The organism is Arthrobacter sp. P1_A5, from assembly GCF_056406825.1.
The window spans coordinates 1-57,671 of the sequence record NZ_JBFTZL010000001.1 but is presented as its reverse complement, the minus strand read 5'-3'; the positions used below and the strand labels follow the sequence as shown (position 1 = coordinate 57,671).

The 57,671-nt window shown below is 65.4% G+C and carries 45 protein-coding genes, 2 tRNA genes and 1 pseudogene (1 of these 48 running past the window's edge); 25 read left to right on the top strand and 23 right to left on the bottom strand.

Features of this window, described 5'->3' with window-relative positions; genetic code table 11:
- Both AC1D1S_RS00240 and AC1D1S_RS00235 read left to right on the top strand, forming a co-directional pair.
- On the top strand, positions 1-767 hold the 3' portion of the coding sequence (locus AC1D1S_RS00240) for a CoA-acylating methylmalonate-semialdehyde dehydrogenase (RefSeq protein ID WP_476942794.1). The gene continues 721 nt to the left of window position 1, outside the view; 767 of the gene's 1,488 nt are visible here — the last part of the coding sequence; its start codon lies beyond the left edge, outside the window; the stop codon is at positions 765-767.
- A gap of 27 nt (positions 768-794) precedes the next feature.
- Positions 795-2,168, top strand: coding sequence for an aminotransferase class III-fold pyridoxal phosphate-dependent enzyme (locus AC1D1S_RS00235; protein ID WP_476946285.1), 1,374 nt, complete (start codon positions 795-797; stop codon positions 2,166-2,168).
- Between the two features lie 110 nt (positions 2,169-2,278).
- On the opposite strand, the gene AC1D1S_RS00230 is transcribed toward AC1D1S_RS00235, so the two are convergent.
- From AC1D1S_RS00230 to AC1D1S_RS00220, 3 genes are all read right to left on the bottom strand, one after another.
- On the bottom strand, positions 2,279-4,297 hold the full coding sequence (locus AC1D1S_RS00230; protein ID WP_476993466.1) for a penicillin-binding transpeptidase domain-containing protein: 2,019 nt from the start codon (positions 4,295-4,297) through the stop codon (positions 2,279-2,281).
- 103 nt (positions 4,298-4,400) lie between these two features.
- Positions 4,401-5,057: a response regulator gene (locus AC1D1S_RS00225; protein WP_243178139.1), complete on the bottom strand. Its 657-nt coding sequence runs from the start codon at positions 5,055-5,057 to the stop codon at positions 4,401-4,403.
- On the bottom strand, positions 5,054-6,448 hold the full coding sequence (locus AC1D1S_RS00220; protein ID WP_476993465.1) for a sensor histidine kinase: 1,395 nt from the start codon (positions 6,446-6,448) through the stop codon (positions 5,054-5,056). Before AC1D1S_RS00220 ends, AC1D1S_RS00225 begins: the two co-directional genes overlap by 4 nt.
- Positions 6,449-6,644: 196 nt before the next feature.
- On the opposite strand from AC1D1S_RS00220, the gene AC1D1S_RS00215 reads away from it, so the two are divergent.
- Both AC1D1S_RS00215 and AC1D1S_RS00210 read left to right on the top strand, forming a co-directional pair.
- Positions 6,645-7,745, top strand: coding sequence for an FtsX-like permease family protein (locus AC1D1S_RS00215; protein ID WP_243178403.1), 1,101 nt, complete (start codon positions 6,645-6,647; stop codon positions 7,743-7,745).
- A gap of 43 nt (positions 7,746-7,788) precedes the next feature.
- A complete protein-coding gene (locus AC1D1S_RS00210) occupies positions 7,789-8,517 on the top strand; it encodes an ABC transporter ATP-binding protein (protein ID WP_243178141.1) in 729 nt (242 codons plus the stop codon).
- 3 nt (positions 8,518-8,520) lie between these two features.
- Here AC1D1S_RS00210 and AC1D1S_RS00205 read toward each other — a convergent pair whose 3' ends face one another.
- The 5 genes from AC1D1S_RS00205 to AC1D1S_RS00185 all read right to left on the bottom strand — a co-directional run bounded on the left by AC1D1S_RS00205 (position 8,521) and on the right by AC1D1S_RS00185 (position 14,670).
- Positions 8,521-9,969 (bottom strand): phytoene desaturase family protein, encoded by a 1,449-nt coding sequence (locus AC1D1S_RS00205; RefSeq protein ID WP_476942790.1) that lies wholly within the window; start codon positions 9,967-9,969, stop codon positions 8,521-8,523.
- Positions 9,966-11,444 (bottom strand): glycosyltransferase family 87 protein, encoded by a 1,479-nt coding sequence (locus AC1D1S_RS00200; protein WP_243178143.1) that lies wholly within the window; start codon positions 11,442-11,444, stop codon positions 9,966-9,968. Before AC1D1S_RS00200 ends, AC1D1S_RS00205 begins: the two co-directional genes overlap by 4 nt.
- A gap of 273 nt (positions 11,445-11,717) precedes the next feature.
- A complete protein-coding gene (locus AC1D1S_RS00195) occupies positions 11,718-11,852 on the bottom strand; it encodes a hypothetical protein (RefSeq protein ID WP_275450888.1) in 135 nt (44 codons plus the stop codon).
- Between the two features lie 754 nt (positions 11,853-12,606).
- Positions 12,607-13,191 (bottom strand): histidine phosphatase family protein, encoded by a 585-nt coding sequence (locus AC1D1S_RS00190; RefSeq protein WP_028277661.1) that lies wholly within the window; start codon positions 13,189-13,191, stop codon positions 12,607-12,609.
- A complete protein-coding gene (locus AC1D1S_RS00185) occupies positions 13,192-14,670 on the bottom strand; it encodes a CCA tRNA nucleotidyltransferase (protein ID WP_476993464.1) in 1,479 nt (492 codons plus the stop codon).
- 219 nt (positions 14,671-14,889) lie between these two features.
- On the opposite strand from AC1D1S_RS00185, the gene AC1D1S_RS00180 reads away from it, so the two are divergent.
- The 5 genes from AC1D1S_RS00180 (at position 14,890) to trxA (ending at position 20,864) form a co-directional block, all read left to right on the top strand.
- Entirely contained in the window at positions 14,890-15,390 is a 501-nt protein-coding gene (locus tag AC1D1S_RS00180; protein ID WP_028277663.1) for an NUDIX hydrolase, read from the top strand.
- A 62-nt stretch (positions 15,391-15,452) separates the two neighbouring features.
- Positions 15,453-17,519, top strand: coding sequence for a murein biosynthesis integral membrane protein MurJ (murJ, locus tag AC1D1S_RS00175; RefSeq protein WP_243178146.1), 2,067 nt, complete (start codon positions 15,453-15,455; stop codon positions 17,517-17,519).
- Between the two features lie 171 nt (positions 17,520-17,690).
- Entirely contained in the window at positions 17,691-19,250 is a 1,560-nt protein-coding gene (locus AC1D1S_RS00170; RefSeq protein WP_476946279.1) for an ABC transporter substrate-binding protein, read from the top strand.
- 293 nt (positions 19,251-19,543) lie between these two features.
- Positions 19,544-20,500: a thioredoxin-disulfide reductase gene (gene trxB, locus AC1D1S_RS00165; RefSeq protein ID WP_243178148.1), complete on the top strand. Its 957-nt coding sequence runs from the start codon at positions 19,544-19,546 to the stop codon at positions 20,498-20,500.
- Positions 20,501-20,537: 37 nt separating this feature from the next.
- A complete protein-coding gene (trxA, locus tag AC1D1S_RS00160; protein WP_028277979.1) occupies positions 20,538-20,864 on the top strand; it encodes a thioredoxin in 327 nt (108 codons plus the stop codon).
- 6,329 nt (positions 20,865-27,193) lie between these two features.
- Here trxA and AC1D1S_RS00155 read toward each other — a convergent pair.
- The 8 genes from AC1D1S_RS00155 to rpmH form a co-directional block, all read right to left on the bottom strand.
- Entirely contained in the window at positions 27,194-28,426 is a 1,233-nt protein-coding gene (locus tag AC1D1S_RS00155; RefSeq protein WP_476993463.1) for a ParB/RepB/Spo0J family partition protein, read from the bottom strand.
- A gap of 67 nt (positions 28,427-28,493) precedes the next feature.
- On the bottom strand, positions 28,494-29,561 hold the full coding sequence (locus AC1D1S_RS00150; protein WP_476993462.1) for a ParA family protein: 1,068 nt from the start codon (positions 29,559-29,561) through the stop codon (positions 28,494-28,496).
- Between the two features lie 87 nt (positions 29,562-29,648).
- Complete coding sequence (gene rsmG / locus AC1D1S_RS00145) at positions 29,649-30,299, bottom strand: 16S rRNA (guanine(527)-N(7))-methyltransferase RsmG (protein ID WP_476993461.1); 651 nt, start codon at positions 30,297-30,299, stop codon at positions 29,649-29,651.
- A 16-nt stretch (positions 30,300-30,315) separates the two neighbouring features.
- Entirely contained in the window at positions 30,316-30,906 is a 591-nt protein-coding gene (locus AC1D1S_RS00140; RefSeq protein ID WP_028277976.1) for a Jag family protein, read from the bottom strand.
- Positions 30,906-31,880, bottom strand: a complete 975-nt coding sequence (gene yidC, locus AC1D1S_RS00135; protein WP_243178152.1) for a membrane protein insertase YidC — start codon at positions 31,878-31,880, stop codon at positions 30,906-30,908. The genes AC1D1S_RS00140 and yidC overlap by 1 nt, the downstream gene beginning before the upstream one ends.
- A 15-nt stretch (positions 31,881-31,895) precedes the next feature.
- A complete protein-coding gene (gene yidD, locus AC1D1S_RS00130) occupies positions 31,896-32,291 on the bottom strand; it encodes a membrane protein insertion efficiency factor YidD (RefSeq protein WP_439954087.1) in 396 nt (131 codons plus the stop codon).
- Positions 32,284-32,694, bottom strand: coding sequence for a ribonuclease P protein component (rnpA, locus tag AC1D1S_RS00125; protein WP_028275301.1), 411 nt, complete (start codon positions 32,692-32,694; stop codon positions 32,284-32,286). Before rnpA ends, yidD begins: the two co-directional genes overlap by 8 nt.
- 41 nt (positions 32,695-32,735) lie before the next feature.
- Complete coding sequence (rpmH, locus tag AC1D1S_RS00120; RefSeq protein WP_003800212.1) at positions 32,736-32,873, bottom strand: 50S ribosomal protein L34; 138 nt, start codon at positions 32,871-32,873, stop codon at positions 32,736-32,738.
- A gap of 463 nt (positions 32,874-33,336) precedes the next feature.
- Between rpmH and dnaA the strand changes: the two genes are divergently transcribed.
- The 11 genes from dnaA (at position 33,337) to AC1D1S_RS00065 (ending at position 45,730) form a co-directional block, all read left to right on the top strand.
- Complete coding sequence (dnaA, locus tag AC1D1S_RS00115) at positions 33,337-34,758, top strand: chromosomal replication initiator protein DnaA (protein ID WP_018775671.1); 1,422 nt, start codon at positions 33,337-33,339, stop codon at positions 34,756-34,758.
- A 586-nt stretch (positions 34,759-35,344) separates the two neighbouring features.
- A complete protein-coding gene (gene dnaN / locus AC1D1S_RS00110; RefSeq protein ID WP_018775670.1) occupies positions 35,345-36,469 on the top strand; it encodes a DNA polymerase III subunit beta in 1,125 nt (374 codons plus the stop codon).
- Between the two features lie 98 nt (positions 36,470-36,567).
- A complete protein-coding gene (gene gnd, locus AC1D1S_RS00105) occupies positions 36,568-37,452 on the top strand; it encodes a phosphogluconate dehydrogenase (NAD(+)-dependent, decarboxylating) (RefSeq protein WP_476942784.1) in 885 nt (294 codons plus the stop codon).
- 46 nt (positions 37,453-37,498) lie between these two features.
- Positions 37,499-38,725, top strand: coding sequence for a DNA replication/repair protein RecF (gene recF, locus AC1D1S_RS00100; protein ID WP_243178154.1), 1,227 nt, complete (start codon positions 37,499-37,501; stop codon positions 38,723-38,725).
- Positions 38,722-39,282, top strand: coding sequence for a DciA family protein (locus tag AC1D1S_RS00095; RefSeq protein WP_243178155.1), 561 nt, complete (start codon positions 38,722-38,724; stop codon positions 39,280-39,282). Before recF ends, AC1D1S_RS00095 begins: the two co-directional genes overlap by 4 nt.
- A gap of 413 nt (positions 39,283-39,695) precedes the next feature.
- Positions 39,696-41,795, top strand: a complete 2,100-nt coding sequence (gene gyrB, locus AC1D1S_RS00090) for a DNA topoisomerase (ATP-hydrolyzing) subunit B (protein ID WP_439954088.1) — start codon at positions 39,696-39,698, stop codon at positions 41,793-41,795.
- A gap of 61 nt (positions 41,796-41,856) precedes the next feature.
- Positions 41,857-44,595, top strand: a complete 2,739-nt coding sequence (gyrA, locus tag AC1D1S_RS00085) for a DNA gyrase subunit A (RefSeq protein WP_476942781.1) — start codon at positions 41,857-41,859, stop codon at positions 44,593-44,595.
- Positions 44,592-45,224: a DUF3566 domain-containing protein gene (locus tag AC1D1S_RS00080; RefSeq protein WP_243178157.1), complete on the top strand. Its 633-nt coding sequence runs from the start codon at positions 44,592-44,594 to the stop codon at positions 45,222-45,224. Before gyrA ends, AC1D1S_RS00080 begins: the two co-directional genes overlap by 4 nt.
- A 98-nt stretch (positions 45,225-45,322) precedes the next feature.
- Positions 45,323-45,396: transfer RNA gene (locus tag AC1D1S_RS00075), tRNA-Ile, on the top strand.
- Between the two features lie 63 nt (positions 45,397-45,459).
- Positions 45,460-45,582 (top strand): DLW-39 family protein, encoded by a 123-nt coding sequence (locus AC1D1S_RS00070; protein WP_306292825.1) that lies wholly within the window; start codon positions 45,460-45,462, stop codon positions 45,580-45,582.
- A 72-nt stretch (positions 45,583-45,654) separates the two neighbouring features.
- Positions 45,655-45,730: transfer RNA gene (locus tag AC1D1S_RS00065), tRNA-Ala, on the top strand.
- Positions 45,731-45,788: 58 nt separating this feature from the next.
- Here AC1D1S_RS00065 and AC1D1S_RS00060 read toward each other — a convergent pair.
- On the bottom strand, positions 45,789-46,157 hold the full coding sequence (locus tag AC1D1S_RS00060) for a cupin domain-containing protein (RefSeq protein WP_243178158.1): 369 nt from the start codon (positions 46,155-46,157) through the stop codon (positions 45,789-45,791).
- A 131-nt stretch (positions 46,158-46,288) separates the two neighbouring features.
- Here AC1D1S_RS00060 and AC1D1S_RS00055 point away from each other — a divergent pair, with 131 nt between their 5' ends.
- On the top strand, positions 46,289-47,218 hold the full coding sequence (locus AC1D1S_RS00055; RefSeq protein ID WP_476993460.1) for a DMT family transporter: 930 nt from the start codon (positions 46,289-46,291) through the stop codon (positions 47,216-47,218).
- Between the two features lie 54 nt (positions 47,219-47,272).
- On the opposite strand, the gene AC1D1S_RS00050 is transcribed toward AC1D1S_RS00055, so the two are convergent.
- Together AC1D1S_RS00050 and AC1D1S_RS00045 are read right to left on the bottom strand one after the other, a co-directional pair.
- Positions 47,273-48,145, bottom strand: a complete 873-nt coding sequence (locus AC1D1S_RS00050) for a glycosyltransferase family 2 protein (protein WP_243178159.1) — start codon at positions 48,143-48,145, stop codon at positions 47,273-47,275.
- A 188-nt stretch (positions 48,146-48,333) separates the two neighbouring features.
- Entirely contained in the window at positions 48,334-49,332 is a 999-nt protein-coding gene (locus AC1D1S_RS00045) for a hypothetical protein (protein ID WP_476993459.1), read from the bottom strand.
- Between the two features lie 155 nt (positions 49,333-49,487).
- On the opposite strand from AC1D1S_RS00045, the gene AC1D1S_RS00040 reads away from it, so the two are divergent.
- Together AC1D1S_RS00040 and AC1D1S_RS00035 are read left to right on the top strand one after the other, a co-directional pair.
- Positions 49,488-50,033, top strand: a complete 546-nt coding sequence (locus tag AC1D1S_RS00040) for a peptidylprolyl isomerase (protein WP_026538031.1) — start codon at positions 49,488-49,490, stop codon at positions 50,031-50,033.
- 9 nt (positions 50,034-50,042) lie between these two features.
- The gene (locus tag AC1D1S_RS00035; protein ID WP_243178161.1) at positions 50,043-50,912 is read left to right on the top strand and encodes a rhomboid family intramembrane serine protease; all 870 of its coding nucleotides are present in this window, start codon (positions 50,043-50,045) and stop codon (positions 50,910-50,912) included.
- A 1,148-nt stretch (positions 50,913-52,060) separates the two neighbouring features.
- On the opposite strand, the gene AC1D1S_RS00030 is transcribed toward AC1D1S_RS00035, so the two are convergent.
- Both AC1D1S_RS00030 and AC1D1S_RS00025 read right to left on the bottom strand, forming a co-directional pair.
- Entirely contained in the window at positions 52,061-52,666 is a 606-nt protein-coding gene (locus AC1D1S_RS00030) for a DNA-3-methyladenine glycosylase I (protein ID WP_476993458.1), read from the bottom strand.
- 105 nt (positions 52,667-52,771) lie between these two features.
- Positions 52,772-53,026: a cell division protein CrgA gene (locus AC1D1S_RS00025; protein WP_243178163.1), complete on the bottom strand. Its 255-nt coding sequence runs from the start codon at positions 53,024-53,026 to the stop codon at positions 52,772-52,774.
- A gap of 177 nt (positions 53,027-53,203) precedes the next feature.
- On the opposite strand from AC1D1S_RS00025, the pseudogene AC1D1S_RS00020 reads away from it, so the two are divergent.
- Both AC1D1S_RS00020 and AC1D1S_RS00015 read left to right on the top strand, forming a co-directional pair.
- Positions 53,204-53,972, top strand: a pseudogene (locus AC1D1S_RS00020) (class E sortase).
- Positions 53,973-54,142: 170 nt separating this feature from the next.
- Entirely contained in the window at positions 54,143-54,784 is a 642-nt protein-coding gene (locus AC1D1S_RS00015; protein ID WP_028278232.1) for an anthranilate synthase component II, read from the top strand.
- Positions 54,785-54,847: 63 nt separating this feature from the next.
- On the opposite strand, the gene pknB is transcribed toward AC1D1S_RS00015, so the two are convergent.
- Both pknB and AC1D1S_RS00005 read right to left on the bottom strand, forming a co-directional pair.
- On the bottom strand, positions 54,848-56,833 hold the full coding sequence (gene pknB / locus AC1D1S_RS00010; protein ID WP_476993457.1) for a Stk1 family PASTA domain-containing Ser/Thr kinase: 1,986 nt from the start codon (positions 56,831-56,833) through the stop codon (positions 54,848-54,850).
- Between the two features lie 6 nt (positions 56,834-56,839).
- The coding region (locus AC1D1S_RS00005) for a PASTA domain-containing protein (RefSeq protein ID WP_476993456.1) at positions 56,840-57,671 on the bottom strand (832 nt) is incomplete at its 5' end.

Genomic DNA, 57,671 nt, shown 5'->3' with positions numbered 1-57,671 from the left:
AGCGCGTCCAGGCCCTTGGCGGAGCAAAGAACCACATGATCGTGCTGCCCGACGCCGATCTTGACCTGGCCGCCGACGCCGCCATCAATGCCGGATTCGGATCGGCGGGCGAACGGTGCATGGCCATCTCTGCCTTGCTCGCGGTGGGCGAAATCGCTGATGAACTGGTGGACAAGATTGCCCAACGTGCGGCTTCCCTGCGCACCGGCGACGGGCTGCGCGGCTGCGACATGGGCCCGCTGGTGACGGCCCAGCACCGGGACAAGGTTGCCGGCTACATTGATGCCGGCGAAGCTGCCGGGGCCCAACTCGTCGTCGACGGCCGCAACATCGCCGCCGACGCGGAAGGTGACGGGTTCTTCGTCGGACCCACGCTTTTCGACAAGGTGACTCCGGACATGTCCATCTATCAGGACGAGATCTTCGGTCCGGTCCTGTCCGTGCTTCGCGTTGACAGCTACGACGAGGCGCTCGAGATGATCAACGGCAACCCATACGGCAACGGCACCGCCATCTTCACCAACGACGGCGGCGCGGCGCGGCGCTTCGAGAACGAAGTGGAGGTGGGCATGGTGGGCATCAACGTCCCCGTTCCGGTCCCCATGGCCTACTACTCCTTCGGCGGCTGGAAAAACTCGCTGTTCGGGGATACCCACGCCCACGGCACCGAGGGCGTCGGTTTCTTCACCCGCGGCAAGGCGGTCACCTCCCGCTGGCTGGATCCAAGCCACGGCGGCATCAACCTCGGCTTCCCGCAGAACGCCTAAGCCACCCGAATCCGAAAGGCAGCTGTCATGACCTCGACCCTTGAAAACGTAACCCTCCCGCAGCAGGAGGCCGCCGAGGGCGCCCGCCGCGCCTATGAACTGGACCGCAAGCACGTCTTCCACTCCTGGTCCGCCCAGGACCTCATCGATCCCATGGTCATCTCCGCGGCCGAGGGCTCCCACGTCTGGGACGGCGACGGCAACAAGTACCTGGACTTCTCCTCGCAGCTGGTCAACACCAACATCGGCCACCAGCACCCCGCCGTCGTGTCCGCCATCGCAGCACAGGCCACCAAGCTGTGCACGATCGCCCCGAGTTACGTCAACGACGCGCGCTCCGAAGCTGCACGCCTGATTGCCGGGCGCACCCCCGGCGAACTAAACAAGATCTTCTTCACCAACGGCGGGGCCGACGCCAACGAGCACGCCATCCGCATGGCCCGTCTGCACACGGGCCGCCACAAGGTGCTCTCCGCCTACCGTTCGTACCACGGCGGCACCCAGCTGGCAATCAACGTCACCGGCGACCCCCGGCGCTGGCCCAGCGACACCGCCAGCACCGGCACCGTCCACTTCTTCCCGCCGTACCTGTACCGCACCGCCTTCCATTCCACCACCGAGGAGGAGGAAAGCCAGCGCGCCCTCGAACACTTGGAACAGCTGATCAGCTTCGAAGGCCCGTCCACCATCGCCGCCCTCATCCTGGAAAGCATCCCGGGCACGGCCGGGATCTACGTGCCGCCTCCGGGATACCTGCAGGGCGTCCGCGAGCTCTGCACCCGGCACGGCATCGTCTTCATCGCCGACGAAGTTATGTCCGGCTTCGGCCGCACCGGAACCTGGTTCGCCGTCGAGCACTTCGACGTCGTTCCGGACCTGCTGACCTTCGCCAAGGGCGTGAACTCCGGCTATGTTCCGATGGGCGGAGTGGCAATCAGTCCGGAGATCGCAGCCACGTTCGGCAAGCGTGTCTACCCCGGCGGCCTGACCTATTCTGGCCACCCGCTCGCGGCGGCTGCCGCCGTCGCGACCATCAACGCGATGGAGAATGAACAGATCGTCCAGCACGCGGCAGCCCTCGGCGAGAAGGTAATCGGCCCGGCCCTGCGTGGATTCACCGAGCGCCACCGCTCCGTTGGTGAAGTCCGCGGCAAGGGCGTCTTCTGGGCGATCGAACTCGTCAAGGACCGGAAGACCCGCGAGCCCCTGGCCCCGTACGGCGGCTCAAGCCCGGAAATGAACCAGCTGGTGGCGGCCTGCAAGTCCCGCGGGCTGCTCCCGTTCGCGAACTTCAACCGAATCCATGTTGTCCCGCCGTGCAACACCAGCGTGGAAGACACCCAGAAGGGCTTGGCGGTACTGGACGCCGTGTTGGACATCGCGGACGGCTTTGCCGCCTGAGGCGCTCCCGCACTATTGACATCGAAAGGCGGATGCTCCCCCGCACAACGCGGGGGAGCATCCGCCATTTCGGCGCAGAATTTCCGGCGACTCGGACTTTTCCCGTCCGCTCAGCCGGCCCGGGTCAGGAACTCCTTGAGCAGCGGCCCGGACGTGGTGGCCCCGAGTCCGCCGTCCTCGACGAACACGGCGACGGCGAGGTCACCGTGCACGGACACGATCCAGGCGTGGGTCTTGGGCGGGGTGTCGTTGCCGAACTCGGCCGTTCCGGTCTTCGCCCCGACGGGCTCGCCCGGGACGGAGGCCAGGAACCCGGCATGTCCGCTGGTGACGACGGCCCGCATCATGTCAGCCAGCGCCGCGGCTTCCGCTGCAGTCACCGGCTTTTCGACGGCCGTGGCCGGTGCGGGGCCCGACGGTGTCGCGTCACCAGAGGCCGGGGCAGCCGGCGACGTGCCGGCGGTAGCCGTTCCTGTGGGGGCGGCGCCTTGGGCATCTGGAGGACTGGCGCCCTCGTTCGGATTCAATACCAGCTGGGCGGCCACCGGGGCTCCCTTGGCCACCGAGCCGGCCATGACGGCGGCGGCCAGGGGGGACAGGAGCACTTTGCCCTGGCCGATCATGGAGGCGGCATGTTCGGTTCCTTCGGCATCCCCGGGGACGGAGCCGAGGAATGCGGCCGCGCCGAGCGCGGGTGCTTCAACTGCCACGCCCAGCGAGGTCGCGGCGGATTCGAGCTGTGCCTGGGTGACGGTGTCGCGGGCGTTGATGAACGCGGTGTTGCAGGAGTGCGCAAAGGCGTCGCGCAGCGTCACGGACCCCAGGGAGGACTCAGGGTATCCCTCGGCGTTCTTGAAGGTGCGGCCGTCAACCGTGAGGGTGGGCGGGCAGTCCACCTTGGAGTCGGGCGTCATGCCGTTGCGGAACATGGCCAGGGAATCGACCATCTTGAAGATCGATCCAGGGGCATACTGTCCCAGCATCGCGGTGTCGTAGCCGTTGCTGCCCGGCCCGGAGGCGGCTGCCAGGACGGCGCCGCTGGAGGGCCGGAGCGCCACAATGGCCGACGCCGGGCCGACCTTGCCGAGGACGTCTTCCGCGAGCTGCTGCAGTTTCGGGTCCAGGGTGGTTTTCAGCGGGGTGCCTTCTTTTATCTCAGTTTGAAAAAGTACGCGGCGTCCCGCATTGGGCAGAGCCTGCTTCTCTGCGGCGGTGAGGCCTGCCTTCTCGGCGAAGACCTGAATGCCGTCGCTGCCGCGAAGCTGCGCGTCGTATTGCTGTTGCAGGCCACCGGTGCCCGTGGTGTCCCCGGCTTTGAGTGCCCCGTTCGATTTTTCGATCTGTTCTGCATTCGCCTCCGCTGCGGTGCCCAGCAGGGCGCGGGCGAAGGTGCGGTTTGGTGCCAGCGGAAGGGAGTCCCGGATGGCGCGGGCGCCGGGAATCTCGCCGATCTGAGCATCGGTGATGGTCCGTCCTTCTTCACGCAAAGTGATGGCGGCAACGAACGCCTCGGGGCCGGCCGCCGCGACCTGCTGCCCGTACGCCGCCGAGTCGACCCCCACCAGTTGGGCAAGCTTGGTGGCGGAATCGGCGGCGTCTGCACCGCCGAGCGCCGGCTTGTCGATGCCAACATTGACCACGGGCCGGTACGTGACCAGCGGGACCCCGCCGGCGCCCAGGATGTCGGCGCGCGACGGCGAATGGGTTGCCGAGCCGACGAGCTCGCCTTCGGCCAGCTCGGGGACCAGGGTGGCCGGGTTCCAGACCGTCAGCCACTTGTCGCCAGACTTCTTGAACTCGGCGAAGGTGGTGTACTTCCACTCTTCGGAGCCGATCTTCCAGCGGTAGTTGAGCGGGACCGTGGCCTTATCGGCCTCCAGCGTCAGTTGGCCGCTTTCCACTGCAGGGCGGGCCGGGTCAAGCCCCTTGAATATTTCCTTGAGCTGGTCTTTAGCGGCACCGGAGTCCTTGCCCTCAAAGGCAACGGATCCGACGTCGAGCGCGGACACCGCGGAGGCGAGCTGTTTGGCAGCGCTTTCGGCGCCCTCACGGCCGTCGCCGCAGGCGACCAGCGAGCCGCCAAGAACAAGGCCCACAAGGGCCAGTGCAAGTTTTGATGAGTTCCCCATGGCGCCCATTATGCCCCGGGCCACCGACAAGTCCGTTGTCACATAACACCGTCACTTAGCACCGTCACCCGCCCCCCGGCTTCACTTCGGGTGCCGGGAACGCCTAGGGCCGCCGGATGATCCTGCGCTGCGCTGCCACGGCGATCGCGGCGGTGCGGTTGTCCACGCCGAGTTTGCCGTAGATGTGCACCAGGTGCGTCTTGACCGTGGCCTCGGAAATGAACAGCTGCTTCGCGATCGCCCGGTTTCCCATCCCGGTGGCCAGCAATCCGAGCAACTGGACCTCGCGGGCGGACAGGGCAGGCTCCGGATTCCTGATCCGGCCCATCAGCCGGGCCGCGACCTCGGGGGCCAGCGCGGTGCCGCCGGCCGCGGCAGAGAGCACCGCCTGGCGGATCTGCTCGGGCGGGGCATCCTTGAGCATGTAGCCGCTGGCGCCGGCCTCGACGGCGGCCAGGATGTCGGCGTCGGAGTCATAGGTGGTCAGGATGAGCACCGGCGGCGGCGGCTCGCCGGCCTCTCCTGCCTTGATCCGGCCGGTGGCCGTGACGCCGTCCATGCCCGCGCCCATCTGCAGGTCCATGAGCACCACGTCCGCGGGCTCACCCAGGGTGTGGAGCCTGGCCAGTCCGGCCAGCGCGGCGCCGCCGTCGGCGGCCTCGGCCACCACCGTGATGCCCTCCAGATCACCCAGCATTGCCCGCAGACCGGCCCGGACCACCGGGTGGTCGTCCACCAGGAACACCCGGATGTTGTTCATTTCCGGTCCCCGCGGACCGGCGCCGGCGCGGCGTTGGAACCGGGCGCTTGGCCCAGTGGCAGCCGGATGGCCACCACGGTTCCCTCACCCGGGGCAGACTCGATGTCCAGCTGCCCGTGGAGGGCGGCCACGCGGTCCCGCAACGACGTCAGCCCATAGCCGGACCCGTCCGGACGGGCCGGCAAGGCCGAGGGGTCGAATCCGGCGCCGTCGTCGTAGATGTCCATGGCCACCTCCGGGCCCAGGAAGGAAAGGGTGACGACGGCGGTGCCCGCCTGCGCATGCGCCCGCACGTTGGCCAGGCTCGCCTGCGCGGCCCGGAGCAGGACCGTCTGGTGGGCGCCGGGGAGTTCCACCGGCACACCTTCGACGTCGAGGCGGCACCGCAGCCCGGCACCCCGCGCCGCGGTCTCCGCTTCGGTCTTTTCGCACAGCCGGAGAAGTCCGGCCACGAGGGAGCCGTCCTCGAGATCGGGGGACTGCAGGGCCCGGACGAAGTTGCGGGCCTCTGCCAGGTTGGCGGCGGCCGTGTCCCGGACAATCCGCAGCCTGTCCCGTGCCACGGCGGGTTCGCCGTCGTCCAGGGCCTTCTCGGCCGCGCGCCCCATCAGCACGATGCTGGACAGGCCTTGGGCGAGAGTGTCATGGATTTCCCGGGCCAGCCGGGTGCGCTCGGCCAGGGTGCCGGCATTGTGCTGGGTCCGGGCGAGTTCGGCACGGGTGCGGCGCAGCTCTTCGGCCGCCAGCCGCTGGTTTTCCGCCTCCAGGAACAGCGCCCGGTAGGCCAGTCCGGTGACCACAGCGAAGGCTGCGCCGAAAACGGGCCCGAGCACCATGGGCAGCTGCAGCCCCACGCTGGCCGGATCCGCAGTGGCCAGATCGGGAGACGCGCTACCGCCGTTGTGGAACCAGAGCGCCGCAATAACAAACCCGGTACTCAATGCGATCGCCGGCAGCGCCAGCCGGCGCCGGAGCACGTGCAACTGCAGGAAGAACAGCGGGAAGGCCAGCCAGACGAAGTCGGCACTGGCCCAGACCAGCAGCAGCCAGAGGAGGCAGACGCCGCCCAGCCACCAGGCCGAGTAGGGCCGCGGATCGAACCGGGTCCGGCGGGCGGCGTGCCGTTTCTCCAGCACGGTGCCCACGAGGTAGAAGGCGGCGAGCAGCACGGCCAGCAACAGGGTGATCCACTCCTGCCCAGTGATGCCGCCGGCCAGGAGCCGGAGCAGCGCCACCAGGAGCAGCACCGCAAAGCCGACGTGCAGGCTCACACGAAGGACGCGCAGAATGACGGCCGCCCCGGTGGGCTCCGGCGCGTGCGGTGCGCCGGCGTGCGGTGCGCCCCTGGGTCCTGTGCCGTTGTGGACCGTGTTGCCGGCGTCGCCCTCCATGCTTCCAGCGTAGTGCCGGTGCGGCGGGGCTCCTGCGGAAAACGGCCCGCCCCCGGCGGAATCAACCTTTTGGTTGATCGCAGGGCCGTCCGACCGGTGGCGGCGGTCCAACCGGGCGGCCGATGCCCTGGAGCCCGGCGGAGGGAAGGCTGGAAGCAACGCCACAAGCGCCTCAAACGACACCAAGAAGGACAACATGTATCTCGCCATCCGCGATATCCGCTTTGCCAAGGGACGGTTCGCCCTGATGGGCGCGGTCGTCGCCCTCATCACCCTCCTGCTCGTCATGCTTTCCGGGCTGACGGCCGGACTCGGAAACCAGTCGACGTCGGCCCTCGCCGCCCTCCCGGCCGACCAGCTGGTCTTCGGCGCCCCGGCCGGGAGCGCACCCAAGGCCTCGTTTACCGAATCCGAAGTCACGCGCGCCCAACAGAGCCTGTGGTCGGCGCGCGACGGCGTCGCCCGAGCCGACGCCGTCGGGATCAGCCAGAGCCGCTTCCAGGCACTCGGCGCCGAAGGCGTGCCGGCACGCACGGCAAGCGTTGCGGTCTTCGGCACCGAGCCCGGCGCAGGCCTGGCTCCTGCCCCGCTGACAGAGGGAACCATCGCCGTCGGAGCCGGACTGGCGGAGGACCTGGAGCTCAGCATCGGCAGCCACGCCTCGGTGGGCGGCGCCGACCTCGTTGTGACGGCCGTCGTGCCGGAGCAGTGGTATTCCCACACCGGCGTCGTGTGGACCACGCTGGCCGACTGGCAGAAGCTGGCCCATATCCAAGACGCGGACGCCGCGACGGTGCTGGCCGTGACATTCGACTCCACCGCCGGAACAGGGGTGGATCTCGGTGCCGCCAACACCGCCGCGGGAACCGTCAGCACCACGATCGACGGGTCCTTCCAGGCCCTCGGCTCCTACAAGAGCGAGAACGGCTCGCTGCTGCTCATGCAGGCCTTCCTCTACGGCATCTCAGCCCTCGTGATTGTTGCCTTCCTGACGGTCTGGACGGTCCAGCGCACCCGGGACATCGCCGTTCTGAAGGCACTGGGCGGGTCCGCCCGCTACATCCTCCGGGACGCCATGGCGCAGGCGGCCCTGGTCCTGCTGGCCGGCGCGGTGGCCGGGGGGCTGGCCGGTGTGGCCGGCGGAGTCCTCGCGTCGCAGGCGGCACCGTTCCTCCTCACGCCCTGGACAACGCTGCTGCCCATCGCCGGAATCGTGCTCCTGGGCCTGGCCGGCGCAGCCCTCGCGGTCCGCAGCGTCGCCCGCGTCGATCCGCTCATCGCCCTCGGCGGCAACTGAGCAGCCCCGGCCCGCCCCATATATTCCTAGAAAGGCATATCTCATGAACTCAACCCTGAACAACACCGCCCTGAACCTCGTCAACGTCACCCTGGAGTACCCGGACGGAGACGGCACCCTCAAGGCCCTGGACTCCGTGAGCCTCAAGGTGCACGCAGGCGAATTCGTGTCCCTGATCGGCCCCTCGGGGTCCGGCAAGTCGTCCCTGCTGGCCGTCGCCGCCACCCTGGTCCGGCCCACCGCCGGCCTGGTGGTGGTCGACGGCGAGGACGCCGGCGGATTGCCCGACTCCGGCCGCACCGCACTGCGGCGGGACAAGATCGGCATCATCTTCCAGCAGCCCAACCTCCTGCCCTCCCTCACCGCGGTGGAGCAGCTCGTGATCACCCAGCGCCTGCGCGGCGGGACAGCGCGGGCGGCCGGGGAACGCGCCGCGGCTCTGATGGACCTTGTCGGCCTCGGGCATGCCCTGGCGAAACGGCCGCACCAACTCTCCGGCGGACAGCGCCAGCGCGTCAACATTGCCCGGGCACTCATGGGCAACCCTGCCGTGCTGCTGGTGGACGAGCCGACGGCCGCCCTTGACCACCAGCGCAGCGAAGCGATCATCCGGCTGCTGCGGCAGGTCACCGACGAATTCAGCGTGGCAACGGTCATGGTCACCCACGACACCGATTTCGTGCCGCTCACCGACGCCGTCGCGAGCATGCGCGACGGACGGCTGTCCGCCAGGGTGGCGACGGCGGCCGCTGCGGCGCCGCGGCAGGGCTAGGGGCTAGGGGACCAGGTATCCGAGGTCCGGGACGCCGAGACCGAACATGTCCTTGAGGGCATGCCGGGCGGCGTGGAAGCCGGGCATGCCGGTGACGCCGGGACCGGGCGGGGTCGACGACGAGCACAAGTACACCCCTGGCAGCGGCGTCCGCCAGGGCACCGGGCTCAGCACCGGCCGCCGCAACATGCCCCAAAGGTCCATGCGGCCTGCGCCGAAGTCCCCACCGACGAAGTTCTCGTCGTACGCCGCCAGCCCTGCGGCCGTGGTCACCTTGAACTGCACCACCACATCCCGGAACCCGGGCGCGAAGCGCTCCAGTTGCGCCATGACCGCATCGCTCATGTCCGCGGTGGAACCGGCCGGAACGTGGCAATAGGTCCACAGGATGTGCCGGCCGGCCGGCGCGCGGCCGGCATCAAAACGCGAGGGCTGGGATACCAGCACGTAGGGCCGGTCCGGATGCCGTCCCGAGGCGACCAGGCGCTCCGCTTCGGCGGTTTCCGCCCTGGTGCCGCCCACGTGCACCGTCCCGGCATCGGCGAGGCTTTCCGCCGCCCACGGCACCGGGCCGGAGAGGATGAAATCGACCTTGCAGGAAGCGTTCCCGAAGCGGAAGGACGCCAGGGCGCTCCTATAGCGCGACGGGAGCCGGCCCTCCGCCAGGTGTAGCAGCGCGGGGGGCGCCACATCCAGCAGCGTGGCCCGGGCCGGCGGCAGCTCCGCGAGCGATGTGATCCGCCTGCCGGTCTCGACCACCCCGCCATGGGCCTCGATGTCAGCGGTCAGCGCCTGGGCAATCGCGGCCGATCCGCCGCGCGGAACCGGCCAGCCGCCGGCATGGCCCAGGGCGCCCAGCATCAGCCCGGCGCCGGCGGCGGTGATCGAGGGCAGCGGCGCCACGGTATGCGCGGCGACGCCGCTCAGCAGTGCGGGAGCCAGGTCCTGGCTGAACCTCGCATTCCACAGCGTCGAGCCTTGTTCGAGCGCCCGGAGGCCGAACGCGGCGGCGGCCAGGGGATCTGCCGGAATCCGCAGCAGCTGGTTCAGGGTGAGGTCCGCGACGCCCTCCACCCGCCGCACGAGGGGCTCCATGAGCTGGCGGTAGGCGGCGCCGTCCCGCCCGAGTTCCGCAACGGTGCGGTCCAGGGAACGATAGGCCAGCGCCGCGCGGCCGCCGTCGAGCGGGGATCCGTACGAGAGCTCGGGCACCTCCAGGGGCACGCGCCTGGACAGCTCGAACCGGCGGAAAAAGGGTGAGGCCAGAACCATGGGGTGCACGGCCGAACAGACGTCGTGGAAGTGGCCCGGTTCCATCAGTTCGGCGGTGCGCAGTCCGCCGCCGGGTGTGGCGGCCGCCTCGAACACGTGGACTTTGAGTCCGGCCCGCGCCATGGTCACCGCCGCGGCCAGCCCGTTGGGGCCGGAACCGACGACGGCGACGTCAGTCATGCGCTGTGGCTTTCCGCCACGGCACTCTTCCGCCACGGCACCAGGGACGCCGCGGGCCGGCGCAGATCAATCCGCAGCCAGTCCGGGGCACCGTCGAAGGGGCCGCCATGCGGATCATCGATGCGGTGGCGGCGGATCACGTCGCAGGACGGATCCCAGATGTCCCAGACGACACGGGCCATCAGGTATGCGGTGGCGAGCATGTGGGCAACCACGGCCAGGACGTAGTAGGGCATGTCGATGTTGTGCTGGGTCGAGCCGCCGCTGGTTGCCTGCCCCAGGTACATCCAGATGGCGCCCCAGTGCAGCGCTTCGATGGCTTGCCAGATGACGAAGTCACGCCAGCGGGGCCGGGCGAGGGCGATCAGGGGGATCAGCCACAACACGAACTGGGGGGAGTACACCTTGTTGGTCAGGATGAACGCGGCCACGATCAGGAACGCCAGCTGCGCGATCCTCGGCCGGCGGGGTGCCGTCAGTGCAAGGACCGCAATCAGGATGCAGGCCAGGAGAAACAGGTCCAGTGCCAGGGAGTTGATGGCCGCGGCCTCAAGCGGATTCCAGCCCAGCCGGGCGGCCACCAGGTTGTAGGCGAACCAGGGTGAGCTGTAGCCCGCCGGCCGCTCCTGCGTGAACTGGTAGAAGTACTTCCAGCCTTCCGGATTTGCCGCGGCTACCGGGACGTTGACCGCCAGCCAGGCCGCGGTTGCGGCACCGGCCGTGATCAGCAGCGCCCGGATACGCCCGCTCCGGAGCGCCAGCAGCAGGACGGCGCCGAGGATCAACAGCGGGTAGAGCTTGGTGGCCGTGCCCAGACCGATGAAGATCCCGGCGAGGACGAGCTTGTTCCGCGCAAAGAAGTACATGCCAAGAGCCAGCATGCACACGGCCCACATGTCCCAGTTAATGACGCCCGCCAGGACAATGCCGGGGGCGAGGGCAACCATCGCCGCGTCCCAGGACCGCCGGCGGTTCGTCCGTGCCGTGGCCAGCACGGTGATGATCCAGACGGCGGCGATCAGGGTGGCGTTGACGTCGAAGTAGCCAAGGACGCGGGGATCGTCGGTGCCGGCGCCGGGCACCAGAAGTGCGGTGGCACCCGCGATCAACCCCATCAGCACGGGGTACTCGAAGAGGCTTCCCGGGGTAATGAAGGGGAAGGCGCCATCGCCGAGGCCGCGGTTGCGGAACAGCTCCGGAAAGTCCGAGTAGCACGTGGCGTAGAACTGCCCGGGTGTTTCCCAGCCGTTGGTGCGGCAGAAGTTCTTGAGCAAGATCCCGGCCAGGGCGGCGAGGACAGTGAGGATCACCAGAACACGTTCCACCGTGAAGAATCCCGGCGAAACGATCCCGGGCGCCGAGCGGTGGCCCAAGGGACCGCCTACCAGTTCCGTGAAGTTTCGGAGAAAAGGGTCGCTGCGGCTCGGGATGACCAATCGGACCCGTTTGCGCTCCGGCGGCTTTGTCTCCTGCATGACCTTGAGCTTACCGGGGGACATTGACCCATGCCGCGCCGCGGTCTTCGCTGGCACGTCGTATCGGAGGCCGCCACAACGGCGGGCCATGAAGGGACGCTTAAAAAGGGGGAGCCCGTGCGGCGACGCACGGGCTCCCTGGGATCGGTTCCAATGTCAGTCATCAGGTCCTCCTTCGCTGCGGACAGTCCTGCCGGTAAGGGGCGTCGCCCCTGCACGGGATTAGTCCATGCGCCGGTGGCGGAAGTGTCCGGCCGTCAGCAGATCGGGGCGTCAGCGAATCAGGCCGGCCTGATGCATGGCGAGGAACGTGTCGTCCCGCCTTTGGTCCAGGAGTTGGCCGTTGAAGCGTGTCGACTCCCTGCGGGCCAGCTTTCGGAACAGGACCGTATAGAGCTTGTTCATCATGGTTCTTACCTCCCCTCGGGGACTCGATCGGCGTGCCCGGGTGGCGGGCAGGGCTGTGCGGTGGGCTGGAGCGGTGGTTGCGGTAGTCACAGGGACCTTTCGTTGGTGGGGGATTGCGCCGCCTGGGCTCAATGGGGCGACCTGGAGGCAGCAGGAATGGGCGGATGAAACGGGCGGCCGCATTTTGGGCGCGACAAATAGAGCCCTGGATGCAAGGAATTCGAATAGCCGGTTCCGGGCGTGGCAATTAGCCCGGAAATCCCCGGCCTTATTTAGGCCGGAATTCCGGATAGGAAAAAGTTATTCGATGGAGAATGGCCCCTGGACGCGGTAGCGCCGAAACCCCAACAAGAAGCTGGGTTCCGAACTATGGGGAGGCTGCGCAACCGCGTGGTTCCGCCTGATCAGGCTGCCGTCATTGGGCTTTCCGTTGAGGAAGGCCAACTGCCACGGGCCCCAAGCTGCATTGCCTGGGACGGGAACGCGGTCAGGAAACAGTCAGTCCGACATTTGGGCGCGGCTCAGCGAACGAGGCCGGGTTGGCGGTGGTGGAGTACATCCATCCGCTAGTCAAAGTAATCATCATTTTCCCAACCTCCTTTTCTGTTCTGCCGTGGCTCCGGCTGACTGGCCGGGTGACGCGCGCCGTGACCCCGGCAAGTCGCCTTGGGGTCAGAAATAAAAATACACTACGAATACGGCCGTTGCCTACCGAATTCATAAACTTTCTTTGACTTTGTTTTAAAAACCGGTTTTAGAGTCCCCAGCGCACGATTGCCGGTGTCTTCTTATCCCATCCCAGTGTGCAGACTTTGGCGGTCCCCAATACGAAATGCCGGCCCTCGCGGGGGTCCAACCCGAGCCACCGGGCGGTCAGGATGCGGGAGAAATGCCCGTGCGCGACGATCAGCACATTGTCCAGGCCCGATTCGAGCACCCGGGCCACGATCTTGTCCGCGCGGGCGGCGACGTCGTCGAGCGCTTCACCATTGGGCACGCCGTGCGTCCAGATCAGGTATTCGGGGTTGTCCTTGCGGATGAGGTCCGAGCTGATGCCCTCATAGTCGCCGTAGTCCCATTCCACCGCCAGCGGCTCCAACTGGGCGTCGGGGTAGCCGGCGAGTTCGGCGGTCCGGCGGGCGCGGCGCAGGGGTGAGGTCAGCACGAGGTCGAAGTCGACGGTCTCGAGCACCCTGCGCGCCTCCACGGCCTGCTGCTCGCCTTCCACCGTGAGGGGCATGTCCGTGAGACCGGTGTACTGCCCGCTCTTAGACCACTCTGTTTCACCGTGCCGCAGGATCCACAGTTGGGGGCGGGGGCCGTTGGATGGTGCGATCACTTAGGACTCCTCAGTGGTGGAAAGTTCGGCGCCGGCGGGCGCCGCCTCGGGCTGTGCCGCCCACCAGTCCCGCAGGCGGGATTCGGCGACGGCGGGATCGAGCGGGCCGTGCTCCATGCGTTCTTCCAACAGGAATTTGTAGGCGCGGCCCACCACGGGACCGGGCTTGAGGCCAAGCAGCGCCATAATCTGGCCGCCGTCCAGGTCCGGGCGGACGGCGTCGAGGGACTCCTGCTCCCGCAGCGCCGCAATCCTGTCCTCGAGGTCGTCGTAGGCGAAGGACAGCCGGTCCGCCTTGCGCTGGTTCCGGGTGGTGACGTCGGAGCGGGTGAGCCGGTGCAGGCGCTCCAGGAGGGGACCGGCGTCGGTGATGTAGCGGCGGACCGCGGAATCGCTCCAGCCGGCCTCACCGTAGCCGTAGAAGCGCATGTGCAGCTCCACCAGCCTGGCCACGGCCTTGATGGTGTCGTTGTCGAAGCGCAGCGCCTTCATGCGCTTGGCGGTCAGCTTGGCGCCCACCATGTCGTGGTGGCGGAAGCTCACTGCGCCGCCCGGTTCAAAGCGGCGCGTGGCCGGCTTGCCGACGTCGTGCATGAGGGCAGCGAACCGCAACACAAAGTCCGGGCCGGGAACCGGGCCGTCCGCCTTCGACTCCAGCGCTGCTGCCTGTTCCAGGACCTGCAGCGAGTGCTGGTAGACGTCCTTGTGGCGGTGGTGTTCATCGGCTTCCAGGCGCAGGGCCGAGACTTCCGGCAGGACCAGGTCCGCGAGCCCGGTATCGACCAGCAGGTCCACGCCGGCCCGCGGCTGCGCGGCGCAGATGAGCTTGATCAGTTCATCGCGCACGCGTTCGGCCGAGATGATGCTGATCCGTTCCGCCATCCGGACCATGGCCTCGCGGACGTCGGCGTGCAGCGACACCCCCAGTTGGGCCGCGAACCTCGCGGCGCGCATCATGCGCAGGGGGTCGTCGGAGAAGGACGTTTCCGGCGGCCCGGGCGTGTTGAGGATCGAGGCGTGCAGGTCGCGGACGCCGCCGAAAGGATCGACGAKCTCCAGCATGGGCAGCCGCAGGGCCATGGCGTTGATCGTGAAGTCCCGCCGCAGCAGGTCATCCGTCAGGGATGTTCCGAAGGCCACTATCGGCTTGCGGGACTCCGGATCGTAGGCGTCGGCCCGGTAGGTGGTGATTTCGATCTGGAAGTCGCCCTTGCGCATCCCGATGGTGCCGAAGGCGCGCCCGATCTCCCAGTAGTTGTCCGCCCATTTCTTGATCAGGGCAACCGTCTGGTCCGGAGTGGCGTCAGTGGTGAAGTCCAGGTCGGGCGAGACCCGGCCAAGAAAAAGGTCACGGACGGGCCCGCCCACGAGGGACAGCTCGTGGCCGGCGTCGACGAAGCGCTGCCCGAGCTCCAGAACCACCGGATCCACCTGGAAAGAAACGGTGTGGGAGTCAGTCTTGTGATGTGCGTGCGCCATAGTTACTTAAGCTTGTCAGAAAACCGCGCCAGCACCACACCGGAACCCACAAGGATCCGGCGGGTTCGTCACGATTGCGCACGAACCGCTCAGGGCCGACTTTCCCGGCCGTCTACTTTCCGGCCATGTTTAGGTCATCAACAGCGGGCAAGAGTCGTTAGAGTGGACCTCATGGCCCATCCCGTACCGAGCGCTCCCGGCAGGAGGACAAACGCACCTTTGCCGTCGGCAATAGGTGCCAACGTCGCGCCTGTCCAGCACACGGGCCAGGCCTCCCTGCCCACTGTGGAGGAAATCTCCGCCGGCGGCGTCGTGGTGGACATGTCCGATGCCGACCTGCGGGTAGCGATCATCGCGCGCCTGAACCGCGGCGGACGTCTCGAGTGGTGCCTGCCGAAGGGCCACCCGGAAGGCAAGGAAAGCAACGAGGAAGCCGCGGTCCGCGAGATCGCCGAGGAAACCGGGATCGAAGGCAAGATCCTGGCACCGCTGGGAAGCATCGACTACTGGTTCACCGTGAGCGGGCACCGCGTCCACAAGACCGTGCACCACTACCTGTTGCGGGCCACCGGCGGGGAACTCACCATCGAAAACGATCCGGACAAGGAAGCCGTGGACGTCGCGTGGGTTCCGATCCAGGAGCTGGCGCGCAAGCTGTCCTTCCCCAACGAACGCCGCATCGCGGATCTGGCCAAAGAAGTCCTGCCGGAAGACCGCTGAAGACCGCCGGTGCGGCCGGTCACGTCCACGGATAGCGACTAATGCCCCGCGCGGGTGAGACGATGAAGACGATGTCATCAGCCAAACCCGCCCCCGTACCCTCCGGCCCCGCCGATTCCAAAGCTGCCCAATCCGGAGAAGCCCGTTCCAGCGCCGTCATGGCCGCCGGAACCCTCGTTTCGCGTTTCCTGGGCTTCGCCAAGACCTGGATGCTGGCCGCCGCCCTGGGCCTGGGCTCGACGGTTAACGACACTTTCATCAACGCCAACAACCTTCCCAACCTGATCTTCCTGCTGGTGGCCGGCGGGGTGTTCAATGCTGTTCTGGTGCCGCAGATCATCAAAGCCAGCAAGGCGCCGGACAAGGGAGCGGACTACATCAGCCGGCTGCTGACGCTGGCGGTGCTGGTGCTGCTCGTTCTCACGCTGCTGGTCACGCTGCTGGCGCCGTCAGTCATTCAGCTGACCACCCAGGGCTACTCGCCGCAGCAGAAGGCCCTCGCGGTGTCGTTCGCGTTCTGGTGCCTTCCGCAGATCTTCTTCTACGGCCTGTACGCCCTGCTGACCCAGGTCCTCAACGCCCATGGGGCCTTTGGACCCGCGATGTGGGCGCCAATCATCAACAACGTCGTGGCGATCGCCGGGCTGGGCATGTTCATCGGCATCATGGGGGCCAACGCCACCAACCCGCACACGATCGACAACTGGGGCCCGTTCCAGACCATCCTCGTCGCCGGGTTCTCCACAATAGGCGTCGCCACCCAGACCGCCGTGCTGCTCATCCCCGTGTTCAGGCTCCGGCTCGGGCTGCGGCCGCGCTTCGGCTGGCGCGGGGTCGGTCTGGGCCATGCCGCGAAGCTGAGCGTCTGGACCCTGGCGACGGCCGCCGTCGGGCAGTTCGCCTTCCTTTACGTCATGCGCATCGCGACGATCCCGGGCGCGGAACGGCTCCGCCTTCAGCAGGCGGGGGACACCGCCGCGGCCGGCAACATTCCGGGCAACGCGGTGCTGGAGGTGGCCAGCCAGCTGTACCTGCTGCCGCACTCCATCATTGCCCTGTCCCTGGCCACCGTGCTGTTCAACCGGATGACCCGGGCGTCCCAGGACGGAGACCGGGCCGCCCTGCGAAACGCGCTCTCCCACGGGCTGCGGACCATGGCCGTGGCAACCGTTTTCGGCGCGCTGGCGCTCTTTGCGCTGGCCGGACCGCTGGGCATGTTCTTCTCGGGCGGGCAGCGCCAGGACGGCGTCATGCTGGCCCAAACCCTCACGATCCTGGCCCTCAGCACCCCGTTCATGAGCGCCAACTTCATGATGTCGCGGGTGTTCTACGCCAATGAGGACGCCCGGACGCCGTTCTTCATCCAGTTGGTCCTGGCGCTGGTCAACCTGGCGGCCGCGTTCGCGATCCAGTTCCTGCCGTTCGATCAGATCATTTTCGCCATCGCGATCCTCTACACGGCCGGCAATATCCTCTCCGTGATAGTCAGCGCGACCTTCCTGCGCCGGCTCCTGGGCCACCTCGACGGGCCCCGCATCGCCAGCTCCTACATCCGCATGGGGTATGCGGCCCTGGGTTCCGCCCTCGCCGGAGCTGTGGCGTTGTGGCTGCTGGGCAGCTACAACCCGGACGGCTACGCCTGGAGCGACCGGATCGCCGCCCTGGTGACAATCGTCGTCGTCGGTCCCGTCATGCTGGCCGCCTATTTCCTGCTGCTGAAGCTCTTCCGGGTCACCGAGCTGCAGGACCTCCTGGCGCCGCTCCTTGGGCGGCTCCGGCGCAGGGCCGCCGCAGGGCCCGGCACGGGGCCGCAGGCAGGCGGCGCGGCGGAGGTCCGGAGGGCACCGGAGCGGGCCACCGTCTCGGTGGATACGGGCCTGATTCCGCGAATTTCCGGCGAGTTCGACGCCGAGTCGTTCCGTGCCGGTCCCGACATCCGGGAAGAGGACTCGTTCCCTTACGGCCGTCCCGCGGGCCCGGAGGGCGGTTACCTGCCGGCAGAAGACCTCCCCAGCACCGCGCAGGGCGGCTTGGGCAAGGGCGATGTTCCCTTGCCGGGCCGCCGCACCTACCAGGGCCCGGCCGGCCACAACCCCTACTTCCCGTTTGGCGGGAAAAAGAAAAAATGATCCCGGCTCCGTTTCGAACTGCCGTGCTCACGCGGCCTGGACAGAGCATCGGCTAGGATCGAAGACTAACAAGGGAAGTTGCGGACCAGCGGTCAACCGGCTTACCGGAGGGCACACGGTCGCTCTCGGAGTGACCACGTCGGCAGGTCCCGGACAGTCTAGGAGGAGCCCGTGTCCCACCCGATCGATGTCGGATCAGTACTCGGTGGCCGCTACAAGGTCACTGCCACCGTACTGACCTCACATGACCAGGATCTGGTGCTGGACGGTGTGGACCAGGTGCTCAACCGCCCCGTGAGCATCCTCGTCGCAGGCCCGGGCAACGCCGATCAGGTGGCCCAGAGCGCCCGTGAAGTGGCCACGGGCGAACGCCCCGGCAACGTGCAGATCCTCGATCTTGGCGTCAGCGATGCCACCACGTACCTGATCACCAACCACACCTCGGCGGCGGATCTGCTGGATCTTGTAGTCTCTTCCAACCCGCCGTACGTCGAACCCTTCTTCACGGACACGCTGGGCAGCGAGATCTTTGGGCAGGCCCGCTCCCACGAACCCGAAACCTACGACGGGCTTTACGACGACGAGGAAGTCGACGCCGGGTACATCAACTATGGCCAGGCCCAGGGCGCAAACGCACAGCCGCCGGTTTCCCCGGCGGCGCCCCCCGCGGGGTTACCGTCGCGGCCCGCGGCCGCTCCTGCTGCCTCGGCAGGCGTCGCGGCAGCAGCCGGGGCGGCCGCCAGGGCACCTAAAGCCCCCACAACCGCACCGCAGGAGACGGCCGCGCATTCAACGGCGCCGCAGCCCGTCCAGAACGGCGGCGCGCCCCGCCAGGCCGAACCGGCAGCGCAGCAGCCGGCAACCGCCTCGGCACCAAAAGTTTCCTTGTGGTCCGACGACGACTACACCGGTGACGATCAGCACGGCGGAGAGCACCACGGCGGCGCAGCCACGGCTGCCGGAGTGGCTGCTGCCGGCTTCGACTCCGCGGATCGGGCTCCGGGCAACTTCCCCGCCTCCGCCCGTGCCGCCGTCGACCAGGATGAAGACGAGTACGAGTACGAAGACGAGGACGAGCCCAACCGGGAGCCGCGTTCCATGCGCTGGCTGGTGGGCGGGCTCCTGGCTGCCGTGCTGGTGGTGGGCCTGATCTTCGCGGTCACCAACCTTGGCAGCCTCTTCAAGAGCAGCCCGCAGACCAACGCCGCAACCTCCGCCTCCTCCAGCGCACCGGAACCGTCCACCGCGCAGCCGTCGTCGACCGCCACCGAGGCGCCGGCGGCCGGACCGCCCGTCATCGAAGACGTGACGCGACTCGGCAACTTCGATTTCGCCGGAAATTACGACTCCGACCTCGTCAAGACCTTTGACGGGAACGGCGCGAGCTTCTGGTCAGACATGGAATTCGCGACGGACGACTGGGGCGGACTCGCCTCCGAAGTTCCGCTCGTGGTCAAGCTGAAGGACCCTTCCAAGGTCTCCTCAGTCACTCTGAGCCAGTTGGGGGCCTCCGGGGGCAACATCAGCGTCTTCACCAATGACAAGCCGACCCTGGACGGTGCAAAGCAGATTGGCAGCAACAGCTTTACGTCACCGGACCTGACCATGCCGCTGTCTGAACCCGTCACGGCGCAGTACGTGATCGTGTCCATCAAGAAGCTTCCGAAGCTGGCCGCACCCAAGACCCGCTATGGGTACGGCCTGCGCCTGGCCGAAATCAAAGTCCAGTAGCGGCCCTGCGCGGCCGCCGTTGCGCTGTAAGGCTGCGGCGTAGGGCTCTGCAGCTGCGCTGTAAGGCCGCGGCTGCGCTCTCAGGCTGCGGTCGTGCGGCGGCGGTCGTGCCCGCCGGCGGGCCGGTAATCCTGGGTCGTCTCCGGCCCCGGCCCCGGCAAACCGGTACCCTGAGTAGTGGTGTTGCTCCGTGACGCCCATTTCGGCCGGAATATTCAATGCCCGGCAATAGTTGTGCCATGTGGCCGGCCATCGAGGCGGGCGCATCGACAAAGGAAGAGGTTCACCGTTCAGTGAGCAACGCAGAAAACACTGCCTCCGAAGTACGTGATGTCATCATCGTCGGCTCCGGCCCGGCGGGCTACACCGCAGCGGTGTACACGGCGCGCGCGAACCTGAAGCCGCTGCTCCTGGCAGGCTCGGTTACGGCCGGCGGCGAACTGATGAATACTACGGACGTGGAGAACTACCCAGGGTTCCCCGACGGCATCATGGGCCCGGACCTGATGGAGAACTTCGAGAAGCAGGCCGCCCGTTTCGGCACGGAGATCCAGTTTGAGGACGTCACCGATTTGGACCTCGACGGCGACGTCAAGACGGTCACCATCGGCACGGGGGAGACCTTTAAGGCCCGTTCTATCATTCTTTCCACCGGCTCGGCCTACCGCGAGCTCGGCTTGCAGAACGAGAAGAGGCTTTCGGGCCACGGTGTGAGCTGGTGTGCAACCTGCGACGGTTTCTTCTTCAAGGATCAGGACATTGCCGTTATCGGCGGCGGCGACTCCGCCATGGAAGAGGCCCTGTTCCTCACCAAGTTCGCCAAGTCCGTCACGGTGGTCCACCGCCGCGATGCCCTCCGCGCTTCAAAGATCATGGCTGACCGCGCCTTGGCCCACGAGAAGATCAACTTTGTGTGGAACACCGGTGTGGAAGACGTGTTGGGACAGGACAAAGTCACCGCATTGCGGTTGAAGAACCTGGTGGACGGCACGGAATCCGAACTGGCCGTAACCGGAGTGTTCGTGGCAATCGGAAACGATCCCCGCACCGATCTGGTTAAGGGCAAACTCGAGCTGACCGCAGAGGGAACCATCGCCGTGGACGGCCGCACCTCGAAGACCAGCGTCCAGGGCGTCTTCGCTGCCGGCGACGTCATTGATCCGACCTACCGCCAGGCCATCACCGCCTCCGGTTCCGGATGTGTGGCGGCCCTCGACGTCGAGCACTACCTCGCAGATTTCCACGCCTAATCGGCGCGCAGCAACCAACGGAAGAGAGACAAAGGTTATGAGCAACGCAAAAGACGTAACGGACGCCAGCTTCAGTACTGATGTACTGGCCTCCGAGAAGCCCGTCATTGTCGATTTCTGGGCCGAATGGTGCGGCCCCTGCCGCAAGCTGGGTCCGATTCTTGACGAGATTTCCGTCGAGTACAGCGAGAAGGTTGACGTGGTCAAGGTGAACGTTGACGACAACCCGGCCATCGCTGCCGAGTACGGCATCACCTCCATCCCTGCCGTCTACCTGTTCCAGGGCGGCGAGGTCAAGGGCACCGTGATCGGCGCCCGGCCCAAGCAGTTCTTCGAGAAGGAATTTGCGGACGTCCTGTCCTAGGCCGACCGAGAGTGGCCCGCGCTTCTGGCGGGGGCCACTTTTTTGTTGTGCTCCAAGGCCATCGGTCGGGAGTAGGACTAGGCGGACACACCATAGATCTGCCATAACCGTTGTTGCAACCTTGGGTGGCTGTCTATCGGCATTGTTTTTTGTCTGCTGGCTGACAATTCTCTTGGCTGCTGCCGGCTTGTGGAATGGGCCATCATTCGGCCGGCGAACTGCTATTCGTGCTGACACGCACGGAAGGTGTTTGGCCGTTGCGCAGGGGACACCACCGCCTTGTTTCACGTGAAACATGGTGATCGCGACAACCCACTTAGCAGTTGCTGCGGTGTGTACCTGCGCTTGATAGAACGGCTTCCGGTTAGAACACCCACTCGATTTCCGTTGCCTTTGTGGTCACCAACGAGACTGTCGCCCATATTCCACCGAAGCGCCATACGAAACGTCGCACAATGATGTTTTACGTGAAACATCCAATTCTCGCAGGGACGGTGAGGGGCTTTCGGGATGAGCCCGGCCGCCAAGTACACTCCATACACTCTTTACCCGTCGCGGGGGAGTCGAGGGTGGAGGTCGCATTCACACCAGGAGCTTGGTCCTCTGACGGGAAGGCATCCGCCGATACTGCCGTTAGGGCTGCGCAATAACCCCCGCTGCTGCGCCGAGATCGGGACGGACCAACGCCCGCCTGTCAGCGCAACACCCCGTGACTACTCCTGGTCGTCCGCCACGGGTTCGGGGAGGGGTCTGGGGGCTATCCGGTTCCGCGGCGAAATAGTCGACTAGGCGACTGATGACCACGACTGCGCTTGGCTGTCACAACGACACCTATTCGTCCACGTTTACCGCGAAAGGCGATCAGGGTTCACTCGTCATTACCGGCCGTAGCCAGCGGCCGGCCGGTTCAGACACTGTTTCACGTGAAACAGCTGCCGAATTTTCCCGCCAACCTCCGGGCTCCCGACGTTTCACGTGAAACTGGAAGGCTCATCACGAGAGCGCCGAATACTTCCACCCACCGGCGCCGCACCAATGTTTCACGTGAAACGCCCTTGGTCCCAACCATAAATCGCAAATGAGGACGACATGATAGTTGGCTCTTAGATAAACTAATGGGGCCATCGGCTCAGCTTACCCATTTCCACGTGAATTGGGGCCGGTGTAACGGACGCAAAGATGCGCTCGATGGTCTGCGCCTCCCTGCTGGAAGGGCCAGGCACAACGTTGGCCGAGCGGCCCCAGGACGGTGGCCCGTGCCCGTGGACGCCAACATTCCTCGCCCAACGCTCGATGCGGCACCGCCGGCTGCGACCACAGTTCCGCACAACAGACGGGATTTCGCGCAGACCACCGAATCCCACCCCGTCCCGGCATCTCCAGAACGCTCGGTTTCACGTGAAACATGTCAGCGGACCAGTAAAAGTCTCCAGCGAGGCAGACCCAGATTCACGTCCGTAGCCCACGATGGGGGAACCGCCGCCAGCCCCTTCAGGCCTCTGCGAGCCGCCGCGTGTGTGGACATGCGAACCTAGGTGCCTATGAAGCGGCGCGCCGTACGCCCCAGAACGGGCGGGGAACTTGCTTGAGCTCAGCCCGGAGCGTGGGGCAGAGTGCTCATGTGCGCTCTGCCCCACGCCTACGACCAAGGGCCTATGTTGTCTGATTTTAGAGCGAACCGACGATCAATTTCGGATCGCTGCGGCAGTCAGTCAGCGAATGAACACGCCCCGCCGCCGTTACCGCCGGCGCAGTTCCCGCACTCTGCGTGGCGTAGGACGCACGGACCGGACCTGCTTTCCATGGGGCAACCGACCAAACACAGGGCCCGGCCCTGAGGCGATTCCACCGGTTAGGCCCCCACTATATTCAATTCATGGCGCGTCTCGACAGTTGCTCCTCTGCGTCTCTGCGCCTCCGGTCCGCGTCCAATTCGCCTTTCCCGAGGCTCCGCTCGTCTTCCCCAGGCTTCCTGTCCATGGACCCTCCGGCGGCAGCCAGGGTCAAACGCGCAGTGCCTGTTCACAGTTCGTGGGCTGATCGGTTCATCAAACACCATCCCCGTTCGGCGCGCGGCATGATCATGTCCCAGCTGAACAATGCCCACGCTCTCCGCCCCGGGCCGCTTCGGTCTCAGGCACCACTCAAGCTACATTAAGGCTTGCCCAAACTCCTGTGCTGGCTGCAGCCGGGCGCCCCTATTCCGCTCTAGGGGGGAGCGGATTGAGCCGGCTCCTGTATCCCCGAGGTGGGCCAATTCGATATTCGCGGAACAAGAAGATCGCGCGCCTGTTCTCATGAAGGCTTGTTCTCATGAAGGTTGGACCCCTGCCCTGCCAGTCGCGGCGCAGCAGGTTCGACTCCATGGCGGCCAGACCAAGGACATCCAGGTCCAGCCACGAACCTGACCCGCCCCTGCAGGCGCCGCGACCGCCGCTGCTCATTATGGATGTGCTTCGAGCCCTCGGCATCTGTCCGCAAATCGCCACACTCATGGTGACACCGTGAATGCCTTCCGACTGTCAATACACGAGCTTCACGACCGGCATCCTGGGCGCTAGGCGAAGGTCAGCGGCGGCCGATACAAGCGCATTCCCGGCCCGTCCAGCGGCCACAGAATCCGGAGCTCACTCGATATCCACGAGTTTCTCCACAGAAGTTATTCACACTGTTATCCACAGGTGCTGAGAGATTATTCACATGCCCTTTCCTAGTGGGCCGCCGAGGGCGGTCGCCCCTCCGAACTGGCTGTCTGACCAGCCACCCACCGTCCCAGAGACATGTCCTGGACCCCGATTAAGAACTCCGGCTCGCAATCACGGCGGAGAGCGTATATCGCCGAAAAATTAACCATAGAACGTCGATTTAGTACATCTTCGCGAATGCTTCGACCATCGTCGCTGCACACCATGATCATGTTTCACGTGAAACGGACTGGGAGCCCTGAAAGGACGTTAGGGGCCGTTGTCACGACGACAGCTCGCCCAAGAATCTGGCGACACGAACGGGCTGCAATCAGTCACTAATCCACAAAGTTATCCACAGCAATATCCACCGCTCTATCCACCGCTCTATCCACCGCCCCATCCACCGGCCGCTGGCTAAAATCCGAGCCGGGAACGGCCACACGAATCCCACCTGGATGCACCCTTGACCTGCAGTGAAGTGCTCTCCGGACGTGTCATACCAAGGCGGCCGGGAACTGCAAATCCACGTGGGGCGAACCAAACCCGTCGCGCGCCGAGACCGCCAGCGTGTCATTGCATCGCCCGACGCGCCGGCCGAAGCCAGCTTGTTCCACAGCGCCAGGCGGAACTCAAGAGAACCAGGGGAGCGGAGCCACTGTCCCAAGGAACTCCTCCATCCCACGTCCAGGGGATCTCTCTGCCGTGCCAAGATGCCACGACGGCACCCGAGGACCCGACGAACTTTGCCGGGCAGCTCACATTCTGTGAGTACGGAGACCTTGGCGGGCCTCGCACCCTCGCTGCGTCTGTCTGCTCGATCATCCTTCCACGCCGGTCCGCGGACCCGCTGTGTCCGTTGGCCGATGCAGACACGAAGAGGCTCGTCGACCGTGTGTTTGCCATGCGTTGTTTGCATTGGGACAGCACTGGTCCTGTTCCGACTGAAGCATTGCCGGTCGACTTGGGGATTCGCATGAGGGAGGCGCCGGACTGCAAAAAGCGGTCGGCCCGGTCGTGCCGGCACAGTTGACACGCGCAAGCACAAGTCCCGAACCCAATCAGACTGGCCCGGATGCCTGCCTTCCCTTCTTTGCGGTTTGAATCCCTCCGGTTGCTGCACCAACTTACGGGTCCGGCGCGGTCAGCGGATTGGATCCTAAAGGCAACTGCGCCCTGATGCCCGGGGGCGACGAACCTGGCCGCCCGAAACACGCTGGTCCGGGGGAGCGGACCCGGCCCGGGTAGCCGTGTAGTTGGACGTGCAGCAGCTCGGCAGCTTCCCTCTGGTGTCGGCTGGATGCCCACACAAGAACCACCCCGACAGTTCCGGCCAGGCTCAATCCGCAGGGAAGGTTTGATTGACGCCTGGGACTGATCGGTACGACCCCGGCCCTACTTCACGTGGGCTCCGCTTCCCTTCTCGCGGGTGCGTCGCGTGGCCTGAGCTCCTGCTGGAGGACTCCTTCCAACCACTCTGCAGCAGGGTCAGCCGATGTGCAGCAGTACAGGACCTGCGCTGCACCATCATCAAGCGGGTACCGGCAAGCCGGCAGGCGCCGGCAGCGGCAAAGTGTGGGGGGCCCCAGATGTCCGGTGCGCGATTCCGGATGAGGGGTGCCGTGTCCGGGGTGCCGGGAAAGCCCCACACAGGGCCATCTCGGCCATTGGATAAGGCGTCCGGCTCGCCGGAGGAAGCTGAAGAATGCGACAGGAACAGCACGCCCGCCGGGGCCCTCAGGGAGGTCAGGCATGCCTTGCACACCGGCATGCCACATGGCGCATGGTTACGGCTGGATGCGGCGACGGGACTGCAGCAGTACGTTGGCGGTCATGGCACCCGGATACCGGGGTGGGGAGGATGCGTGTCAGGGCCCCGGTTCCGGTTGCCCGGGTCCCGGCAAACTGACGGGCACAATCAAGTACTGAATGCCGAACCTAGGACGCGGGGGCAACCCAGTGAAAGGGGGTGAACAGCAAACCGGCGGGGGAGTCGAAGGACGCAGACATCCGCAAAAGGGAGGCACCTCCGGTCAGCTTCCGCTGTCACAGTCCCACAAGAGGCCTCTGCCCGCGCGGTCGAGACCACCTACTTTCTGCGGCACCGACGCCAGATCACCCTCCCTAACACGGCCCGCGTCCATTCCCGCGCCAAGGTCGGCGTCCGGCCTGCACCGTCGCCCTCGTCCCGATCTGCACGCCAAGCTCGGCGTCCAGGTCTGCACCGTCGCCCTTGTCCCGACCTTCGTCCACGCCCGCATCGATACCTCTGTCCAGGGTTCGTTTCGAGGCGCGTGTCGGACGCCTACTTCAACCGTAACCACCGGAACGGCCTACAAATCCATCGCCGAACCCGACGAAGCACGTAGCTGACCAGCCTGCCGGCCTCTGCACGAACTCAGGGTTCACCCGCTTCAATTTTCCTTCACGGAGGGTGCCTTCACGGCCCGTGATCGTAAGCAGCGGGAGAGTGCCGCGGGCCTCTGCCAGGAGCGGACAGTGCCGCATCAGGGCATCTCAAGGCGTGCAAGGCTTCAGCTGCGCTCCAGTCGGCTTCGCCTTCCCTCAGTCAACCACGCGGCCACACAACGCAGCAGCGGCGCCGTATGGCACTTTCAGCGGCGCACAGGAGCGGGTGACCCCCGCAGAGACTGGCAACGGTACAACAGTCGCTCCGAGGTTCGGCTGTGGCTGCGGCGAGCTTGCACCGCCGCCAAGCAGCAGCCGCGCCGTAGTGAGTCGCTTCCCCTGCTTCGCACCGGCATGGATGAATGTGGTCGCATAGCGCACCCGCGGCCGGCCCGGCCGCCAGGAAAAGGTGGGCCATAGCTGCGGGCCGACCCCCTTCAAGGGGAGGCTGAACCGTCATGACGCAGACGGTGGACCCTTGGTCGAAACGACGGCATTCGCTCGGCATCCCAGTCCACCGGCATTGCCATGACCATGGACGGGGACGCAGTCCAGCTGCCGGAGTGACGACAGCGCATCGGTCTCCAGCCGGTGGCCGGATTCTTCTGCCCTTTTGCGTCCTCACCTGGGCGACCAGCCAGCAAGGCGTTCGATGGGGCAAGGCGCAGATTCGCGGCCCCGTTTCACGTGAAACATTGATGGACCACTCCATCTCAGCTCTTCATTGAGCTCTGGAAGGTGGCGAAGATGGCTGTCGCTGAAAAGCGCGATCGCAGCGGCATCGACAGGGAGGGGCCCCTTCCGCATAAAGGAGAACTGTATGTACAGCCGCCATTTCACTCGGCGTAGCCGTTCCATGGAATCAGAAGCTCCACCCACGAAGCGCAACAGAGTGGACGGTACGGCCACCGGAAGCCCATCGACTCCACAACAGGATGCTCAGCAGGAAGCTCCGTCCCAGTCTGGGACATCCGCCTGCCCAGCACCAGCCCGTCGTTCCGCACGTGTGCCTCAGTCTCGCCGAAGTAGATCCGGCGATACTGACAATTTCCACAGAAGGACCACGGCACTGCGTCGGTCCCACGCCCGCAGCCGCGAACACGACAGCGCCGAACCCGACACCACCGAATCCGCCGGCACCGAATTGGCCGGCATCGGCAGCATCGGTAGAGATAAAAAAGGGAGGGTCTGTTTCACGTGAAACAGACCCTTCCGGAGAACTCAGCGAGTCGCGACCTAGCTTGGCGCTCCCGGCGTGAGGACATCCATGATGCGGTTCAGGTCCTCAACGCTGGCGAACTCAATGCTGACACGCCCCTTGCGGGCACCAAGCGAAATCTTGACATTAGTATCGAGGCGGTCAGACAGCGACGACGCCAGGTAGTCCAGTCGCTCGTGGCGCGCTCCCGCCCGCGGGATGTTGTTCTTGGCTGGCGAGGCGGGGCTCTGATACAGGGTCACGGCTTCTTCGGTCGCTCGGACCGACATGCCCTCTGAAACAATCTTCTGCGCCAGGCGTTCCATGGCCGCGGCGTCAGGAAGTGCCAGGAGTGCTCGGGCATGCCCTGCGGAGATGACATTTGCCGCGACCCGGCGCTGCACCAGCGGGGGCAGCTTCAGCAGGCGCAGGGTGTTGGAAACCTGGGGCCGCGAACGCCCGATCCGGTCCGCCAGCTGCTCGTGCGTGGTGCCGAAGTCCTCGAGCAGCTGCTGGTAGGCCGCCGCCTCTTCGAGCGGATTCAGCTGGCTGCGGTGCAGGTTCTCCAGCAGCGCGTCGCGAAGGAGGTCGTCATCGGTGGTGTCACGGACAATCGCCGGGATAGTTTCCAGGCCCGCGGCCTGTACTGCACGCCATCGTCGCTCACCCATGACGAGCTCATAGGGTTCGCCACCCTCTTCGGTTGAGGTACGGACCACAATTGGCTGGAGGACGCCAATTTCCCGCACGGAGTGCACCAGCTCCGCCATGTCATCTTCATCGAAGACCGAGCGGGGTTGCTTGCGGTTGGGGTGGATGTCAGTAACCGGGATTTCGGCAAACCTGACGCCGGGCACCTCGACGAGGTCAACAGTACCCTCGTCGCCGTGCTCGGGCGAGGAATCAAACGTCAGCTGTTCGCCGGCGTCGGACGCAGTCGCCTTGGCAGCAGCGGGGACCGGCTTGGAAGCAGCCGACTTTCGGGCGGGAGCTTTCTTGGTGACGGCGGCAGCAGCGCTGCCGGTTTCAGTGGTGTCAACCGTGAGATCAGCGGAATCGTCGGCCTTGAACGGTGTGGACTTCGGCTCCTTGTCCCGTGCGGCAGTGGCGTCCGGGTGCGGCTCGGCGTCGGAGGTCTTTTTTCGGGCTTCAGGGAAGAAGAGGTCCACGGGCCGGGATGGGGCAGCGCCGTTTCCGGAGGCGTTTGCCGCGGCGGAACTTGGAATGAGTGCGCCAAGTCCACGGCCGAGGCCGCGTCGCTTATCGCTCATGGATAAATCCCTCCAGTGGAAGAGCCGGGATTCACCTGGCTCTGGTTAGTGCAATTCTTGAAAGATTCTAACGTTCCGCGATTTCCGCGGCGGCTTCCAGGTAGGACAGGGCACCGCTGGAAGAAGGATCATACGTCATGACAGTTTGCTGGTAGCTCGGCGCCTCGGAAATACGGACCGACCTCGGCACCACAGCGCCGAGCACCTGCTTCGGGAAGTGCTCCCGGACCTCGGCTGCCACCTGGGCGGCGAGGTTGGTGCGGCCGTCATACATGGTCAGCAAAATAGTGGAAACAACCAGGTCAGCGTTCAGGTGCTTCTGGATCATCTCGATGTTCTTCAGGAGCTGGCTGAGGCCTTCGAGGGCGTAGTACTCGCACTGGATCGGGATAAGGACTTCGCCTGCCGCACAGAACGCATTTACCGTCAGGAGCCCGAGGCTCGGCGGGCAGTCGATGAAGATGTAGTCCAGCCGCTCCTCGCCATTCTTGGCGCGCTCCTTGGAGTACACATCGATTGCGCGGCGCAACCGCTGCTCGCGGGCCACCAGGCTAACGAGTTCAATTTCGGCACCGGCAAGGTGGATGGTGGCGGGCGCACAGATCAGGTTGTCGATGTCGGGGCACGGGGCCACGACGTCCTTCAGAGGGACATCATTGATCAGCACATCGTAGATGCTGTCGACATCGGCGTGGTGCTCGATTCCCAGGGCGGTGGAAGCGTTGCCCTGGGGATCGATGTCGATGACGAGCACGTTCAGGCCAGCGGCCGCCAGCGCGGCGGCGATGTTCACGGTCGTCGTGGTCTTGCCGACGCCGCCCTTCTGGTTGGAAACGGTGAAGATCCGGGTTCTCTCCGGTTTGGGGAGCTGCCGGCCGAGCAACCGCTCGCGGCGCTTGTTTTCGTGCGCGAGTTCGCGGGCGATGGGACTGGAATCATCGATGGAATCCAGCACGTTCCCCGTGTGCGGAAGGGATGTTTCACGTGAAACACCGGCCATCCCGGTCGTCTTCGCAACCGAAGCCGTGTGATTTCCGGAGTAGTCAAAAGCTACTGCAGGAGCCGTAAACGCCCGTGCGGACCCCAGGGACACAAACGGCGGGATCCGTTGTGTGGAGGCTTCGCTACTGCTCACTATGACACGCTCACTCTCATTCGGCTCTTACTGCCGGTTACTAGCCTAACCTCTTCCCCTCAGACTCCCCGGGCACCGGGGCCGGTGCTAGGTAATCTTTTGAGGCTTATTCACTACGATTCGCACAACGGTGGTGGGTTCCTCAAGCAGGTCTTCGCCCACCACCACCACGGACGTCTGAATGCCGCCCAGTTTGCGGATAACCTTGGCGGCTTTTTCGATTTCCTCGCCGGCGCTGCGTCCCTTGATGGCGACGACTTCGCCCTTGCCGGCCAGGAGCGGAATGGTCAGCCCGGCGAGATTGGAAAGCGCGGATACGGCGCGGGCAGTCACGACGTCGGCGTTCACGAGTCCCACTGCGAGTTCCGCGCGGGTGCGCATGATCGTGACGTTCTCGAGGCCAAGATCATCCACTACCTCCTGGAGCCAGATGACGCGGCGCTCCAGTGGTTCGATCAGCGTCAGTTCCAGATCCGGCCGCGCAATGGCCAGGCACAGGCCAGGCAGGCCGGCGCCGCTGCCGACGTCGGCGACATGGCTTCCATGGGCAATCTGGCTCTCGATGACGGCACAGTTAAGCACGTGCCGGCTCCAAAGCCGGGGCACCTCGCGGGGCCCGATCAGGCCCCGTTCGGTCCCGGACGTCGCCAGGTGCTCGACATAGCGTTTCGCCAGTTCCAGGCGGTCGCCGAAGATGGACTCTGCTGCCTTGAGTTCCGGGGCGGAAATTTCAACCATCAAGCTAGTCAACGGTTCAGTCTGCGGAGACAACGATGTGCCGGTCGGCGCCTTCGCCTTCGGACTCGCTCACGAGTCCCAAATCAGCGACGGCGTCGTGCACGATCTTGCGCTCGTAGGCGCTCATCGGAGCCAGGGCAACTGCCTCACCGGAATCCTTCACAGCAGCGACGGCGTCTTCAGCGATCTTCTGCAGGTCGCCGGCACGCTCGGCACGGTAGCCGTTGATATCCAGCACCAGCCGGGAGCGGTTCTCCGTCGCGGAGAGGACCGCGAGCCGCGTGAGCTCCTGGAGGGCCTCAAGGACTTCGCCGTCACGGCCCACCAGGCTGTCCAGCCCGGCGGCTTCCTCTTCGGCGACGATCGAGATGTACGTGCGGCCGTTGCGGACCTCGATGTCGATGTCGCCATCAATGTCCGCTATATCCAGCAGTTCCTCGAGGTAGTCCGCAGCGACGTCGCCTTCTTCTTCGAGGCGGCTGGCGGAAACACTCTTGCCGGTGCCGGCGTCCGCACCCTGTGACGAGTCGTCGGCCGCGCTCAGGGCGTCGTCCCGGTCCTCGTCAAACTCGGCGGAAATAGCGTGTTCGGTGCTCTCGGCGGACATTACTTCCTCTTCCTGTTCTTACGTTGCGGCTGGACGCGCTGGGTCTTGGCTTCGACGGCGGCCGCGGCGGAGGCTTCGGCTGCCTCGGCGTCGACCTTCTTGCCGCCCAAAAGGGGCAGGGCGGGCAGGCCCTTGGCTGCCCGGCGCTCGGCGAGAGCCTTGGCCGCCGGAGATCCCGGCGTAGGCATCCGGCGGATCACGAAGAACTGCTGTCCCATGGTCCACAGGTTTGTGGTGGTCCAGTAGATCAGGACGCCGATGGGGAAGTTAATACCGCCCACACCGAAGACGACCGGCAGGATGTAGAGCATCATTTTCTGCTGGCGCATGAACGGGCTGGCCAGGGCCTCTTCGGACATGTTCTTGGCCATAATCTGCTTTTGCGTGATGAACTGCGAGGCCGTCATGGCCAGGATCATCACGATGGAGAGGATCCATACCGACATCTGGTTCCCGCCGCCGCCGTGGAGCAGGGAGGCGGAGAGCGGGGCACCGAAGATGGTGGATTCATCGAACTGCTTGACCTGTTCGGCGCTCATCGCGCCGATGCCATGCCCGCTGGATTTGGCCGAGCTGATGCCGGAGAGCACCTGGAAGAGCGCGAAGAAGAAGGGCATCTGGATCAGCATGGGCAGGCAGGCGGAGAACGGGTTGGTGCCGTGCTTCTTGTACAGCGCCATCTGTTCCTGCGCCATGGCCTGGCGGGAGAGCTGGTCCGTCTTGCCCTTGTACTTGTCCTGCATTTTCTTCAGGTCCGGCTGCAGCAGCTGCATCCCGCGCTGGGCCTTGATCTGCTTGACGAAGACGGGAATCAGGGCGGCGCGGATGACCAGCACCAGCCCGATGATGGCCAGGGTCCAGGTCCAGCCGCTGGCCGCCGACATGCCGATGGCGCTGAGTCCGTCATGGAAGCCGACCATGATGGCTGAGACCAGCCATTTGAACGGGGCCAAAATTGTTTCAAAGATGTCCATACGATTCCCTATTCGTCAGGCCGCAGAGCGGCCTTCTCCATCAGGCTGAGCAGCCAGGTAGATATCCGGATTGTTCAGCACAACAATTGTGGGGGTGCGGCCCGCCGGCCATTCCCGATGCCCGGCGGGGACATGGTCCACACCGCCGGGATTCCATGGATGGCAGCGCAACAGGCGCCTCGCTGCGAGCCAGCTTCCTTTCACCGCGCCGTGGACGGTGATCGCTTCAAGGGCATAGGCCGAGCAGCTGGGGAAAAAGCGGCATACCTGGCCGTAGAGCGGTGAGATCACCTTGCGGTACGCCAGGAGCAACAGGATGAGGACATTGCGCGGCAAGTTCCAGACTGCCCGGGCCAACCATGCTGCTGCGGATTTTGCAGGAGGGACGTCGGCGGCAGTTGAGTTACGCACGCGGGGTCCCTTCCTGTGTCGTCTCGTTAGAACCTCGTGAAGCAGCCTGCGAAAGGCGGTTGCCCAGCCTTTTCATGGTCGTCTCCAAAGCGGCGTCATAGTCGGCGAGCAGCTGGTCCCAGCTGGCTCCCGCCGCGGCGGGCAGGGCCCGGACCACAATGGCGAACCCGCTGCCGTATTTCTGCAACGACAAAGCACCGGCTTCTCTCAGTCTCCTCTTAACGAGGTTCCTGACAACAGCGTTCCCGACACTCTTGGAAACGATGAATCCGATCCGGCTTGGTTCATCGGCAGCGAGAGCTGCCGCATATAACACTACGTTCCGGCGTCCATTGCGGACACCGGAACGTACAGTTGTTGAAAAATCGGTTGATGTCCGCAGACGGTTCCTGGTGGCTAGCACCGTTCAACTCGCACAGGGATATGGACCGACGAGTCAGTTATTTAGGCCGACAGTTCGGTGCGGCCCTTGCCACGACGGGCTGCCAGGATGGCACGGCCGGCACGGGTACGCATACGAAGGCGGAAGCCGTGCTTCTTGGCTCGACGGCGGTTATTCGGCTGAAAAGTCCGCTTGCTCACGTTAGTTACTCCAGTGGATCAAAGGTGCGCCCACCCGATCAAGGGGAAGAACTGGCCGACGCTAAGTTTTGGTATGTGCCGCTTCCCTCGTATCTCACACGACGCGGGGCGTCAGGAAAGATGCAGATGAGGCGAAAAGCGTACACATGGGACTTCACAACGTTAGGGCTTGCCAACCTCCCGAGTCAAACCGGGGACCGCTCCGCAGGCTATCCCCAGCTGTGGCTAACTGCTCCCGCAGCCTGTGGATGAAGTGCGTCACGCGCCCCATTTCAGAACCACAACGGTGTAATTATCCACAGGACTGAACCCAGCTATCTTCTGGCGTTTTCATCCCCTACAGTGTCTCAGTAACCCCTTATCCACGGACTGTGCATAACCCTGTGGATTGAGCCGGCCGGTGGACAGCTCCGGACCGCGTGGATGCACGTAATGCAGGCCAGCAAGTTTGAGGAACTGATTGATGACAGTAGACGAAGCCAACCAAGCCAACACTGTCGGAAGTTCCTGGCGGCGGGTAGTGAGCCTCCTGGAGAACGACCACCGTGTCTCTCCCCGGCAGCGCGGCTTCGTCATCCTCGCCCAAGCGCAGGGGCTCATCGGTTCCACCCTGCTGGTGGCAGTTCCGAATGAGCTCACCCGCGAAGTGCTGCAGACCCAGGTCAAGGAAGCCCTTGACGACGCGCTCCGCAGCGTGTTCTCCGACGAAATCCGCTGCGCGATCGACGTCGACACGGATCTGGTGCCGCTGCACACAGAACCCGAACCCGCCGTCGAACTTTCCCTGGCCGCCGACCCGACCGTGGAGTTGAAGCCGCAGCCGATGCTGCCGAGCACCTCGCACGAATTCGGCCGGCTGAACCCGAAGTACGTCTTCGACACCTTCGTGATCGGTTCCTCCAACCGGTTCGCCCACGCAGCCGCCGTGGCAGTAGCCGAGGCGCCGGCAAAGGCCTACAACCCGCTGTTCATCTACGGCGACTCCGGACTCGGCAAGACCCACCTGCTTCACGCGATCGGCCACTACGCGCGCCGGCTCTATAGCGGGATCCGGGTCCGCTACGTCAATTCCGAGGAATTCACCAACGACTTCATCAACTCCATCCGCGACGATGAAGGCACCAGCTTCAAGACCACGTACCGCAACGTGGATGTGCTGCTGATCGACGACATCCAGTTCCTGGCCGGCAAGGACCGGACGCTGGAGGAGTTCTTCCACACGTTCAACGCCCTGCACAACAACAACAAGCAGGTGGTCATCACCTCGGACCAGCCGCCGAAACTGCTCGCCGGCTTCGAGGACCGGATGAAGTCGCGCTTCGAATGGGGCCTGCTGACCGACATCCAGCCGCCCGAACTCGAAACCCGCATCGCGATCCTCCGGAAGAAGGCCCTCAGCGAGGGCCTTTCCGCACCGGACGATGCGCTCGAATACATCGCCTCCAAGATTTCCAGCAACATCCGCGAACTTGAGGGAGCCCTTATCCGTGTCACGGCGTTCGCCAGCCTGAACCGGCAGCCGGTGGATGTGGCCCTGGCCGAGATGGTGCTCAAGGACCTGATCACCGACGACGGTGCCCAGGAAATCACCTCGGCGCAGATCCTCACCCAGACAGCCGACTACTTCAAGCTCAGCATGGAAGAACTCTGCAGCAAGTCGCGCACCCGCACACTGGTGACCGCCCGGCAGATCGCGATGTACCTGTGCCGGGAGCTGACAGACATGTCCCTGCCCAAGATCGGACAGGAGCTGGGCGGCCGCGACCACACCACCGTGATCCACGCCGACCGCAAGATCCGCGAACTCATGGCCGAGCGCCGGGTCATCTACAACCAGGTGACCGAGCTGACCAACCGGATCAAGCAACAGCAGCGCAATTCCTGAGCCATCGGCCGGCGCACTCTTATCCTTATTAACAGGGCCCTGTGGACAACCCTGTGGATAGTTAAGGGGACAACCGCGGTTAATGGGCTTAAAACCCTTAAGGCGCCTGTGGATTGGCCAGTCGGCCAAAAATCTTGTCCCCATCCACACCCTGTTTAAAACCTGCTCCGCCCACAGTCCATGAACAGGGCTTAACCGCGGATTCGCACGGCAGGATCGAGTTATCCACAGTTTCCACAGCAGTTATTAACACTACTAATCCCAAGAAAATGAAATTCCCTCAAACAACAATCTCGTTCCGACCTCCGAGCAGCGCCCAGGCCCGTTCCGGACCGGCGCAGGAGACCGGCCCCGCGAACAACACCGATGTAACCCGGGGATGGGAGAAACGCTCACCTTGGGGCTAAGCTGTCTGCAGTGCGTCCGTCCCGGACATCTTTTGTGGTTCCTACGGGGCCATGGGGCCCGGGTGGGCGAACGATTCCCTTGTTGACGGAATTCGGCGTCCCTGCCGAGGTCCGCCGCAGCTTGAGCAGTTTCAGCGATTTTCAGCACTAACAGCAGCAATGAAAGGCGGCACCCTTCCGTGAAGTTCAGAGTCGAACGGGACGTCCTGGCAGAAGCCGTGACATGGACCGCCCGGTCGTTGTCTCCGCGGCCGCCCGTTCCCGTACTTTCGGGCCTGCTCCTGAAGGCTGAAGCCGGTACCGTCAGCCTGTCGAGTTTCGACTACGAGACCTCCGCAAGGCTCGAAATCCCCGCTGACATCAGCGCCGAGGGCACCATCCTGGTATCGGGACGCCTGCTCGCGGACATCTGCCGCAGCCTGCCGTCCGCCCCCGTCGAGGTCGAAACCGACGGCAACAAAGTGACGCTCACCTGCCGCCGAAGCAGCTTCCACCTGGCCACGATGCCCGAGGCCGAATACCCGCCGCTGCCGGCCCTGCCGACGATCAGCGGCACCGTGCCCGGCGATTCGTTCGCCCAGGCCGTATCCCAGGTGATCATCGCGGCCAGCAAGGACGACACCCTGCCGATCCTGACCGGCGTGCGGATGGAAATCGAGGACGACCTCATCACCCTCCTGGCCACCGACCGCTACCGCCTGGCGATGCGTGAAGTCCCGTGGAAGCCTGCGACGCCGGGCATCTCCACGAGCGCTCTGGTCAAGGCCAAGACCCTCAACGAAGTGGCGAAGACCCTGGGCAGCAGCGGCGACATCAACATCGCCCTCGCCGACGACGACAGCCGGCTGATCGGCTTCGAGAGCGGCGGCCGGACCACCACCTCACTCCTGGTCGACGGCGACTACCCGAAGATCCGTTCGCTCTTCCCGGATTCGACCCCCATCCACGCCACCGTACAGACCCAGGAACTGGTCGAAGCCGTGCGCCGCGTCTCGCTCGTGGCCGAACGCAACACGCCTGTCCGGCTCGCTTTCACCCAGGGCCAGCTGCACCTCGACGCCGGCACCGGCGAGGACGCCCAGGCCTCCGAGGAGCTCGAAGCCCAGCTGTCCGGTGAAGACATCACCGTGGCCTTCAACCCGCACTACCTGATCGAGGGCCTGAGCGTCATCGAAACCAAGTTCGTGCGCTTCTCCTTCACCACCGCCCCCAAGCCCGCCATGATCACGGCCCAGCAGGACGCCGAGGGCGAGGACCAGGGCGACTACCGCTACCTCGTCATGCCCGTCCGGCTGCCCAACTAGCCCGTCACTGCCGTGCCCCGGACCTCGGGAGCACGGCACCTGCGGGCCATCACGGCCGTCCCCAACGAAGCACCCCAGCGCAGAAAAGAGTTCATCCCGTGCACATCGGACTAATCGGCCTTGGAAAAATGGGCTTCAACATGCGTGAACGGCTGCGCAAGGGCGGGATCGAGGTCACCGGGTTTGACCGCAACCCCGACGTTGCCGACGTCACCACCCTGGACGAACTCATCGCCGCCGTCCCGGCGCCGCGCCTGATCTGGGTCATGGTCCCCTCGGGCGAGATTACCGACGCCGTGATCACCGAACTGGGCACCAAGCTCGACGCCGGTGACCTCGTGATCGACGGCGGCAACTCCCGGTTCACCGAAGACCAGAAGCACGGTGCCGCGCTGGCCGAAAAGGGAATCCGCTTTGCGGACTGCGGCGTGTCCGGCGGGGTCTGGGGCCTCCAGAACGGTTACGGCCTGATGGCGGGCGGCGATGCCGCGGACATCGAACGGGCACTCCCCGTCTTCGATGCGCTCCGTCCCGCAGGTGAGCGGGCCGACAGCTTTGTGCACGTCGGCGGCGTCGGCGCCGGCCACTACGCCAAAATGGTCCACAACGGGATCGAATATGGCCTGATGCAGGCTTACGCAGAGGGGTACGAGCTCCTGGCCGCCAAGGAGATCGTCGCCGATCTTCCCGGGACATTCCGGGCCTGGCAGAAGGGGACGGTTGTCCGCTCCTGGCTCCTGGACCTCATGGTCAAGGCCCTTGACGAGGATCCCGGACTGGAATCGATCTCCGACTACGTCGAGGATTCGGGCGAAGGCCGCTGGACCGTCGAGGAGGCCATTGCCAACGCGGTGCCGGCCCCGGCGATCACGGCTGCTTTGTTCGCCAGGTTCTCTTCCCGCGAGGACAATTCGCCGGCCATGAAGATGGTCTCGGCGCTGCGCCACCAGTTCGGCGGCCACGCGACCCGGCCGGCCAAATAATCCTGCCCCGGCCACTTGATCCTGCCTGTGAAGTCCTGAATCCCGCGTGTACCTAGAAAAACTCTCGCTCACCGATTTCCGCAGCTACGCCCAGGTCGATCTCAGCCTTGAGCCCGGAGTCACCGTCCTGGTGGGTTCCAACGGCATCGGCAAGACCAATCTGATGGAAGCGATCGGGTATCTGGCCACGCTCACCTCGCACCGGGTCAGCACGGACGCGCCGCTGTTGCGGTTTGGTGCCGAGCGGGCCATGATCCGGGCCAAGCTGGTCCGTGGCGAGCAGTCCACCGTGCTGGAGCTGGAAATCAACGCGGGCCGGGCCAACCGCGGACGGATCAACCGGAGCAACCCGGTCCGTGCCCGGGACCTGCTCGGGATCTGCCAGACGGTGCTCTTCGCGCCGGAGGACCTGGCGCTGGTCAAGGGCGATCCGTCCAGCCGCCGCCGGTTCCTGGATGAGCTCCTGGTCAGCCTCATGCCGCGCCACGCCGCGACCAGGAGCGACTATGACCGGGTCCTGAAGCAGCGCAACGCGCTGCTCAAGTCGGCCCGCGCCGGAAAATTCAGCACGGGCCACGAGGCAACGCTCGATGTCTGGGACCAGCACATGGCCCGGGCCGGGGCTGAGCTGCTGCACGCGCGCCTGGAGCTGGTGGACCGGCTGCAACCGCACCTGAAAAACGCCTACGCGCAGCTGACCGATGGCTCCAAGTTGGCCACTGCGGTGTACCGTTCCACGCTGCAGGACAGCCTGGACGACGACGGCGGCACCTCAAGACCAGCGGATTCCAGACCTGCGGACGGAACCGCTGCCGATGAGGCCGCGCCTGCGGAAGACCTGCGCCTGCTCTCCGTCGAGCAGCTCACCGACCGCTACATCCAGGCCTTCGCCGCAGCCCGGCGCAAGGAACTGGAACGGGGAATCTCGCTGGTCGGGCCACACCGCGACGAACTTGAGCTCGTGCTTGGGTCGGCGCCGGCCAAGGGCTACGCCTCCCACGGGGAAACCTGGTCCATGTGCCTGTCCCTGCGCCTGGCCTCCTACTACGTCATGCTCGACGATGCCCGCACGGGTGGCTCGCCCCCGATCCTGATTCTGGACGATGTCTTTGCCGAACTCGACGTCCAGCGGCGGCGTAAACTGGCGGCAATAGTATCCGGCGCCGAGCAAGTGCTGGTCACTGCCGCCGTCGAGGACGATATCCCGGCGGAGCTGACCGGACGGCGGGTGAAGGTCATCCCGGGAGGAATCGATGAGCAGGAAAATCGATGAATAAGGATACCGACGGCGGCCTGCAGCCCGGCCGTGACCCCGACGATATCGATGCCGCGCAGGCCGCCTTGAACCGGATGCGCGACGCCGCCGCGGCCCGGGGCGAAATCCGGCGGGCGGTCCCGCGCTCCGGTGCCGCCAGCCAAAAACCCGCCCGCGCGGCCCGGGGAACCCGCGGGTTCTCCCAATTCCACGGCACCGGCAGGGATCCGCTGGGCCTCGGAAAAGTCGTGGGACGCCTCGTGGCCGAACGCGGCTGGAGCTCGCCGGTGGCCGTCGGCTCCGTCATGGCGCAGTGGGCCGTGCTGGTGGGCCCGGAGATCTCGGCGCACTGCACTCCCGAGAGTTTTACCGACACCACCTTGCATGTGCGGACCGATTCCACGGCTTGGGCAACCCAGCTGCGGCTGCTCAGCAGCAGCCTGCTGGAAAAATTCCGGACCGAGCTTGGCGATGGCGTCGTCACCAGCATCCAGGTGCTCGGACCCGCCGCCCCGAGCTGGCGCAAGGGCCTCCGGACGGTCAACGGCCGGGGTCCCCGCGACACGTACGGATAGCCCCGGCCCCTGGCGGGCACCGGATCTGAAGCACTTCTTGCAAAAGCCCTTGAAAAATCCGCAAGCGGCGTGTAGGGCGCTTGAACCTCCCGGAGTCGTATAGGAACCCTAGGGCTGGACCCCGAATGCCTTGCAGGGGGAGCCAGCGCCCTCCCAGCGGCACTTTCCCGCCCGTTTGGCGCCCTGGAATGCAGGTTTGGCCCCTATAACACGATAGAATCGGTGTAGATAACTGGGCGCCGGTGAAGCGTTGACTGAGTCCGTTTCCGACGCAATTTCAGCGTGCGGCGGACGGGATCCCCAAGTCAACGGAAACACCCGGCGTCGTCAGTGACGTGCCTGTTGGCAGGAGCCTTTTCCACGGAAGGGGCAACCGCCGGCCTTCAACGAACATAGAGGAGTCGAAAGCGCCTGTGGCTAACGACAATGCAGAGATCCCGGCAGTGGAAGACGTAGCGGAAGCGGTGGAACAAGAGGCTGCGGCAGCGGCGCCGTCGGGGACCGCGACATCGCGCGAATACGGCGCCAGCGACATCACCGTACTTGAAGGCCTGGAAGCTGTCCGGAAACGTCCCGGCATGTACATCGGCTCCACCGGCCCCCGCGGTTTGCACCACCTCGTCTATGAAGTGGTGGACAACTCGGTGGACGAGGCCCTGGCCGGCTACTGCACGCACATCGAAATCGTGCTGCAGGCCGACGGCGGGGTCAAGGTGGTCGACAACGGCCGCGGCATCCCCGTGGACATGCACCCCACCGAGCACAAGCCCACCGTGGAAGTCGTCATGACGATCCTGCACGCCGGCGGCAAGTTCGGCGGCGGCGGATATGCCGTCTCCGGCGGCCTGCACGGCGTCGGCATTTCGGTGGTCAACGCACTCTCCAGCCGGGTCGACACAGAGGTCCGCCGCCAGGGACACGTCTGGCGGATGTCTTTCGCCGACGGCGGCAAGCCGCAAGGCGGCCTGATCCAGGGCGAGGAAACCACCGAGACCGGCACCACCCAGACGTTCTACCCCGATGCCAGCATCTTCGAGAGCACCGACTTCGACTTCGAAACACTGCGGGCCCGCTTCCAGCAGATGGCATTCCTCAACAAGGGCCTGCGCATCACGTTGACGGACGAGCGCCGCGCTCCGGGGGAATCGTCCGAGGACGACGACCTGGACCTGGACACCGTCCCCACCGAAGGTGAGATCGCCGCGGAATTCCACACAGTGGTCTACCAGTACGACGACGGCCTGCTGGACTACGTCAAGCACCTGAACTCCGGCAAGAAGGTTGATGTGGTCCACGAGGACGTCATCGCCTTCGAAACCGAGGACACGGAACGGCACATTGCCCTGGAAATGGCGATGCAGTGGACCAACGCGTACTCCGAAAGTGTCCACACCTACGCCAACACGATCAACACGCACGAGGGCGGCACCCACGAAGAGGGTTTCCGCGCCGCGATGACTTCACTCATCAACCGCTATGCGCGGGAGAAGAACATCATCAAGGAAAAGGAAGACAACCTCACCGGGGACGACATCCGCGAGGGCCTGACGGCAGTCATTTCCGTGAAGCTCTCGGAGCCGCAGTTCGAGGGCCAGACCAAGACCAAGCTCGGCAACTCCGAGGTCAAGGGCTTTGTCCAGCGCGTTGTCACCGACGGCCTGGGCGACTGGCTCGAGCGCAACCCCGGTCCCGCCCGGGACGTCATCCGCAAGGCGATCTCCGCAGCCCAGGCGCGCATGGCCGCCCGAAAGGCCCGGGACAACGCCCGCCGCAAGAGCCCGCTGGAATCCTTCGGCATGCCCGGCAAGCTGTCCGACTGCTCCTCGAAGAACCCGGAGAGGTGCGAGGTCTACATCGTGGAGGGTGACTCGGCCGGCGGTTCCGCCAAGCGCGGCCGCAACCCGGAGACCCAGGCCATCCTGCCGCTGCGCGGCAAGATCCTGAACGTCGAGCGTGCCCGGCTGGACAAGGCGCTCGGCAATGCCGAGGTCCAGTCCATGATCACCGCCTTCGGCACCGGCATTGGCGAGGACTTCGACATCGCCAAGCTGCGCTACCACAAGATCGTGCTCATGGCCGATGCCGACGTCGACGGCCAGCACATCACGACGCTGCTGATGACGCTGCTGTTCCGCTACATGCGCCCGCTGATCGAAAACGGCTACGTCTACCTCGCACAGCCGCCGCTGTACCGGATCAAGTGGTCCAATGCCCCGCACGACTACGTCTACAGCGACCGGGAACGCGACGCGAAGCTGGTCTCGGGCCAGGCCGCCGGCCGCCGCATCCCCAAGGACAACGGCATCCAACGCTACAAGGGCCTTGGTGAAATGGACTACACGGAACTGTGGGACACCACTATGGACCCGGACCACCGGACGCTGCTGCAGGTGACGATGGACGATGCCCTGGCGGCGGACCAGATCTTCTCGGTCCTGATGGGCGAGGACGTTGAATCGCGCCGAAACTTCATTCAGCAGAACGCCAAGGACGTTCGGTTCCTGGACATCTAGAGGGCAGCCAAGCCCCGAATATGCCCGGACTGATATATACCTGAAACGGAAAATATAGACTATGAGTGACGAAACACCAGAGGTGCCCGCCGGCTCCGAGCCCGTCCTTGAAGGCGCCATCCTCGATGGCGACGTACTGACCGACCGCGTCGAGCAGGTGGACCTGCAGACCGAAATGCAACGCTCCTACCTCGACTACGCCATGGCCGTGATCGTGGGCCGTGCCCTGCCGGATGTCCGCGACGGCCTCAAGCCCGTCCACCGCCGCGTGCTCTACGCGATGTTCGACGGCGGCTACCGCCCGGAACGCTCCTTCAACAAGTGTGCCCGCGTGGTGGGCGAAGTCATGGGCCAGTACCACCCGCACGGCGACACCGCTATCTACGACGCCCTGGTCCGCCTGATCCAGGACTGGACCATGCGCTACCCGCTGGCGCTGGGCCAGGGCAACTTCGGCTCGCCCGGCAACGACGGCGCCGCGGCTCCGCGGTATACCGAAACCAAGATGGCGCCGCTGGCCATGGAAATGGTCCGGGACATCGACGAGGAAACCGTCGACTTCCAGGACAACTACGACGGCAAGAACCAGGAACCGACCATCCTGCCGGCGCGGTTCCCGAACCTCCTGGTGAACGGGTCCTCCGGCATCGCCGTCGGCATGGCCACCAACATCCCGCCTCACAACCTCCGCGAGGTCGCTGACGGTGTGCAGTGGTACTTGGCCAACCCGACCGCCAGCCGCGAAGAGCTGCTCGAAGAGCTGATCCAGCGCGTCAAGGGACCGGACTTCCCGACCGGCGCCACGATTCTGGGCCACAAGGGCATCGAGGACGCCTACCGCACGGGCCGTGGCTCCATCACGATGCGCGCCGTGGTCAACGTCGAGGAACTCCAGGGCCGCACGTGCCTGGTGGTCACCGAGCTGCCTTACCAGGCCAACCCGGACAACCTGGCCATCAAGATCGCCGAACTCGTCAAGGACGGCAAGATCTCCGGCATCGCCGACCTCCGCGACGAGACCTCGGGCCGCACCGGCCAGCGACTGGTGATCGTGCTCAAGCGCGACGCCGTGGCCAAGGTGGTGCTGAACAACCTCTACAAGCACACCCAGCTGCAGGACAACTTCGCCGCCAACATGCTCGCGATCGTCGACGGGGTGCCGCGCACGCTCAGTCTCGATGCCTTCATCCGGCACTGGGTCACGCACCAGATGGACGTCATTGCCCGCCGCACCCGGTACCGGCTGCGGAAGGCGGAGGAGGAAGCGCACATCCTGCGGGCCCTTCTCAAGGCGCTGGATGCGCTCGATGAGGTCATTGCCCTGATCCGTGCGTCCACCACCACCGAAGCGGCCCGCGACGGGCTGATGGAGCTGCTGGACATCGACGACGTGCAGGCCCGGGCCATCCTGGACATGCAGCTGCGCCGGCTCGCTGCACTGGAACGCCAGAAGATCCAGGACAAGCACGCCGAACTTGAGGCCCTGATCGTCGAATACAACTCGATCCTGGCCTCGGAGGAGCGCCAGCGCGAGATCATCAGCACCGAACTCTCAGAGATCGTGGCCAAGCACGGCGATGACCGCCGCACCAAGGTCCTGCTGGGCTACGACGGCGACATGTCCATCGAGGATCTGATCCCCGAGGAGGAAATGGTCGTCACCATTACCCGCGGCGGCTACGTCAAGCGCACCCGCAGCGACAACTACCGCTCGCAGCAGCGCGGCGGCAAGGGCATCAAGGGCGCGCAGCTGCGCGGCGACGACGTCGTCGAACACTTCTTCGTCACCACCACCCACCACTGGCTGCTCTTCTTCACCAACCTGGGCCGGGTCTACCGCGCCAAGGCGTACGAGCTCGTGGAAGCCGGCCGCGACGCCAAGGGCCAGCACGTGGCAAACCTGATGGCGTTCCAGCCGGACGAGCACATCGCCCAGGTGCTGGACCTGCGCGACTACCAGCACGCCCCTTACCTGGTGCTCGCCACCAAACGCGGCCTCGTCAAAAAGACCCGTCTGGAGGACTACGACACCAACCGGTCCGCCGGCGTCATCGCCATCAACCTGCGCGACGGCGATGAGCTTGTCTCGGCCCAGCTGGTGTCCGAGACCGATGACCTCATGCTGGTCTCCCGCAAGGGCCAGTCCGTCCGCTTCACCGCGACCGACGATGCGCTGCGCCCGATGGGCCGTGCCACCTCGGGCGTGACCGGCATGAAGTTCCGCGAGGACGACGAACTGCTGGCGGCCGACGTCGTGCAGGACGGTTCGTTTGTCTTCATTGTCACCGAAGGCGGCTTCGCCAAGCGGACCGCAGTGGAGGAATACCGCCTCCAGGGCCGCGGCGGCCTTGGCATCAAGGTGGGCAAGTACCAGGAAGAACGTGGCCACCTCGTCGGGGCCCTCATTGTCAACGAGGAAGACGAAGTCCTGGTGGTCATGGAAGGCGGCAAGGTGGTCCGCTCGTCGGTCAGCGGCGTGCCGGCCAAGGGCCGCGACACCATGGGCGTGATCTTTGCCAAGCCGGACAAGAACGACCGCATCATCGCCGTCGCGCGCAACAGCGAACGCGGGCTCGAAGTCGAGGAACCGGCCGAAGGTCAAGATGCCGGTGAAGACACCGGTGAAAATGCCGGAGACGTGGCCGAAAATCGGGCATCCACGCCCGATGACGTAACGTTGGCTGAAGATGGCGGACTGCATGAGGAGTCCGCAGCGGCAGAATCAGTACCGGCCCCGGAGTCAGATGAGTCATCAGGCAATGCCGAGCTGGACGAAGACAATACCGGAGGTAACGAGTGAGTAATTCCGACTCATATCCCAAGCCGAGCAGCGGCGTGCCGAGCGGAGTGCGGCAGCCCGCCGCCGCACCACGCGTAGGCGCCCCCTCGCGTCCGCAGCAGCGCCCCGGGGTGTCCGGCGCAGCCACGGGAACGGGCCAGCGGCCCGCCGCACCCGGCCAGCGCCCCACGGTCCCCGGACAGCGCCCCGCCGTCCCGGGTCAGCGCCCCGCCCAGTCCGGCGGGCAAGGCACTGCCGGGCTGATCAAGCCCGCTCCCAAGGCCAAGGTGCGCCGTGCCAGGCTGCTGGTCAGCAAGGTTGACCCCTGGTCCGTGCTGAAAATGGCCTTCCTGCTCTCCGTGGCGCTGGGAATCGTCACCGTCGTGGCGGCGATCGTGCTCTGGACCGTCCTGGACCTGACCGGGATCTTTGACCAGGTGGACAGCCTGCTCGGGACCCTCGCCGGCTCCGAAGGCGGCGGCTTCGAGTTGAAGAAGGTGGCATCCTTGGGTCAGGTGGCCTCATTTGCCACCATCATCGCCGTAATCAATGTGGTGCTGCTGACGGCGCTGTCGATGCTTTCGGCGGTGCTCTACAACATTGCCGCGACGCTCGTCGGCGGCATCGGCGTGACCCTCACGGACGACTAATGCCCTTACTTTTCCGCGGATTCCCGCGGAAAAAGGCCTCGATTTGAGATCGGGCCGGGATGTGCTGTACAGTCATATCTCGGCCCGATGAGGCATCGGGGCGTATAGCTCAGGCGGTTAGAGCGCTTCGCTGATAACGAAGAGGTCCCAGGTTCAAGTCCTGGTACGCCCACGGAACCTGTACTGGTTCTGGCAGAGGTTAGTGAAGGTTCGTCCATGACAGAACCGGAACGGGGTGCATGTGAAGAAGTTGCTGGTTATCGCAGCCACGGTCGCAGGCGTCCTCCTCTACAGGAAAGTGCAGGAATCCGAAGCCCGGAAAGTGATCTGGAGCAATTCAACCGATACGGTTGACTAGCCCGGAACCCGGGGATGGAAGCTGGAAATCAGCTCTCCGGACCTAGGGTATGATTGWCGGGTTGCTTCTTATGGGGGCATGGCGCAATTGGTAGCGCACCTGCTTTGCAAGCAGGGGGTTCGGGGTTCGAGTCCCCGTGCCTCCACCATAGGAAAAGCCCCGGACAGCGGAAACGCTGTCCGGGGCTTTTTTCATGCCTTCCCCACTCACTCCTTCGGCTTGGCGTAGTCCGCCATCCCTTGCCAGTCGATATACACGTAGGGCTCGTCGCCGAGCACCCAGGCGTCGTGGCCCGGCGGAATCACACCGAAGTCGCCGGGCCCGAATTCGAGTTCTTCGCCGTCGTCCATGACGACTTTGATGCGGCCGGAAATCGTGTAGCCGGTATGGCTGGCCATGCAGCTGTCAGTTTTGGCGATCGGCTTGACGTGGTCTGACCACTTCCAGCCCGGAAGGAAGGTGGCCCGTCCAACCGGGCCGGCCTCGAGGTTGACGAGCTCCACCTGACCCATGCCCTCGGCAACGGGGCGCGTCTCTTCGGGATTGTCCAGGCTCTTGCGGATCATTGACGCCATGATGGTCTCCTTCTTCGATGATGGCGAGACCGGAACGTGAGACCGCGCCTTAAGGTTGGCACCGCGGTATGCACCCGTCAAGGAGCAGCGGCCGTAAGGGCCCCTGCTGTCCGTCCCATTAGTGTTGGAGCGTGAACTTCTTACTTGCGGCCGTAGGTGTGCTGGGTGTGGCCTCGTCGGGGCCCCTTATTGCCGCCACGCTGGGCGCCACGTCGGTCAGTGCCCTCGCCATCGCTTTCTGGCGCAACGCCATTGGAGCAGTCGTGATGGCCGGTCCGGTTGTGGTCCGCAACCCCCKTCAGTTCGGAAAGGTGACCGGAGCCGAGTTCCGCTGGTCGCTCGCCGCTGCCGTCGCCCTGGCCCTGCACTTCGCGTGTTTCATTACCTCCCTGCAGCTGACGTCGGTCGCGGCGGCGACTGCGCTGGTGTGCCTTCAGTCAGGCTGGATCGCGATCTTCCAGCTCTTCCGGGGAGTCCGGCTCCGCTGGCCGGTCCTGGTAGGGCTGGGGCTCGCCTTCGGCGGTGTCGTGACAATCACCGGTTTTGATATGGGCTCCTCGCCCGAGGCGCTTGTGGGCGATCTCCTGGCCGTCGCCGGCGGCGCCCTGGCGGGCATCTACACGCTCGCCGGAGGCAAGGCGCGGCAGAGCATGGGCACCGGCGTCTATACGACCCTGTGCTACGGCATGTGCGCCGCGATTGTGGCGGGGATGGCGCTGTTGGCCGGACAGCCGCTGGCAGGGTTCGAAGCCACCGGCTGGCTGGGGATCCTCGCCATTACCGTGTGCGCACAGCTGGTGGGGCACACCGCGTTCAACTATCTGCTGGCGACCATGAGCCCGCTGCTGGTGTCCATGATCATCCTGCTGGAAATCCCCGGAGCGGCGCTCCTGGCCGCAGCCTTCCTGGACGAGACGCTGCCGGCCGGGACCTACGTGGGGCTGGCGATGATCCTGGTGGGGCTCGCCGTCGTGGTCCTGGGGCAGCGAGGCTCACGCTCCGCCCGGAGAACGGGCGAGGGAGCCGGTGAAGAGCGGCTGGCGGAGCTCGGCACCGACTAGGCCGCTCCCGGCGGCCGCATCTCCCGGCGGCCGCGTGGCCGCCGCCATTGGCCGCTATTGGCCGCCGCGGCGGGCCGGCTGGGCAACGTTGACCGTGTGGATGGCACGGAGCAATTTCGCCGGGAAGTAGACCGAGAAGAAGACCACCATGGGCGCCTTCAGTGCCATCTTCTTGACGTTGTGGGCCTTGTAGGTGCGGTCAAAGCGCGTCACGTAGTAGCGGTAATCCCGCGGCGAGTCCTCCAGCCGCCGGGCCGACATGCCCGAGATCATCTGCGGCCAGTACTGGATCCGGAGCTCGTGGTCGGCCAGGTGCAGCGACAGATCAATGTCCTCGTGCATCTCGTCCCGCTCGTCGCGGCAGGCTTCTGTGCGGATGGTCTCCCAGGCCGAGCGGCGCAGTGCCATGTTGGACCCGAAGAGGAAATGATACTGGTGCTTGGCAAGCCTGAGCATCAGTTGGCGCATCTTGTCGTCGGCCTTGAGCCCGAACCGGCGCATGGGCATGTCGTAATAGACCACCGGACCCGTCGCAGCGTGCACAGACTCGTCGGCGAAGGCTTTCTGCACCTGCTCCACCCAGTCCGGTTCCAGCACGGAATCGGCGTCGATCCGGCCGAGGATATCGCCCGTGGCGTGGTCCAGACCGAAGTTGCGTGTGGGAATGAGCCCCTGGTCGCGGTCCTGGCTGAGCAGGATGATCGGGCTCTCCGGATACTCCAGTTGCATCTGCCGCACGATTTCCGCCGTGCGGTCCGTGGACAGGTTGTCCACCACAATGATTTCGTGGGCGGGCACCGACTGGTAGACCGCGGCGATCAGACACTGCCGGATGACGCTTTCCTCGTTGTACGCCGGGATGACGATAGACACAGCCGGCGGTGGAGCAAGGAGCAAGGCATCCTGGGGTGATCTATGGGGTGACATCACCACAAATTTAGCATCAAGCCTGGCGTTTGAAGCCGGACCGTGACGTGCCTGCGGAGCCCGCGTCAAACAAAAGGAGGGATCCCGCACTGTGGCGGAATCCCTCCTTGGGAGAGTGCAGGACACCTGCCGGCAGCCGGACTGCCCGGCGCAGGGTCTCGACTCAGCCGGCCTGTGCCGGCCAGGTTCTACTTGCCGGGCTTGTCTGTGCCGTTGTTCAGGCTGGCCGCGATGTTGCGTACGGCCGTTTTGGCGTCGGTGGCAACCTTGTCGGCGGCGTCAGCGGCGTTGCCGGCGGCGTCCTTGGCCGTTTCCGTGGCTTTGTCCGCCGCGGTGGTTGCGGAATCGGAAGCCTCCTTGGATGCCTCAGCCGCGGAGTCCGCTGCCGCTACAGTCGCGGAACCGGCCTTGTCGGCGGCGTCCTTCAGCGATTCGCCGGCCGGGGCGGCCGTGGGGGCGGGCTTTACCGGCGTCGGTACCTTCCAAGGGTCCTCCACCGGCCTGGACGCCCGCCAGGCGGCGATACCGGCTGCAACGGCGGCAGCGATGATGCCGAAGATCAGCAGGCCGCGGTGCTTGGGCTTCTGCTGCTTGGCGAGCTTGGCATTAGCCGTCTTGGTGACCTCGGTGGCGGCCGCTTTGATGTTCTTGCTGGCGTTCTTGCCTGCCTTCTTGGCGTGTCCCTTGACGGCCTGGGCCTGCGTCTGAACGCCGGTGACAACACCGGAATCAACAAGCTTCTGTGCGACGGCGTCCACGTGGGCCGGGGCGTTTTCCAACGTGCGGTGGACGACCACGGAAGCCTGCCCGATCTGGTCGGAAAGCCTGGGCAGGTACTCGACAACAACCCGGTCGCGTGCATTGGCGATGACCGGGGCTGCCTTGTCCACAGCTTCGTGCAGGCGCGGGGTCGCGCTGTCCGCGGCATCGTGGATCCTCGGCGCCAGCTGGGCCAGGCCATCCTGAAGGCGGGGAGTGACAGTGGCAACGCCGCCGGCCAGATTGTGGGCCGCCGACTTGAGGCCCTCCTGGATCTTGGGAGAGGCGGTGTCCAGTCCGTGCTGCAGGCGGGGAACAGCCCAGTTCACGGCAGCCTCAACCCGCGGGGCCGCCCAATCCTTGGCGCTGTCTACTCCGGTGCTTACTGACTGCTCCAGGTCACGGGCAATACGATCCGTTTTCTTCACAACTACCTCCCGATTAATGTGACGGTTCTGCAGTTAGCCTACGTGTCTATGAACGCACCGGCTATTCTTCAGGCCGATTTCCAGTGGATTTCACCCAGCGCGGAACTGACTGTGCGGCCCTATGCGGGCGGAGCCGTCATGGAAGAATGGGCCCTATGACTGCCAACGCAACCGCAAAAGCCACTATCCACACGAGCCTCGGCGACATCGTCGTCAACCTCTTTGGCAACCACGCGCCGAAGACCGTCGACAACTTCGTCGGGCTGGCCACCGGTGAGAAGGCCTGGACCCACCCGGAAACGGGCGAGGACAAGACCGGCACGCCGCTCTACAACGGCACCATCTTCCACCGCATCATCAAGGACTTCATGATCCAGGCCGGCGATCCCCTGGGCCGCGGCACCGGTGGACCGGGCTACAAATTCGACGATGAGATCCACCCGGAACTGACTTTCAACGAGCCGTACAAGCTGGCCATGGCCAACGCCGGCGTCCAGATGGGCCGCGGCACCAACGGTTCGCAGTTCTTCATCACCACCATCCCCACCGGCTGGCTGCAGGGCAAGCACAGCATCTTCGGTGAGGTCGCCGATGACGAATCCAAGAAGGTCGTCGACGCGATCGAAGGCGTCCGCACCGGCATGGGCGACCGCCCCGTCGAGGATGTCACCATCAACAGCATTGACATCGAAAAGCTCTAACCCACCACCATGAGCTACGGAATTCCGGCGGCAGAGCCGTCCGCAGAGGTCCCGGTATGCCCCAGACACCCGGACCGGCCCGCCTATGTGCGTTGCCAGCGGTGCGGGCGCCCTGCGTGCCCCGACTGCCAGCGGGCGGCCGCCGTCGGATTCCAATGCGTTGACTGTGTCAACGAAACCAAGCGCACGACGCCGGCCGTCAGGACCGTCTACGGCGGCGCCGTGACCGCCGGCAAACCCGTGGTCACTTACGTGATCATCGCGCTGTGTGCCCTTGTCTATGCGCTGCAGTGGATTGTCCCCAACGACGGGATTTACCAGCAACTGGCCTACGCTCCCGCCCTGACCGGCGTTGAACCGTGGCGGATGCTCACTTCGGCGTTCCTGCACTCGCAGGGATTCCTGCTCCACATCGTCCTGAACATGTACACGCTGTGGATATTCGGCCAGATCCTTGAGCCGCTGCTGGGCCACGCCCGCTTCCTGGCCATCTACCTGCTCTCGGCCGTCGGCGGCTCCGTCGGCTTCCTCCTGCTGACCCCGGTGTATCCGGTGAACGGCCCAGTGGGCCTCGTCGGCGCCTCCGGCGCCATCTTTGGCCTGTTCGGCGCCCTGCTGGTGGTCCAGCGCCAGCGCGGCGGCGAAGTCCGCCAGCTCCTGGTCCTTATTGCAATCAACGGCGTCATCGGCTTCATGGTCCCGCAGATCGCCTGGCAGGCCCATCTCGGCGGCCTCGTCACCGGCGCCCTGAGCGCCGCTGTCATTGCCTACACCCCCCGCGGCCCGCGGCAGACCCTGCTGCAGGCCATCGGCCTCGCCGTGGTCCTGGCCTTGGTGACCGCCGTGTCCGTCGTGCGGATGACCGGCGCCAGCGCTTAGCCCGCTCCTGCCGAAGCCCCGGCCGCAATCGCCCGCAATTCGGCCGCATTCGGCCGTAATTGAACGCATTTAGCGCCCGGCCCCCTTCACTCTTTACCAGTGTTTCTCTCGCTGGGGTTCCTTGGCTGTTCCCTCCATTTTATGGACCTTTCCCCCTGTACCCCCGGGCCGAGCCCCCGCACCTGAATTCACAGGTGCGGATCCGAGAGTTTTCCACAGCGGTTATCCACATTGTTAATAACTTACAAGCGTGTAGTTCACTGTGACGACCCGGCTCTGGCCGCCCGGGCTGGCGATTATCCAGCTTGCAGGCGATGCTGCCGACCTGATCTCCACACCTGTGGATAACTTCTGTGGGTTGCCCTGTGAGTAAGTGGACAACTTTGCCCGCGCAGGCCCTGTTGCCTGGCGCCGGGCGGCACCAGCCCTGTCCCGGCCCTATGCAGGCCCTGCGCCGCGGGCACTCCAGAGAGTACTCCACAGAACGGTGCCGCGGGCACGCCGGGGACCGGTACCTCAGGACCTCCAGGCGGCGCCGCGTCACCACGCCGCACTCCCAGCGCCGTCGCCCCCCACTGGCCCCGCCCGCGTCGGCGGCAGGTCACGACGGGCCGTGGGACGGCCGCGGTGCGTGTTTCAACAGGGTTATTCACAGTGTTAATAACTTGATGGTCTGAGCATCCGCGGGATTCAACCCGGCTCATGGCCCGGCAGAGGGGGTTGCGGCTCCTATCGACCGGCTGTTATCCCCAGCTGTGGATAACTTGTGGGTAGTGGCCTGTTGTTAAGTGGATAACTTGCTCGTTGCAGCTGTTGTCGGGACGGACAACAACGTCGGGCGGCCGGCTGGCCCCAAGGCGGCCCCGAGGCTGCCGTGAGCCGGCCGTGCGGCGGAACCGCGGTGCCATCCGCGGCCTGTTGCGGGGTCAGGGAACTTGTCCACAGGAAATCCACAGTGTTAATAACTTACAGCTGTGTAATTCAGGGTAGGCCGGGGATCTCATCAGTGGCATTGCGCCCCGCTGTGGCCGCTGAACCCGGCTGAACCGCATGAAGACCCGGAAACTTATAAACAGTGTGGATAAGTTTCCCCAGACTTGTGCACAGCTGTGGATAAGGAGGCGGGACCTCGCCGGGTCACCGTCGGGTCACTGCGACCAGACGCCCGATGACCCGCGCCGGTGGCTGTCCAGCAGATGGGTGTCCACCATTCCGATGGCCTCCATGAGCGCGAACATCGTGGTGGGCCCCACGAAGGCGAAGCCCTTCTTGCGCAGCGCCTTGGAAAGCGCGACGGACTCGGCCGAGGTAGTAGGGACCTCATCGAGGGAGTCCGGCCGGGGTGTGTCGGCCGGCTGGAACGCCCATACGAAGTCAACCAGGCCGCCGTCGTCCCTCAACGCCAGAGTAGCGCGGGCATTGGTGATGGTTGCCTGGATCTTCAGCCGGTTCCGGACGATCCCGGCATCGAGCATGAGCCGCTCCACATCGGCGTCCGTGAAGCGGGCCACCAGTTCCGGGTCGAAGTCCTTGAACGCCGCGCGGAAAGCGGGCCGCTTACGCAGGATCGTCGCCCATGAAAGCCCCGCCTGGAATCCCTCGAGGCTGATGCGTTCGTAGAGGCCCTGTTCGTCCCGGACGGGCATGCCCCACTCGGAGTCGTAATACTCGCGCAGCATGGGATCCACGGAGGCCCACACAGGCCGCGCCAGTCCGTCGTCGCCAATGGTCGAGCCGTTTACTGCCGGGGTCATCTGGATTCCTTCGCTGGGCCGGGATTAATGCTGTGGATTAACGGCGGCGGGCCGGCACACTGTGTGTACCGGCCCGTCAGGGATGTGCGCCGCGCGGGCCTGGTGTCAGGAACGCCAGCGTGTGGTCATCAGGAAGCCGATGATCGCGATTCCGAAGCCGGCGACGATGTTCAACGAGCCCCAAGCCTGAACCGGGAAGGCGCCCTCGGTGATGTAGAACGTGATGATCCACAGCAGGCCAATGATCATCAGGCCAAACATGACGGGCTTGAACCAGACCGGATTGGGTTTGTAGGCCTCCGCGGCAGAAGTCTGCGGGGCCACAGGGGCAGTCCTTTTACGCGGCTTCGACTCGGGCACTGATCCTCCTTGGCGGGCTGGAACAAGAGCGGCCAACGTGGCTTGGTATCCTGCAGGAAGCGAGCCCCTGCCGGCCAACGTGCTCTTGGTCGAGCTTGAATTCTTGTGTCGCACAATTCTAGCTGTAGTTCCGGCCACGCCGTGGACCCCCGCAACCGTCTTGGAGGAGAACCCGCAGTGCTGGAGTTGGAGCAGGGATCCGGCCGGACGGCCCGCAGCCGCCGCGGGCTGCTCCTGCGCACCATCCACGTCGCGGGCGAGCCGCTCCTGACCGCGGGCGTCATTGTCCTGCTCTTTGTGGCCTTGCAGTTGTGGTGGACGAATGTGGCCTCCGACGCCCGGCAGCGGGAGGCGGTGCACGACTTTGGCCGCGGGATTGGAACCGCCGCTCCCGCAGCGCCGCCTCTGCCGTCGTCGGCTGTTGCCCCGGAACCCGCCGTCGCGCCCGAACCGGCCGAGGGCGCGACCATCGGCATCCTGTACGTTCCCCGTTTCGGCGCCGGATACACGCGTCCAATGGTTCAGGGAACCACTCCGGCGGTGTTGGACACTCTGGGCATCGGGCACTATCAGGGCACGGCCATGCCGGGGCTGCGGGAAACTTCGCCGTGGCAGGGCACCGACAGACCCACGGCGCCGTCCTGGACCATATCGACGCCCTGGTGCCCGGGACCGGATCTACGTCCAGACCCGTGAGGGCTACTATGTCTACGTGTTCCGGAACAGCCAGACAGTCCTTCCCTCGCGGACCGATGTGCTGTTGCCGGTGCCGATGCTGCCGGGCGCCGCGCCGACGCAGAGCTACCTGACCATGACGAGCTGCAACCCGCGGTTTGGCTCCGAGGAACGCTTTGTGGCCTACGCCCTGCTGGAGCGGTGGCAGTCTCTTTCGGCTGGACCGCCGGCTGAAATTTCCCGGGCGGCCCGCGCGGCCGGGGAAGGCTGACGAATGTATGGCTGGCTTTTCCGCCGCCTTCCCGGGCCCTTGTGGCTCAGGATTGCGACCGCGCTGGTGCTGGCGGCCAGAGCACTGGTATTGATGGTTCAGTTCCTTTTTCCCTGGCTGGCGCAATTCACCCAGTTAACAGATTCAACGATTGGTTCAGCAAGGCACCCATGAGCACAACCAAGATCCTGGTCGTAGACAACTACGACAGCTTTGTCTACACCCTGGTCGGCTATCTCCAGGAGCTCGGTGCGGAGACCACCGTAGTCCGCAACGACGACGTCACGCTTGCCGAGGCGATCGAAATGGCCGAGGCGCGGGACGGCGTCCTCATCTCTCCCGGTCCGGGGAATCCAGCCGGGGCCGGCGTCTGCATTGAGCTGATCAAGTGGTGCGGCAGCCACGACAAGCCCATGCTGGGTGTCTGCCTGGGGCACCAGGCGCTGGCGGAGGCGTACGGCGGAACCGTGACGCACGCTCCCGAACTGATGCACGGCAAGACTTCCCTCGTCGAACACCATGGAACCAGCGTCTTTGCGGGGCTCCCCTCGCCCCTCACGGCCACCCGCTACCATTCGCTGGCCGCTGTCCGCGAGAGCATCCCGGAGGTACTGGAGATCACCGCGGAGACGGGCACCGGTGTGGTGATGGGCCTGCAGCACCGTACCGCCCCGCTGTGCGGCGTCCAGTTCCACCCGGAATCCGTCCTGACCGAAGGCGGCTACCAGATGCTAGGCAACTGGCTGGAGTCTCTGGGCATGGCGGGCGCTGCCGAACGGGCAGCAGACCTGAGCCCGCTCATCAAGCACTGACCCGCCAGGCGTTGAATGCGCCGGCGCGGCGGCAGCCGGCACCCTAGGTTTTTCCCGACTGGGTTAGGGGAACAGGCCGCCCAGGGCCGCGTCCTCTTTGGACGCGCTCTTGGTCGGCGTCGGCGTCGGCGTGGGCGTGGGCGACGGCGGGGGCGGCGGCGGAGCCGGTGCCTTCGCCACGGTCACGGTGATGGTCTTGCCCTGTTCGACGAGCGAATCCGCGGCATCGGCCTGGCCTGTCACCTTGCCCGGAGCCACCTGGGTGTTCTCCACTTCGGTGGCCTTGAGCACCAGGCCCTGTTCCTTCAGTCTCGCCTCCGCCTCCGCCAGCGGCAGCCCGATCAGCTGCGGCACAGCCACCTTGCCGGTGGAGACGACGATTTCGACCGCGTCCGCCACGGCCACAACCTGGCCCGGGGCCGGGTTGGTGGTGATGACAATGCCGACCGGAACCGTGGGGTTGTTGGACATCTTGGTGGTGAGGGCGCCAGTCAGCCCCGTTTGGTGGAGAAGATCGCGGGCTGCCGCCTCGGTCCGGCCGGGCAGGTCCGTCGGGATGGTAATCGCGCTGGGRCCCTCGGAGATGTTGAGGATGATGTCCGAGTTGGCGGCCATGGAACTCCCCGACGTCGGCACGGTGCCAATCGCGGTGCCTTTGGGAATGCTCTCGTGCTGCAGCCGTTGGAGCTGTGGCTTGAAACCTGCGTTGTACAGCCTTTGCAGGGCCTCTGATTCCGTCAGGGACGTGACAGTGGGAACCAGTACCTTGGTTGCCTGTGGCGGGGCCTGATTCATGAGGTTGTACAGCCAGAGGCCGCCGCCGGCCAGCACCAGCAGTGTGAGGACTACGAGCGTTGCGATCCAGGTGCGGCGGCGCGTCTTCTGGCGCGGGGTGTGCTCGCGTTCGACCGGCAGCGCCAGCGGCAGGCTGCCGGTGTCCGCAATGCCATAGAGTTCGGTGCCCGCCGGCTGCAGCACTTCCTCGTCGTCGGGTGTTTCTTCGGCGGGCCGCAGCCGGCCCCCGGGGGAATCGTCGAGGAACTTGGCACCGGTCAGGGAGAAAGCTGCCGTGGCCGCCAGGGGGTCGTGCCGGGGAACCTCGTTGGTGGGGTCGGTGGGGGCCTCGCTGGCGGAAGGCGCCGTGACCGGAACGCCGCTGCGCGCGGCCCGCAGGGCGCGGCGGAAGGCGGCGGCGTCCTGGAAACGGTCGGCGCGGTTCTTCTGCAGGGCCTTCATCAACACGCTGTCCAGCGCGGCGGAGACGTCGGGATTGAGGCTGCTGGCGGGCTCGGGGATCTCACGAACGTGCTGGTAGGCCACGGAGACGGGGCTGTCGCCGATGAACGGCGGCCGGCCGGTCAGCATCTCGTAGAGAAGGCATCCGGCGGAGTACAGGTCGCTGCGCGCGTCGACGGCTTCGCCCCGGGCCTGTTCCGGGGACAGGTACTGCGCCGTGCCGACGACGGCCTGCGTCTGCGTCATGGTGGCGGACGAATCCGCAATGGCGCGGGCGATTCCGAAGTCCATGACCTTGACGCTGTTTGAATCGGGGCAAAACATCACGTTGGCGGGCTTGATGTCGCGGTGCACGATCCCGGCCTTGTGGCTGTAATCGAGCGCGGACAGCACGCCCAGGGTGAAGTCGATCGCCTGGTCGATGGTGACGTCCTTGGCCCGCACCATGTCGCGGATGGTCTTGCCGGAAACGAACTCCATCACGATGTAGGGCACCCGGACGCTGTCGTCGTGGTCACCGGGGACCGCGTGGTCCCCGGTGTCGAAGACAGCCACGATCGAGGGGTGGTTGAGTGCCGCGACAGCCTGGGCCTCGCGCTTGAAGCGGGCCTGGAACTGCGGATCCCGGGCCAGGTCCGGGCGCAGCAGCTTGACGGCCACGGTACGTCCCAGCCGGGTATCGAGGCCGCGGAAAACATCCGCCATGCCGCCACGGCCGATCAGCTCACCCAGCTCATAGCGCCCGCTGAGGACGCGCTGCGTGTTCGCCGGGCGTTCCTCCCTGTGCGACGGAGTGCGGGGTGTATTGCTCATGATCGTTTAGGGTCCGGACTTGGTAGGTGACGGTGAAGGGGTTGTGGCCGTGGCCTTGGCGAGGTGGTAGGTCACGACGCTTCCGGCGGTCACTTTGGACCCGGAAGGAGGCTGCGAGCTCACGAACGTGCCCGGATCTTCGTTCTTGTTCGTGGGACTGACGTCGGCTCCCTTGGCCCAGCGCAGCCCGGCGTCCTGGATGGCCTGCTGGGCTTCAGCCTCGCTGGCGCCCGCCTTGATGGACGGGACCTCGACCATTTCCGGGCCCTTGGAGTAGCTGACGGTGATGGTGGTGCCCGGCTGGACCGCACCGGAGGGATCGATGTTGGTGACGGTGCCTGGCGTCGCGTCGTTGACGACCTCGACACCGGTGACTTGCAGCCCCTTGCCAATCAGCTCGTTGCGGACATCGTTGTACGGCCGCCCCAGGTAGGCATCCGGGATCAGGTTGACCGCTGCCGGGGTGGATTCGGTGGGTTTCGGGGAGCTGGGCGTGGGGGTGGGCGTCTCGGTCGGGGAAGCCGACGACGCCGACGGCGTGGCACTGCTCGGTTTCGCGATGCTGGACGTGGCACTGCTCGTGGCCGGACCCTGCGAGGGGAAGAGACTGCCGGCCTGGCTCAGGACCACACCGACCAGGACGAACACCACCAGCAGGATCAACGCAATCAGCGGCCAGGTCCACGGGCTGCGTCCGCGGCGCTTCGGCTCCTCCTCCGGCTCGTCGTAGTCTTCTTCCTCCTCTTCCTGCACCCAGCTTCGCTCGGCCGCCAGGGCGTCGGCGCGGTTGAGGGCGTTGCGGGCGCCGTAGCCGCTGGCTGCGGCAGCGCCGGCTGCC

What these genes read in the sequence shown, in the direction of transcription:
- AC1D1S_RS00200 (WP_243178143.1), bottom strand. Translation starts at nt 11,444, where the DNA reads ATGCAGGAGACAAAGCCGCCGGAGCGCAAACGGGTCCGATTGGTCATC.
- yidC (WP_243178152.1), bottom strand. Translation starts at nt 31,880, where the DNA reads ATGGACATCTTTGAAACAATTTTGGCCCCGTTCAAATGGCTGGTCTCA.
- AC1D1S_RS00050 (WP_243178159.1), bottom strand. Translation starts at nt 48,145, where the DNA reads ATGTCACCCCATAGATCACCCCAGGATGCCTTGCTCCTTGCTCCACCG.
- AC1D1S_RS00235 (WP_476946285.1), top strand. Translation starts at nt 795, where the DNA reads ATGACCTCGACCCTTGAAAACGTAACCCTCCCGCAGCAGGAGGCCGCC.
- AC1D1S_RS00230 (WP_476993466.1), bottom strand. Translation starts at nt 4,297, where the DNA reads ATGGGGAACTCATCAAAACTTGCACTGGCCCTTGTGGGCCTTGTTCTT.
- dnaA (WP_018775671.1), top strand. Translation starts at nt 33,337, where the DNA reads ATGACAGTAGACGAAGCCAACCAAGCCAACACTGTCGGAAGTTCCTGG.
- AC1D1S_RS00035 (WP_243178161.1), top strand. Translation starts at nt 50,043, where the DNA reads ATGAGCTACGGAATTCCGGCGGCAGAGCCGTCCGCAGAGGTCCCGGTA.
- AC1D1S_RS00225 (WP_243178139.1), bottom strand. Translation starts at nt 5,057, where the DNA reads ATGAACAACATCCGGGTGTTCCTGGTGGACGACCACCCGGTGGTCCGG.
- AC1D1S_RS00030 (WP_476993458.1), bottom strand. Translation starts at nt 52,666, where the DNA reads ATGACCCCGGCAGTAAACGGCTCGACCATTGGCGACGACGGACTGGCG.
- AC1D1S_RS00015 (WP_028278232.1), top strand. Translation starts at nt 54,143, where the DNA reads ATGAGCACAACCAAGATCCTGGTCGTAGACAACTACGACAGCTTTGTC.
- trxA (WP_028277979.1), top strand. Translation starts at nt 20,538, where the DNA reads ATGAGCAACGCAAAAGACGTAACGGACGCCAGCTTCAGTACTGATGTA.
- AC1D1S_RS00215 (WP_243178403.1), top strand. Translation starts at nt 6,645, where the DNA reads ATGTATCTCGCCATCCGCGATATCCGCTTTGCCAAGGGACGGTTCGCC.
- AC1D1S_RS00040 (WP_026538031.1), top strand. Translation starts at nt 49,488, where the DNA reads ATGACTGCCAACGCAACCGCAAAAGCCACTATCCACACGAGCCTCGGC.
- gyrA (WP_476942781.1), top strand. Translation starts at nt 41,857, where the DNA reads ATGAGTGACGAAACACCAGAGGTGCCCGCCGGCTCCGAGCCCGTCCTT.
- AC1D1S_RS00210 (WP_243178141.1), top strand. Translation starts at nt 7,789, where the DNA reads ATGAACTCAACCCTGAACAACACCGCCCTGAACCTCGTCAACGTCACC.
- AC1D1S_RS00095 (WP_243178155.1), top strand. Translation starts at nt 38,722, where the DNA reads ATGAATAAGGATACCGACGGCGGCCTGCAGCCCGGCCGTGACCCCGAC.
- murJ (WP_243178146.1), top strand. Translation starts at nt 15,453, where the DNA reads ATGAAGACGATGTCATCAGCCAAACCCGCCCCCGTACCCTCCGGCCCC.
- AC1D1S_RS00155 (WP_476993463.1), bottom strand. Translation starts at nt 28,426, where the DNA reads ATGAGCGATAAGCGACGCGGCCTCGGCCGTGGACTTGGCGCACTCATT.
- AC1D1S_RS00220 (WP_476993465.1), bottom strand. Translation starts at nt 6,448, where the DNA reads ATGGAGGGCGACGCCGGCAACACGGTCCACAACGGCACAGGACCCAGG.
- AC1D1S_RS00205 (WP_476942790.1), bottom strand. Translation starts at nt 9,969, where the DNA reads ATGACTGACGTCGCCGTCGTCGGTTCCGGCCCCAACGGGCTGGCCGCG.
- AC1D1S_RS00140 (WP_028277976.1), bottom strand. Translation starts at nt 30,906, where the DNA reads ATGTCCGCCGAGAGCACCGAACACGCTATTTCCGCCGAGTTTGACGAG.
- AC1D1S_RS00195 (WP_275450888.1), bottom strand. Translation starts at nt 11,852, where the DNA reads ATGATGAACAAGCTCTATACGGTCCTGTTCCGAAAGCTGGCCCGCAGG.
- rsmG (WP_476993461.1), bottom strand. Translation starts at nt 30,299, where the DNA reads ATGGTTGAAATTTCCGCCCCGGAACTCAAGGCAGCAGAGTCCATCTTC.
- AC1D1S_RS00060 (WP_243178158.1), bottom strand. Translation starts at nt 46,157, where the DNA reads ATGGCGTCAATGATCCGCAAGAGCCTGGACAATCCCGAAGAGACGCGC.